The organism is Paracoccus halophilus (genome assembly GCF_000763905.1).
Taxonomy (GTDB): Bacteria; Pseudomonadota; Alphaproteobacteria; order Rhodobacterales; family Rhodobacteraceae; genus Paracoccus; species Paracoccus halophilus.
Genome location: NZ_JRKN01000002.1, coordinates 1 through 55,517, shown reverse-complemented (window position 1 = coordinate 55,517; position 55,517 = coordinate 1). Strand labels below are relative to the sequence as shown.

The 55,517-nt window shown below is 66.1% G+C and carries 52 protein-coding genes, 1 tRNA gene and 3 pseudogenes (1 of these 56 running past the window's edge); 35 read left to right on the top strand and 21 right to left on the bottom strand.

Annotated elements, in window-relative coordinates; all coding sequences use genetic code 11:
- The 5 genes and pseudogenes from IT41_RS01620 to IT41_RS22155 all read left to right on the top strand — a co-directional run.
- A protein-coding gene (locus tag IT41_RS01620; RefSeq protein WP_036738278.1) for a uroporphyrinogen-III synthase crosses the window boundary here: on the top strand, positions 1-449 show its 3' portion. Its footprint begins 226 nt before the window's first position; the window shows 449 of its 675 coding nt (coding positions 227-675); its start codon lies beyond the left edge, outside the window; it ends in the stop codon at positions 447-449.
- 211 nt (positions 450-660) lie between these two features.
- Positions 661-2,112, top strand: a complete 1,452-nt coding sequence (locus IT41_RS01615) for a COG4223 family protein (RefSeq protein WP_231564672.1) — start codon at positions 661-663, stop codon at positions 2,110-2,112.
- Between the two features lie 13 nt (positions 2,113-2,125).
- Complete coding sequence (locus tag IT41_RS01610) at positions 2,126-3,898, top strand: heme biosynthesis protein HemY (RefSeq protein WP_036738276.1); 1,773 nt, start codon at positions 2,126-2,128, stop codon at positions 3,896-3,898.
- 135 nt (positions 3,899-4,033) lie between these two features.
- Positions 4,034-4,109, top strand: a tRNA-Thr gene (locus IT41_RS01605).
- Between the two features lie 238 nt (positions 4,110-4,347).
- Positions 4,348-4,506: pseudogene (locus IT41_RS22155) on the top strand (transposase); the annotation flags it as partial.
- A gap of 92 nt (positions 4,507-4,598) precedes the next feature.
- Here IT41_RS22155 and IT41_RS20540 read toward each other — a convergent pair.
- Positions 4,599-5,708 (bottom strand): annotated as a pseudogene (locus tag IT41_RS20540) (integrase core domain-containing protein); the annotation flags it as partial.
- 64 nt (positions 5,709-5,772) lie between these two features.
- Here IT41_RS20540 and IT41_RS19680 point away from each other — a divergent pair.
- Positions 5,773-6,068: pseudogene (locus tag IT41_RS19680) on the top strand (transposase); the annotation flags it as partial.
- Here the strand turns inward: IT41_RS19680 and clpA are convergent.
- Positions 6,031-8,352, bottom strand: a complete 2,322-nt coding sequence (gene clpA, locus IT41_RS01590; RefSeq protein ID WP_036738275.1) for an ATP-dependent Clp protease ATP-binding subunit ClpA — start codon at positions 8,350-8,352, stop codon at positions 6,031-6,033. The pseudogene IT41_RS19680 and the gene clpA sit on opposite strands and share 38 nt — an antisense overlap.
- 262 nt (positions 8,353-8,614) lie before the next feature.
- The gene (gene gloB / locus IT41_RS01585; protein ID WP_036738273.1) at positions 8,615-9,361 is read right to left on the bottom strand and encodes a hydroxyacylglutathione hydrolase; all 747 of its coding nucleotides are present in this window, start codon (positions 9,359-9,361) and stop codon (positions 8,615-8,617) included.
- Positions 9,362-9,412: 51 nt separating this feature from the next.
- Here gloB and IT41_RS01580 point away from each other — a divergent pair, with 51 nt between their 5' ends.
- From IT41_RS01580 to IT41_RS01550, 7 genes are all read left to right on the top strand, one after another.
- Positions 9,413-10,195: a class I SAM-dependent methyltransferase gene (locus IT41_RS01580; RefSeq protein WP_036738272.1), complete on the top strand. Its 783-nt coding sequence runs from the start codon at positions 9,413-9,415 to the stop codon at positions 10,193-10,195.
- Positions 10,196-10,507: 312 nt separating this feature from the next.
- On the top strand, positions 10,508-11,068 hold the full coding sequence (locus tag IT41_RS01575; protein ID WP_175496367.1) for a F0F1 ATP synthase subunit delta: 561 nt from the start codon (positions 10,508-10,510) through the stop codon (positions 11,066-11,068).
- Positions 11,068-12,603 (top strand): F0F1 ATP synthase subunit alpha, encoded by a 1,536-nt coding sequence (gene atpA, locus IT41_RS01570; protein ID WP_036738270.1) that lies wholly within the window; start codon positions 11,068-11,070, stop codon positions 12,601-12,603. Before IT41_RS01575 ends, atpA begins: the two co-directional genes overlap by 1 nt.
- 12 nt (positions 12,604-12,615) lie before the next feature.
- Positions 12,616-13,491, top strand: a complete 876-nt coding sequence (locus IT41_RS01565) for a F0F1 ATP synthase subunit gamma (protein WP_036738269.1) — start codon at positions 12,616-12,618, stop codon at positions 13,489-13,491.
- 17 nt (positions 13,492-13,508) lie between these two features.
- Positions 13,509-14,933, top strand: a complete 1,425-nt coding sequence (gene atpD / locus IT41_RS01560; RefSeq protein WP_036738267.1) for a F0F1 ATP synthase subunit beta — start codon at positions 13,509-13,511, stop codon at positions 14,931-14,933.
- Between the two features lie 9 nt (positions 14,934-14,942).
- Positions 14,943-15,389 carry a F0F1 ATP synthase subunit epsilon gene (locus IT41_RS01555; RefSeq protein ID WP_036738265.1) on the top strand — a complete coding sequence of 149 codons (447 nt, stop codon included), beginning with the start codon at positions 14,943-14,945 and terminating at the stop codon, positions 15,387-15,389.
- A 96-nt stretch (positions 15,390-15,485) separates the two neighbouring features.
- Positions 15,486-15,836, top strand: coding sequence for an H-type lectin domain-containing protein (locus tag IT41_RS01550; protein WP_036738536.1), 351 nt, complete (start codon positions 15,486-15,488; stop codon positions 15,834-15,836).
- An 8-nt stretch (positions 15,837-15,844) separates the two neighbouring features.
- On the opposite strand, the gene IT41_RS01545 is transcribed toward IT41_RS01550, so the two are convergent.
- Together IT41_RS01545 and IT41_RS01540 are read right to left on the bottom strand one after the other, a co-directional pair.
- Positions 15,845-16,612, bottom strand: a complete 768-nt coding sequence (locus tag IT41_RS01545; protein ID WP_036738263.1) for an alpha/beta fold hydrolase — start codon at positions 16,610-16,612, stop codon at positions 15,845-15,847.
- Positions 16,609-17,208, bottom strand: a complete 600-nt coding sequence (locus IT41_RS01540; protein ID WP_036738261.1) for a 2-hydroxychromene-2-carboxylate isomerase — start codon at positions 17,206-17,208, stop codon at positions 16,609-16,611. The genes IT41_RS01545 and IT41_RS01540 overlap by 4 nt, the downstream gene beginning before the upstream one ends.
- An 80-nt stretch (positions 17,209-17,288) precedes the next feature.
- On the opposite strand from IT41_RS01540, the gene IT41_RS01535 reads away from it, so the two are divergent.
- From IT41_RS01535 to IT41_RS01525, 3 genes are all read left to right on the top strand, one after another.
- Positions 17,289-18,308, top strand: a complete 1,020-nt coding sequence (locus IT41_RS01535; protein WP_036738259.1) for a ribose-phosphate pyrophosphokinase — start codon at positions 17,289-17,291, stop codon at positions 18,306-18,308.
- A 278-nt stretch (positions 18,309-18,586) separates the two neighbouring features.
- Complete coding sequence (locus IT41_RS01530; RefSeq protein ID WP_036738257.1) at positions 18,587-19,093, top strand: HdeD family acid-resistance protein; 507 nt, start codon at positions 18,587-18,589, stop codon at positions 19,091-19,093.
- On the top strand, positions 19,086-20,174 hold the full coding sequence (locus tag IT41_RS01525; protein WP_052081225.1) for an AI-2E family transporter: 1,089 nt from the start codon (positions 19,086-19,088) through the stop codon (positions 20,172-20,174). Before IT41_RS01530 ends, IT41_RS01525 begins: the two co-directional genes overlap by 8 nt.
- Here the strand turns inward: IT41_RS01525 and IT41_RS01520 are convergent.
- From IT41_RS01520 to IT41_RS01500, 5 genes are read right to left on the bottom strand one after another with little or no spacing between them, the layout of a single operon-like run.
- On the bottom strand, positions 20,171-20,851 hold the full coding sequence (locus IT41_RS01520) for a GntR family transcriptional regulator (RefSeq protein WP_052081224.1): 681 nt from the start codon (positions 20,849-20,851) through the stop codon (positions 20,171-20,173). The two genes, IT41_RS01525 and IT41_RS01520, sit on opposite strands and share 4 nt — an antisense overlap.
- Positions 20,852-20,883: 32 nt before the next feature.
- A complete protein-coding gene (locus IT41_RS01515; protein ID WP_036738256.1) occupies positions 20,884-21,825 on the bottom strand; it encodes a 2-hydroxyacid dehydrogenase in 942 nt (313 codons plus the stop codon).
- A gap of 24 nt (positions 21,826-21,849) precedes the next feature.
- Positions 21,850-22,617, bottom strand: a complete 768-nt coding sequence (locus IT41_RS01510) for an SDR family oxidoreductase (RefSeq protein ID WP_036738255.1) — start codon at positions 22,615-22,617, stop codon at positions 21,850-21,852.
- A 3-nt stretch (positions 22,618-22,620) separates the two neighbouring features.
- On the bottom strand, positions 22,621-23,358 hold the full coding sequence (locus IT41_RS01505) for an SDR family oxidoreductase (RefSeq protein ID WP_036738253.1): 738 nt from the start codon (positions 23,356-23,358) through the stop codon (positions 22,621-22,623).
- A 28-nt stretch (positions 23,359-23,386) separates the two neighbouring features.
- Entirely contained in the window at positions 23,387-25,168 is a 1,782-nt protein-coding gene (locus tag IT41_RS01500) for an IlvD/Edd family dehydratase (protein WP_036738531.1), read from the bottom strand.
- Between the two features lie 168 nt (positions 25,169-25,336).
- On the opposite strand from IT41_RS01500, the gene IT41_RS01495 reads away from it, so the two are divergent.
- From IT41_RS01495 to IT41_RS01475, 5 genes are all read left to right on the top strand, one after another.
- Positions 25,337-26,248 carry a dihydrodipicolinate synthase family protein gene (locus tag IT41_RS01495; protein WP_036738252.1) on the top strand — a complete coding sequence of 304 codons (912 nt, stop codon included), beginning with the start codon at positions 25,337-25,339 and terminating at the stop codon, positions 26,246-26,248.
- Between the two features lie 2 nt (positions 26,249-26,250).
- On the top strand, positions 26,251-27,396 hold the full coding sequence (locus IT41_RS01490) for a fumarylacetoacetate hydrolase family protein (protein ID WP_036738251.1): 1,146 nt from the start codon (positions 26,251-26,253) through the stop codon (positions 27,394-27,396).
- A 61-nt stretch (positions 27,397-27,457) separates the two neighbouring features.
- Positions 27,458-28,429 carry a D-erythronate dehydrogenase gene (gene denD, locus IT41_RS01485; RefSeq protein ID WP_036738250.1) on the top strand — a complete coding sequence of 324 codons (972 nt, stop codon included), beginning with the start codon at positions 27,458-27,460 and terminating at the stop codon, positions 28,427-28,429.
- Between the two features lie 5 nt (positions 28,430-28,434).
- Positions 28,435-29,172, top strand: a complete 738-nt coding sequence (locus IT41_RS01480) for a GntR family transcriptional regulator (protein ID WP_052081223.1) — start codon at positions 28,435-28,437, stop codon at positions 29,170-29,172.
- A gap of 14 nt (positions 29,173-29,186) precedes the next feature.
- Positions 29,187-29,915: an SDR family oxidoreductase gene (locus tag IT41_RS01475; protein WP_036738249.1), complete on the top strand. Its 729-nt coding sequence runs from the start codon at positions 29,187-29,189 to the stop codon at positions 29,913-29,915.
- 30 nt (positions 29,916-29,945) lie between these two features.
- On the opposite strand, the gene IT41_RS01470 is transcribed toward IT41_RS01475, so the two are convergent.
- Entirely contained in the window at positions 29,946-30,689 is a 744-nt protein-coding gene (locus IT41_RS01470; RefSeq protein WP_036738248.1) for an SDR family oxidoreductase, read from the bottom strand.
- A gap of 133 nt (positions 30,690-30,822) precedes the next feature.
- Between IT41_RS01470 and IT41_RS01465 the strand changes: the two genes are divergently transcribed.
- From IT41_RS01465 to IT41_RS01455, 3 genes are read left to right on the top strand one after another with little or no spacing between them, the layout of a single operon-like run.
- Positions 30,823-31,677, top strand: coding sequence for a fumarylacetoacetate hydrolase family protein (locus tag IT41_RS01465; RefSeq protein WP_036738247.1), 855 nt, complete (start codon positions 30,823-30,825; stop codon positions 31,675-31,677).
- A 16-nt stretch (positions 31,678-31,693) separates the two neighbouring features.
- Entirely contained in the window at positions 31,694-32,344 is a 651-nt protein-coding gene (otnC, locus tag IT41_RS01460) for a 3-oxo-tetronate 4-phosphate decarboxylase (protein ID WP_036738245.1), read from the top strand.
- A gap of 1 nt (position 32,345) precedes the next feature.
- Complete coding sequence (locus IT41_RS01455) at positions 32,346-33,104, top strand: hydroxypyruvate isomerase family protein (RefSeq protein ID WP_036738243.1); 759 nt, start codon at positions 32,346-32,348, stop codon at positions 33,102-33,104.
- On the opposite strand, the gene otnK is transcribed toward IT41_RS01455, so the two are convergent.
- From otnK to IT41_RS01430, 5 genes are read right to left on the bottom strand one after another with little or no spacing between them, the layout of a single operon-like run.
- Positions 33,101-34,363, bottom strand: a complete 1,263-nt coding sequence (otnK, locus tag IT41_RS01450) for a 3-oxo-tetronate kinase (RefSeq protein WP_036738241.1) — start codon at positions 34,361-34,363, stop codon at positions 33,101-33,103. The two genes, IT41_RS01455 and otnK, sit on opposite strands and share 4 nt — an antisense overlap.
- 3 nt (positions 34,364-34,366) lie before the next feature.
- Positions 34,367-35,269: an L-threonate dehydrogenase gene (ltnD, locus tag IT41_RS01445; RefSeq protein WP_036738239.1), complete on the bottom strand. Its 903-nt coding sequence runs from the start codon at positions 35,267-35,269 to the stop codon at positions 34,367-34,369.
- Entirely contained in the window at positions 35,266-36,756 is a 1,491-nt protein-coding gene (locus IT41_RS01440; protein ID WP_036738238.1) for a tripartite tricarboxylate transporter permease, read from the bottom strand. Before IT41_RS01440 ends, ltnD begins: the two co-directional genes overlap by 4 nt.
- Before the next feature lies 1 nt (position 36,757).
- Positions 36,758-37,252 (bottom strand): tripartite tricarboxylate transporter TctB family protein, encoded by a 495-nt coding sequence (locus tag IT41_RS01435; protein WP_036738236.1) that lies wholly within the window; start codon positions 37,250-37,252, stop codon positions 36,758-36,760.
- Positions 37,249-38,283: a tripartite tricarboxylate transporter substrate binding protein gene (locus IT41_RS01430; protein WP_231564671.1), complete on the bottom strand. Its 1,035-nt coding sequence runs from the start codon at positions 38,281-38,283 to the stop codon at positions 37,249-37,251. Before IT41_RS01430 ends, IT41_RS01435 begins: the two co-directional genes overlap by 4 nt.
- Positions 38,284-38,453: 170 nt before the next feature.
- Between IT41_RS01430 and IT41_RS01425 the strand changes: the two genes are divergently transcribed.
- The 4 genes from IT41_RS01425 (at position 38,454) to IT41_RS01410 (ending at position 42,851) form a co-directional block, all read left to right on the top strand.
- Entirely contained in the window at positions 38,454-39,512 is a 1,059-nt protein-coding gene (locus tag IT41_RS01425; RefSeq protein WP_036738235.1) for an ABC transporter ATP-binding protein, read from the top strand.
- 89 nt (positions 39,513-39,601) lie between these two features.
- A complete protein-coding gene (locus tag IT41_RS01420; protein ID WP_036738234.1) occupies positions 39,602-40,915 on the top strand; it encodes an ABC transporter substrate-binding protein in 1,314 nt (437 codons plus the stop codon).
- Positions 40,916-41,001: 86 nt separating this feature from the next.
- Positions 41,002-41,961 carry a carbohydrate ABC transporter permease gene (locus IT41_RS01415; RefSeq protein WP_036738232.1) on the top strand — a complete coding sequence of 320 codons (960 nt, stop codon included), beginning with the start codon at positions 41,002-41,004 and terminating at the stop codon, positions 41,959-41,961.
- Between the two features lie 11 nt (positions 41,962-41,972).
- A complete protein-coding gene (locus tag IT41_RS01410) occupies positions 41,973-42,851 on the top strand; it encodes a carbohydrate ABC transporter permease (RefSeq protein WP_036738231.1) in 879 nt (292 codons plus the stop codon).
- Positions 42,852-42,861: 10 nt separating this feature from the next.
- Here the strand turns inward: IT41_RS01410 and IT41_RS01405 are convergent, their stop codons facing one another.
- Positions 42,862-43,188, bottom strand: coding sequence for a phosphoribosyl-ATP diphosphatase (locus tag IT41_RS01405; RefSeq protein WP_036738230.1), 327 nt, complete (start codon positions 43,186-43,188; stop codon positions 42,862-42,864).
- The gene (gene hisF / locus IT41_RS01400) at positions 43,185-43,946 is read right to left on the bottom strand and encodes an imidazole glycerol phosphate synthase subunit HisF (RefSeq protein ID WP_036738228.1); all 762 of its coding nucleotides are present in this window, start codon (positions 43,944-43,946) and stop codon (positions 43,185-43,187) included. The genes IT41_RS01405 and hisF overlap by 4 nt, the downstream gene beginning before the upstream one ends.
- Before the next feature lie 215 nt (positions 43,947-44,161).
- Between hisF and IT41_RS01395 the strand changes: the two genes are divergently transcribed.
- The gene (locus tag IT41_RS01395; RefSeq protein WP_036738226.1) at positions 44,162-44,344 is read left to right on the top strand and encodes a hypothetical protein; all 183 of its coding nucleotides are present in this window, start codon (positions 44,162-44,164) and stop codon (positions 44,342-44,344) included.
- A gap of 42 nt (positions 44,345-44,386) precedes the next feature.
- On the opposite strand, the gene hisA is transcribed toward IT41_RS01395, so the two are convergent.
- Entirely contained in the window at positions 44,387-45,106 is a 720-nt protein-coding gene (hisA, locus tag IT41_RS01390) for a 1-(5-phosphoribosyl)-5-[(5-phosphoribosylamino)methylideneamino]imidazole-4-carboxamide isomerase (RefSeq protein WP_036738224.1), read from the bottom strand.
- A gap of 146 nt (positions 45,107-45,252) precedes the next feature.
- Between hisA and IT41_RS01385 the strand changes: the two genes are divergently transcribed.
- Entirely contained in the window at positions 45,253-45,639 is a 387-nt protein-coding gene (locus IT41_RS01385; protein ID WP_036738223.1) for a DUF2147 domain-containing protein, read from the top strand.
- A gap of 72 nt (positions 45,640-45,711) precedes the next feature.
- Here the strand turns inward: IT41_RS01385 and hisH are convergent, their stop codons facing one another.
- Together hisH and hisB are read right to left on the bottom strand one after the other, a co-directional pair.
- Positions 45,712-46,341, bottom strand: a complete 630-nt coding sequence (gene hisH / locus IT41_RS01380) for an imidazole glycerol phosphate synthase subunit HisH (protein WP_036738222.1) — start codon at positions 46,339-46,341, stop codon at positions 45,712-45,714.
- Entirely contained in the window at positions 46,341-46,928 is a 588-nt protein-coding gene (hisB, locus tag IT41_RS01375) for an imidazoleglycerol-phosphate dehydratase HisB (protein WP_036738221.1), read from the bottom strand. Before hisB ends, hisH begins: the two co-directional genes overlap by 1 nt.
- Positions 46,929-47,089: 161 nt before the next feature.
- On the opposite strand from hisB, the gene IT41_RS01370 reads away from it, so the two are divergent.
- The 5 genes from IT41_RS01370 (at position 47,090) to IT41_RS19675 (ending at position 55,406) form a co-directional block, all read left to right on the top strand.
- Positions 47,090-48,853 carry a BCCT family transporter gene (locus IT41_RS01370; protein WP_081967422.1) on the top strand — a complete coding sequence of 588 codons (1,764 nt, stop codon included), beginning with the start codon at positions 47,090-47,092 and terminating at the stop codon, positions 48,851-48,853.
- A 114-nt stretch (positions 48,854-48,967) separates the two neighbouring features.
- Positions 48,968-49,513, top strand: coding sequence for a hypothetical protein (locus tag IT41_RS01365; protein ID WP_036738220.1), 546 nt, complete (start codon positions 48,968-48,970; stop codon positions 49,511-49,513).
- A 2-nt stretch (positions 49,514-49,515) separates the two neighbouring features.
- Positions 49,516-49,878: a cell division protein ZapA gene (locus IT41_RS01360; protein WP_036738219.1), complete on the top strand. Its 363-nt coding sequence runs from the start codon at positions 49,516-49,518 to the stop codon at positions 49,876-49,878.
- Positions 49,879-50,100: 222 nt separating this feature from the next.
- Complete coding sequence (gene carB, locus IT41_RS01355) at positions 50,101-53,433, top strand: carbamoyl-phosphate synthase large subunit (RefSeq protein WP_036738218.1); 3,333 nt, start codon at positions 50,101-50,103, stop codon at positions 53,431-53,433.
- A 278-nt stretch (positions 53,434-53,711) separates the two neighbouring features.
- On the top strand, positions 53,712-55,406 hold the full coding sequence (locus tag IT41_RS19675; RefSeq protein WP_074947990.1) for an ATP-dependent nuclease: 1,695 nt from the start codon (positions 53,712-53,714) through the stop codon (positions 55,404-55,406).
- Positions 55,407-55,517 lie beyond the last annotated feature (111 nt).

The window sequence follows — 55,517 nt, the reverse complement described above, 5'->3', positions numbered from 1 at the left end:
TCTGCGTCGGCCCCGCCACGGCCGAGGCGGCCCGCGCCGCGGGTTTCGACGTGACCGAGGGGCCGGGCGACGCGGCGCGCATGATGCCCTTGTTGCGGGATCTGGGGCCGGGCTGGCTGCACCCGCATGGCGCGCATGTGGCCAGGGTGCTGCCAGTGCCGGGCATGGTGGTCTATGATCAGCTGCCGCTGGATCTGAACGCGCAGGCGCGGCGATTGCTGGCCGGGCGGGCGCCGGTGATCCTGCCGCTCTTTTCGCCGCGATCGGCGCGGCTGGTGGCGGAACGGGTTTCGGATGCGATCGCGCCGCTATGGCTGGCCTCGATCAGCGCGGCGGCGGATCGCGCCTGGCAGGCGGGTGCGGCGCGGCGCGAAACCGCCCCGCGCCCCGATGCCGGCGGCGTGATCGAAGCTGTCGAAACCCTTTTGGCAGCGGAACAATCTCTATGAAGCGCGGGTTGAGGCGTCGGGCGCCGCCGTCTAGACTGCCCGCGACGGATCGCGCCATGATCCACTGCGCCCGCGGCGGAGCGGCCGCAGCCTGATCCCACGGCGGCCAACAGGAAAACGGGGAAGAGTTGTGAAGAAGCCAGAGACAAACGCCAGCAATAGCGAATCAACCCCGGGCAAAAACGGCAGGAAAAAGGCCGCGACAGGGGCGGTGATCGACAGCCATCCGGTAGGTGCCGGGACCCCCCCGCAGACGGCGCAGACGGCGCCGAAACCGCCGGTCGAATCGAGCCTTGTCGGCGATGGCAAGGGGGCCGGGCCGGCCAGCCGGAAGGCCGCACCCGGCGAATCGCAGCCGGCCGACCAACCCGCCGAGGCGGCATCGGCCCGTGTGCCGCCGGTCACGAAAGCCGCGCCTGCCCAGTCCCAGACGCCGAAATCCGAGCCCGAGCAACCGGCGATACCGCAATCCGCCGGAGCCGGTGCCGAGCCGGTCAAATCCGAAACCCGTGTGGTCGAAGTGCGCAAGGCGGGCTTCATGCCGACCTTTCTGGGCGGTGTCATCGCGGCCGCCCTGGGCGCTGGCGCAGCCTATTGGGCGATCCCGAAACTGCCTGCGGCATGGCAGCCCGCGGGCAGTGCCGCGCAACCCTCGGATGAAGCGCCCTTGGATGCCGCCCGCGATGCCGGGGCCGAGGCCGCCCGCGCCGAATTCCAGGCGCAGCTTGACGCGCTGACCGCGCGCGCGGCCGAAGCGGGGGCCGAGGCGGCGCGGCAGGCGCTGGCCGACGCCCCGCCACCCGCTGCCCCGCCCGCCGCCCCTGCGGCCGACAGCGGCGCCTTGCAGGCGCAGCAGGACCAGCTGGCCGCGCTGGAAAGCGCCGTGGCCGAGCTTGCCGCCCGCCCGGTCGTGGCCCCCGTCGTCTCGGGCGAAGGGGACGCGCAGCTGCAGGCGGTGCTCGAGGATCTGACCGCAGGCCTTGCCCGACAGCAGCAGCGCATCGATGAACTGGCCGCGCGCCCGGCGCAGGATGCCGGCTTGGCCGAAGAGGTGCAGGGCCTTGTCCGGCAGGCGCAGGAATTGCAGGTCCAGATCACCGCCGCCGCCGATCAGGCGCAGCAGCGGATCGCCGCCGCCGAGGCGCAGGCCGCCACCCTGCAGGAAAGCGTCGAGGCCGCCAATCGCCGGGCGCAGGCGGCGACCGCCGCCGCCGCGCTGCAGGCCGCCATCGAAACCGGCGGCGCGCGCGATCAGGCGCTGGCCGATCTGGCCGCGGCGGGGGTCGAGCCCCCGGCCGTGCTGACCGGCGATGTACCGACGCTTGAACAGTTGCGCGCCGAATTCCCGGCCGCCGCGCGCGAGGGCCTGGCCGCCTCGCTCAAGGTTGCCTCGGATGGCGAGGGCGCGCTTGGCACGATCGGGAATTTCCTGCGCGTCCAGACCGGCGCCCGCTCGGTCGAGCCGCGCGCCGGGAACGATCCCGACGCCGTGCTGTCACGCGCCGATGCCGCCGTGAAGGCCGGCGACATCCCGGGCGCGCTTGCCGAAATCGCCGCGCTTCCGCAGCCGGGGCAGGACGCCATGTCGGGCTGGACCGGCAGGGCGCAAACCTGGATCGAAGCCAATGCCGCACTGTCCGCCCTGGCGGCGGGCAGCATGTAACAGGAGGGGCCACATGCTGCTTTCGGCATTGAAGATACTGCTGTTTTTCGCAATCGTCCTGGCCGTTGCCCTGGGCGCGATGCAGCTTTCGGAAAGCAATCAGGGCCTGACCATGGTCTATGACGGCACCGAATATGTGCTGGGTCCGGTCCATGTGCTGATCGCCGTGATCGTGGTGGTGCTGCTGGGCTGGCTGGTGGTGCGCATCGTCGGGCTGATCGTCGCCTTCGTGCGCTTTCTTCTGGGCGATCAGACAGCGATCAACCGCTATTTCGCCCGGTCGCGCGAACGCAAGGGCTATGAGGCGCTGTCCGAAGGCATGCTGGCCGTGGCCTCGGGCGAGGGGCGGCTGGCGCAGGACAAGGCGGCGCGGGCCGCGAAATTCCTCGACAAGCCGCATGTCACCGACCTGCTGGCCGCGCAGGCGGCCGAGGTGGCGGGCGACACCACCCGCGCGGGCGAGGTCTATCGCCGCCTGCTGTCCGACGACCGCACCCGCTTTGTCGGGATCCGCGGCCTGTTGCGCCAGAAACTGGCCGAGGGCGATACCGCCACCGCGCTGAAACTGGCGGAAAAAGCCTATGCGCTGAAACCCAAAAGCGCCGAATTGCAGGACACGCTGCTGGAATTGCAGACCAGGCAGGGCGACTGGAAGGGCGCGCGTTCGGTGCTCAAGGACAAGCGCAGGCAGGGGCAACTGCCGCAGGATGTCCATATCCGCCGCGATGCGGTTCTGGCGCTGAAAGAGGCCTCGGAGGTGTTGGCGGCCGGCAGTTCGATCAGCGCGCGCGAGGCCGCGATCTCGGCCAGCCGTGCCAGCCCCGACCTGATCCCGGCTGCCGTTCTGGCCGCGCGCAGCTATATCGCGCAGGGCGATGCGCGCAATGCCAGCCGCGTGCTGCAAAAGACCTGGAGCGTGCGGCCGCATCCCTCGATCGCGGCCACCTATGCCGAGATCGCGCCGGACGAAAAGCCCGCCGCGCGGCTGCGCCGTTTCGAGGATCTGATGCGCAAGAACCCCGATCACGAGGAAACCCGGCTTCTGCGCGCCGAGTTGCTGCTGGCGGCCGAGGATTTCCCCGGCGCCCGCCGCGCCCTGGGCGATCTGGCCGAAAAGCATCCGACGGTGCGCTCGCTCTCGATCCTGGCCGCGATCGAGCGGGGCGAGGGCGCGGATGACGCCGTGGTGCGCGGCATCCTTGCCAGGGCGCTGGCCGCGAGCCGTGGCCCGCAATGGGTTTGCGACAAATGCCATAACGTGATGGCGGACTGGGCGCCGGTCTGCGACAGCTGCGCCGGTTTCGACACGCTGACTTGGCGCGAGCCGGATACGCCGGCCTGGCGGGCAAGGCCGGGCGATGGCGTCGAGATGCTGCCGCTGCTGATCGGCGGGCAGCCCGAGGCCGCAAAGGCGGATGACAGGCCCGCGGCCGAAATCGCGTCGGCCTCCGAGGCCGGCCCCGAACCCGCGACAGCGCCCGGCATGGTCGGGCCGGAGCCCGAGGCGCCCGAGCCCGCGCCGGTGACGCCTGAACCCGATCCGGCTCCGGAGCCCGATGTCGCGCCGGGCATGGTGCCGCGCGATTCGGACTATCGCGCCGCCGGCCCGAACGGCAGCGCGCGCCATGAGCCGGCGATGACCGTCACCGATCCCGAGCCGGCGCCGCCCGAGAAACCGGCCGAGCACGGGCGCAAGCCCCGGTTTACCGACGAATCCGAAGTCGTGCCGGTGCGCCCGGATGTCGAGCCGCCCGATGATGCCGGGTTCCTCGAGAAAAACCGCTGATCTCTCTTTCACACCGCGCCGGAAGCTGCTATCCGGCGCGGTGCGGGACGTGGTTTGCGTCTCTTGTTGCCAGTGGTCCCTTGGACACGAAGATGTCTTGATAGGATCGCGCTGCGCTGTTAAATCGGCGCGGATGCCGCAGTAGCTCAGCTGGTAGAGCACGACATTCGTAATGTTGGGGTCGGGGGTTCGAGTCCCTTCTGCGGCACCATATTTTTCCGACGAACCTCGCGGAAAAGCGGAAAGGGCGTGCCGTAAACCTCAGATATTGCCGACAAAAACGGCTGTGAGGGGTTGCGCCACCCGGGGCGAATTACCTGATCGCCACCGGGCCCTGGTCGCCGCATGGTCGGACTGGGCGAAGGCGGTGGCGATGAAGGCCGGGACCAGTCGGCGACTGTTCCTGCCGACATGCTGCGAGGGCCAATGACGCGGCACAACCGCTACAGACCATCCCTGGCCTTGGTCCGATCTCTGCCCGCGCACTGGCCTCGGCTCTGCCCGACATCACCGAGTTCAGGTCAGGACGGGATCTCTTTGCCTTGCTGCTTGACCTGCCACGGGTCTTTCATCTGGTCGCATCGGAACCTTTCGATCATTTGCGCTGATCGGCGCAGGTTGAGCAATCGTCCGGCCTGCGGAGCATTCATCGCGCGCAGCGTGCCGGGCGATTGCAATGGTCAGGGGCAGGGCGAACCCCCGCAGGCGTGTGGTTGCCCAGGGCCGAGTGTGGCCGCTCGGTGTTGTAGTCGATCGCCCATGCCGTGATCAGCTCGCAAGTAGGGGACAGGTTGCGGAACAAGGTATCCTCCAGGAACTCGTCGCGCATCCGACCATTGAAGCTTTCGAGAGGGAGCAGGTGAACGTCACCGGTCCGAGAGAACCTGCGACGCGTTTTGCATCGGTTTGCCGGGCGCAATGTAGGGCCAGTTGATTCTGCTCTCGGCATACCACCGCAGGATGGCATTCGAGGTCAGTTCGGTGCCATTTTTTGGACACGATCATGCTCGGTCGGCCTCTTCGCTCGCTCAATGATGTCAGTTCACGCACCACATGTCGGCCGGAAAACGAGGGTGAGCCATCGAGCCGCCACCGGTCCGAGGCCGATGGCGAACGGGGTCTCTGCCAAGCATTCGTGGGTGGCGTCGTCGACCACGTTCAGGATCCCGAACCTCCGCCCGCAAGCGAACTGATCATGCACGAAGCCGAGCGACCAATGGGCGTTGGCGCGCCTCGATCAAGATCAAAGGGTGCGTCCAAGTGCCTTGTGGCGCGCCTTGCGCTTGCCTACCACCAGTCCCTTTTCGCGATACAGGCGGTAGATCAGATTGATCCCGGACGGCTCGGCTTACCGACGCAACAGGATGACCAGCCGCCGATAGCCGAAATGGTTTCTCTCATTGGCAAGATCGCGCAGCCGGCCCCGCAGCGCCGTCTCCGGCGGACGTCGGGACTGGTAGCGCACCCTCCTGCGATCCGCGCCCGCGATCTGGCAGGCCAAACAGGGTCTTCAAATGCGCGACCGCTTCGCCTTCACGGCAGGCGTCACCAGTTTTTGGCAAGCAGTTCCTTCATCTCTGCCAGCTACAGAATCTGTTCGGCCACCAGCTTCTTCAGCTTGAGATTATCGTCATCAAGTGCTCGAAGTCTCTTGGCCCCATAGCGCCAGCCCGGACTACTTTGCCTTCCAAGCGCAGAACGTGCCCTCCGACATGCCATGCCTACGGGACAGATCGGCGCATTTCGCCCCGGCCTCGTGCTCTTGCAGGATGCCGATGATCTGTTCTTCGGTCAGTCGTGCCTTCATCATCATCTGCCCTCTCGCTGGAAAGGACTCTAGCTGCAGATGGAAGAAAAATCTCGTGACAGGTCACGCCTATGGCAGCAATAACCAGCGCAGAACCATCGTCGACAAGAACGCCATCGGAGTGATCCCCGACAACCCGCCGCGTGCGCGCAAATATCCTCTTGATACGGCGCTGTACGCACAGCGGCGCCTGATAGAATGCTGCTTTTCAAAGCTCAAGCAGTTCCGCCGAGTGGCAACACGCTATGAAAAACCGCGAGAAATTTCCTCCATGTGATCACAATCGCCGCAACCCTCCTATGGATCACGCAACTGCCCGCGGGTCCTAGTCCGCAGTCAGCAGTGGCGGTTTGGAGTTGCTGATCCTCGGCGTGTCCGGACCCGTGATGTCGAAGATGGGCCTGTCTTCCTCGATCCGGACCCGGACGACACCACCTTTGGTGAGGCGCCCGAACAGCAGCTCCTCGGCCAGAGGCTTCTTGATGGTTTCCTGGATTACCCGACCCAGCGGGCGGGCGCCCATTCGATCATCATAGCCTTTCTCGGCCAGCCATTCGGCGGCTTCCGGCGTCAGTTCGATATGCACGCCGCGGTCGATCAGCTGCGCCTCCAGTTGCAGGACGAACTTTTCGACCACCTGGACGATCGTCTCGCGCGAGAGCGGCGAGAAACTGATCACCGCATCAAGGCGGTTGCGGAATTCCGGTGTAAAGGTGCGCTCGATGGCGGCCGTATCCTCGCCCTCGCGGCGGTCGCGGCCGAAACCGAAGGCCGCCTTGGCCTGATCCGCCGCGCCGGCGTTCGAGGTCATGATCAGGATGACGTTGCGGAAATCGACCTGACGGCCATTGTGATCGGTCAGCTTGCCGTTATCCATGACCTGCAACAGGATGTTGTAGACATCCGGATGCGCCTTTTCGATCTCGTCCAGCAGCAGCACGCAATGCGGATGCTGGTCGATGCCATCGGTCAGCAGGCCGCCCTGATCGAAGCCGACATAGCCGGGCGGGGCGCCGATCAGGCGGCTGACGGCGTGTTTCTCCATGTATTCGGACATGTCGAAGCGCAGCAGTTCGACGCCGAGGCTGGCGGCCAGCTGCTTGGCGACCTCGGTCTTGCCGACGCCGGTGGGGCCGGCAAAGAGGTAGTTGCCGATCGGCTTTTCGGGTTCGCGCAGGCCTGCGCGCGCCAGCTTGATCGACGAGGCCAGCGCCTCGATCGCGGCGTCCTGGCCGAAGACGAGCCGTTTCAGCGTGGCCTCGAGATCCTTGAGCACGCTGGCGTCGTCCTTGGAGACGTTCTTGGGCGGGATGCGCGCGATCTTGGCGACCACCGCCTCGATCTCTTTCGGGCCGATGGTCTTGCGGCGCTTGCTTTCGGCGACCAGATGCTGCGCCGCACCGGCCTCGTCGATCACGTCGATCGCCTTGTCGGGCAGCTTGCGGTCGTGGATGTAGCGGGCCGACAGTTCGACCGCGGTCTTGATCGCGTCATTGGTATAGCGCAGATCGTGATGCTTTTCGAAGCTGGGCTTCAGCCCCATCAGGATCTTGATCGTGTCGGGCACGGTCGGTTCGTTGACGTCGATCTTCTGGAAACGGCGCGACAGGGCGCGGTCCTTTTCGAAATGCTGGCGGAATTCCTTGTAGGTGGTCGAGCCCATGCAGCGCAGCTTGCCACCGGCAAGCGCCGGCTTGAGCAGGTTCGAGGCGTCCATGGCGCCGCCGGAGGTGGCGCCGGCGCCGATCACCGTGTGAATCTCGTCGATGAACAGGATGGCGTCGGGATGCTCTTCCAGTTCCTTTACCACGGCTTTCAGGCGTTCCTCGAAATCGCCGCGATAGCGGGTGCCGGCCAGCAGCGCCCCCATGTCGAGCGAAAAGATGGTCGAGCCGGACAGCACATCGGGCGTCTCGCCGCGGGTGATCTTGAGCGCCAGACCTTCGGCGATGGCGGTCTTGCCAACGCCGGGATCGCCCACCAGCAGCGGGTTGTTCTTGCGGCGCCGGCACAGGACCTGAATGCAGCGCTCGACCTCGTCGGCGCGGCCGATCAGGGGATCCACGTCGCCCTTGACCGCCTTGTTGTTCAGATCCACGCAATATTTCGACAGGGCGGATTCGCTCTTGGCCTGTTCCTGTTCGGCCTGCGCCTGCTCGGCCGGCTGGTCCGAGCCCTGCACGGTGCGGTTTTCCGAGAAGGAGGGATTCTTGGCGACGCCATGGGCGATGAAGTTCACCGCGTCATAACGCGTCATGTCCAGTTCCTGCAGGAAGAAGGCCGCGTTCGATTCGCGCTCGGCAAAGATCGCGACGAGCACATTCGCCCCCGTCACCTCGGTCCGGCCCGAGGATTGCACGTGAATCGCGGCCCGCTGGATCACCCGCTGGAAGGCGGCCGTGGGCACGGCCTCGGACCCTTCGACATCGGTGATCAGGGTGGAAAGATCGTCCTCGATGAATTCGACGAGCAGGCGGCGCAATTCGTCCAGATCGACATTGCAGGCCTGCATCACCTTGATGGCATCGGGTTCCTCGGTCAGCGCCAGCAGCAGATGCTCGAGCGTCGCGAGTTCATGATGATGCTCATTGGCCAGCGCGAGCGCGGCATGGATGGCCTGTTCCAGCGAGGTCGAAAAGGACGGCACGTCTAGCTCCTGTCAGTCGGCTGGCGGTATGGGCCGCCATATTTAGCGGTCCACCTGACCAGACTGTCACGATACAGTTAAGTTTTGGTGGATTTCCGCGCAATTCAAGCGGTAATTTCCTTGGGTGCTGCCGAAATTACCCCAGTTGAGCAAGATGTGATGTCTGGGCGGCGCAATTTCAAGCATCCGGGCGGCTGCGCAAACAGCGGCTTGGAGCTTTTGCCGGCGCCGGCCCGGAGCATCGCGGCGTTGCCAAATCACCTCAGAAACCGTCTTTCATCTGGCGCAGCTTGCCAAAGACCGCGGCATCGGGCGCGTCTTCCAGCCCCAGCGATGCGCGCAACGCCTCAACCCTCAGAAACGGATTGGTCGCGCGCTCATCGGCCAGGGTCGCGGGGGCGCAGGGGCGGCGGCCGGCGGCGGTATCGTCGAGCCTTTGGCGAAGCGCGGCATTGTCGGGATCGACCGAAAGCGCAAAGGCCCCGTTGCCGCGGCAATAGTCATGGCCCGAGCAGACCAGCGTTTCGCCGGGCAGGGCGTTCAGCCGCGACAGGCTGGCCCACATCATCGCCGCGTCGCCCTCGAACAGGCGGCCGCAGCCAAGCGCCATCAGGCTGTCGGCGGTAAAGACCATGGCGGATTGCGGCAGGTGAAAGGCGATATGGCCGATGGTATGTCCCGAGACATCGATCACCGAGGCCGCCTCGCCGCAGATCGCGAGGGTATCGCCGGGCCGCACCGGGTGGTCCAGCACCGGCAACCGGGCCGCGTCATCGGCATTGCCGGTCACGCGCGCGCCGCTGGCGGCGACCAGTTCGGGCACGGCCTGGATGTGATCGGCGTGATGATGGGTGATCGCGATCATATCCAGCGACCAGCCGCGCGCCGCAAGCTCGGCTAGAATCGGCGCGGCTTCGGGCGCGTCGATCAGCGCGGTCTGGCCATTGCCATGGACCAGCCAGGCATAGTTGTCGGTCAGGCAGCGGATCGGAACAAGTTCCAGCGGCATTGGCAAACCCCGTTCTTTCCCCCAGTCTGGCCCGGTAGCGGCGGAGGCGCAATGCATCACGATGTCTATGAACTGCGCAAGTTCTATTATACCCGCGCCCTTGGGCGCGTGGTGCAGCGCATCCTGCGCGACCGGCTGACCACGCTCTGGCCGCCCGATCAGGCGCAGGCGATGACGGTGGCCGGTTACGGTTTCGCCGCGCCGCTGCTGCGCCCCTATCTGTCGCATGCGCGCCGCGTGACCGCGCTGATGCCGGGGCCGCAGGGGGCGATGGCCTGGCCTGCGGGCCTGCCCAATTGCGCGGCCCTGTGCGAGGAAACCGCCTGGCCGCTGGATACCGGCAGCGTCGACCGGCTGGTCCTGCTGCACGCACTCGAGACCGCCGACCATCCCGTCGCCCTGCTGGACGAGGCGCTGCGGGTGCTGGGGCCGGGGGGGCGGATGCTGGTCATGGTGCCCAACCGCGCGGGGCTGTGGGCGCGGTCCGAGACGACGCCCTTCGGCTTTGGCCGCAGCTTCACCGCCGGCCAGCTCGAGGCGCAGGCGCGCGCGGCGGGGTTCGTGGCCGAGCGGACCGGCGCGGCTCTGTATATTCCGCCCTCGGACCGGCGCTTCTGGCTGAAAAGCGCGCAGATGTGGGAACGCACCGGCAGCCGCATCAGCCAGGTGCTGGTCGCGGGCGTGGTCCTGACCGAGTTCAGCAAGCAGGTGCAGGCCCCGGTCGGGCGCGACAGCAAGATGCGCGTCCCCAGCCCGCTGGACGTGCTGGGCGGAATCGCCAAGCCGATCGCCTCGGGCCAGCGCGCGGGGGGTGCGCTGCGCGATCCGGGCTGATGGTGGTCACCAGCGGCCACCAGCGGGCGCCGTCGGGGCGAAACCCCGGGGCCGGGTATCGGCCGGGATCGGGCCGCTGTGGCCGATTCGCGACGGTTCGCGCCTGCGGTTTCCCGGCGGCGGGCATGGGGGCGCAAACACTCGCGTTTCCGTGTGCAATGCGGTTGCGGCAGGTAAAATCACCTGCTAGAGACGCGGCAGATTCCGGGAAAGCCCGCCGTTCCGGCTGGCCGACCCATTGACCACGCGCTCTGCAACCGACCGGCCCGCCGCCGGCCCGTCGCGGAGCATGCGCTAAACGGAAGGATGACCGTGGCCAATTCCGCTTCGATTTCCGCTGATATCGCCGGGCGTTACGCGCAGGCCCTGTTCGATCTGGTCCGGGATTCGGGCGCGATCGACGCTTTGTCCGGGCAGGTCGACGAACTGGCCTCGGCCTATGACAGCAGCGCGGATCTGCGCGAACTGAGCGTTTCTCCGATCTATGACCGCCAGGACCAGGAGGCCGCGATCGGCGCGCTGGCCGAAAAGATGGGCTTTTCGCCCGCGCTGGCCAATACGTTGCGGCTGATGGCGCGCAATCGCCGCCTGTTCGCGCTGCCACAATTCGTGGCGAAACTGCGCGGCCTGATCGCCGATACGCGCGGAGAGATCACGGCGGATGTCGTCAGCGCCGCGGCGCTCAGCGATCAGCAGAAAACCCGCCTCGCGGACACGCTGGCCCGGAAATCGGGCAAGAAGATCAAACTGAACGCGCGCGTCGATGAAACTCTTATCGGCGGCATGATCGTCAAACTGGGCTCGCAGATGATCGACAGCTCGATCAGATCCAAGCTCGCATCCCTACAGAACGCTATGAAAGAGGTCGGATAATGGGAATCCAGGCTGCCGAGATTTCGGCGATCCTCAAGGATCAGATCAAGAATTTCGGTCAGGACGCCGAAGTGGCCGAAGTCGGCCAGGTGCTGTCGGTCGGCGACGGCATCGCGCGCGTCTATGGTCTGGACAAGGTCCAGGCCGGCGAGATGGTCGAATTCCCCGGTGGCGTTCGGGGCATGGTGCTGAACCTTGAAACCGACAATGTCGGCGTGGTGATCTTCGGCGACGACCGCGCCATCAAGGAAGGCGACACGGTCAAGCGGACCGGCGCCATCGTGGAGGTGCCGACCGGCAAGCCGCTGCTGGGCCGCGTCGTGGACGCGCTTGGCAACCCGATCGACGGCAAGGGCCCGATCGAGGGCGCGACCATGGCGATTTCCGACGTCAAGGCGCCGGGCATCATGCCGCGCAAATCGGTGCATGAGCCGATGGCGACCGGCCTGAAATCGGTGGATGCGATGATTCCCGTTGGCCGCGGCCAGCGCGAGCTGATCATCGGCGACCGCCAGACCGGCAAGACCGCCATCGCGCTGGACACGATCCTGAACCAGGCGAACTATAACGGCCGCGAGGCCGACGGCATGAAGACGCTGCACTGCATCTATGTCGCGGTGGGTCAGAAACGCTCGACCGTGGCGCAGCTGGTCAAGAAGCTGGAAGAAACCGGCGCCATGGCCTATACGACCGTCGTCGCCGCGACCGCCTCGGACCCGGCGCCGATGCAGTATCTGGCGCCCTATTCGGCGACCGCCATGGGCGAATATTTTCGCGACAACGGCATGGATGCGCTGATCATCTATGACGACCTGTCCAAACAGGCCGTGGCTTACCGCCAGATGTCGCTGCTGCTGCGCCGTCCGCCGGGACGCGAGGCCTATCCGGGCGACGTCTTCTACCTGCATTCGCGCCTGCTGGAGCGTTCGGCCAAGCTGAACGAGGAAAACGGCGCCGGCTCGCTGACCGCGCTGCCGATCATCGAAACCCAGGCGGGCGACGTGTCGGCCTATATTCCGACCAACGTGATCTCGATCACCGACGGCCAGATCTTCCTGGAAACGGAACTGTTCTTCCAGGGTATCCGCCCGGCGGTGAACACCGGCCTCTCGGTCAGCCGCGTCGGCTCGTCGGCGCAGACCAAGGCGATGAAATCGGTTGCCGGCCCGGTCAAGCTGGAACTGGCGCAGTATCGCGAGATGGCGGCCTTCGCGCAGTTCGGCTCCGATCTTGACGCGGCGACGCAGAAACTGCTGAACCGCGGCGCGCGCCTGACCGAGCTGATGAAGCAGCCGCAATATTCGCCGCTGACCAATGCCGAGATCGTCATCGTTATCTATGCCGGCACCAAGGGCTATCTGGACAGCCTGCCGGTGTCCGAGGTCACCAAATGGGAACAGGGGCTGATCCAGTTCCTGCGCAACCAGAAGGCCGACCTGCTTGACGACCTGACCCGGAACGACCGCAAGGTGGCGGGCGATCTGGAGACAGCGATCAAGGCGGCTCTGGACGAATACTCCAAGACCTACGCCTGAGAGGAGGGATAGATGCCCAGCCTCAAGGATCTCAAGAACCGGATCGGCAGTGTCAGGAACACGCGCAAGATCACCAAGGCGATGCAGATGGTCGCCGCCGCCAAGCTGCGCCGCGCGCAGGAGGCGGCCGAGGCCGCGCGCCCCTATGCCGAGCGCATGAGCGCCGTCATGGCCGGGGTGACCGCCGCGGCGGCCGGGTCGGACCTGGCGCCGCGACTGCTGGCAGGCACCGGCAGCGACGACCGGCATCTGCTGGTGGTGATGACCTCGGAGCGCGGGCTTGCCGGCGGCTTCAACTCGTCGATCGTCAAGCTGGCGCGCCAGCATGTGCTTGACCTGCAGAACCAGGGCAAGCAGGTCGCGATCGTGACCGTCGGCAAGAAGGGGCGCGAACAGCTCAAGCGCGATTTCAGCGAATTGTTCGTGCATCACGTCGATCTGAGCGAGGTCAAGCGCATCGGTTACGATAACGCGCGCGAGATCGCGGACGGCATGCTCGACCGCTTCGAGGCGGGCGATTTCGATGTCGCGACGCTGTTCTACAACCGCTTCGAATCGGTGATCAGCCAGGTGCCGACCGCGCGCCAGGTGATCCCGGCGGTGATCGAGCAGGACGCAGAGGCCGGCGCCTCATCGCTTTACGACTATGAGCCGGACGAGCATGAAATCCTGGCGGAACTGCTGCCGCGTTCGGTGGCGACCCAGGTTTTCGCGGCGCTGCTGGAAAATGCGGCCTCCGAACAGGGCGCGCGGATGACCGCGATGGACAACGCGACGCGCAATGCCGGCGACATGATCGACCGCCTCACGACCGAGTATAACCGCTCGCGTCAGGCCGCGATCACCAAGGAACTCATTGAAATCATCTCGGGCGCAGAGGCGCTCTGACACGTAGGGGTAAACACATGGCAGAGGCCAAAGGTAAAATCACGCAGGTGATCGGCGCCGTCGTGGACGTGCAGTTCGAAAATCACCTTCCCGCGATTCTGAACGCGCTCGAAACCGAGAACAACGGCAAGCGGCTGGTGCTGGAAGTGGCCCAGCACCTGGGCGAGAACACCGTCCGCACCATCGCCATGGACGCGACCGAGGGCCTGGTCCGCGGCCTGCCGGTCAAGGATACCGGCGGCCCGATCACCGTGCCGGTCGGCGATGCCACGCTGGGGCGGATCCTGAACGTCGTCGGCGAGCCGGTCGACGAGCGCGGCCCGGTCGAAGCCAGCGAGACCCGCTCGATCCACCAGCCGGCGCCCGAATTCGCAGCCCAGGCGACCGCCTCGGAGATCCTGGTGACCGGCATCAAGGTGATCGACCTGCTGGCACCCTATTCCAAGGGCGGCAAGATCGGCCTGTTCGGCGGCGCCGGCGTGGGCAAGACGGTTCTGATCATGGAACTGATCAACAACATCGCCAAGGTGCATTCGGGCTATTCGGTCTTTGCCGGCGTCGGCGAGCGGACCCGCGAAGGCAACGACCTGTATCACGAAATGGTGGAATCGGGCGTCATCAAGCCCGACAACCTGTCGGAATCGCAGGTGGCGCTGGTCTATGGCCAGATGAACGAGCCGCCCGGCGCGCGGATGCGCGTGGCGCTGACCGGCCTGACCGTGGCCGAGCAGTTCCGCGACGCCACCGGCACCGACGTCCTGTTCTTTGTCGATAACATCTTCCGCTTTACCCAGGCGGGCTCCGAGGTGTCGGCGCTTCTGGGCCGGATCCCCTCGGCCGTGGGCTATCAGCCGACGCTGGCCACCGACATGGGCGCGATGCAGGAACGCATCACCTCGACCAAGAACGGCTCGATCACCTCGATTCAGGCTGTCTACGTTCCGGCCGACGACCTGACCGACCCGGCACCGGCGACGACCTTCGCCCACCTGGACGCCACGACCGTTCTGTCGCGCGCGATTTCGGAACTGGGCATCTATCCGGCCGTGGACCCGCTGGACAGCAACAGCCGCATTCTCGACCCGGCCGTGGTCGGCGAGGAACATTACCAGGTCGCCCGCGATGTTCAGGGCATCCTGCAGAAATACAAGTCGCTGCAGGACATCATCGCCATTCTGGGCATGGACGAACTGTCGGAAGAGGACAAGCTGACCGTGGCCCGCGCGCGCAAGATCCAGCGCTTCCTGTCGCAGCCCTTCGACGTGGCCAAGGTGTTCACCGGCTCGGACGGCGTGCAGGTGCCGCTGGAGGACACGATTTCCTCGTTCAGGGCGGTCGTGGCCGGCGAATATGACCACCTGCCCGAGGCAGCCTTCTACATGGTCGGCGGCATCGAGGAAGTGAAAGCCAAGGCGCAGCGCCTCGCCGCTGACGCGGCGTAAGGGGGCGATATGGCCGATACGATGCAGTTCGACCTCGTCTCGCCGGAGGGGAGCCTGATCTCCGTTCCGGCCCGCGAGGTGCGCCTGCCCGGCTCCGAGGGCGATCTGACGGCGATGCCCGGCCATGCGCCGGCCATCGTGAACCTGCGCCCCGGGGTTGTGACGGTGATCGACGGCGACGGGAACGAGACCGAGTTCGCGGTGACCGGCGGTTTCGCCGAGATCAACGGCGATTCCGTCAGCCTGCTGGCCGAACGCGGCCTGGCGCGGGCCGAAATGACCCAGGATGTCTTCAACGACATGATGCTGCAGGCACAGCGCCGGGTGCAGATCGCCCGGGAAAAGGACAGCGCCGCCGAGGAGGTCGTGGCCGCCGCGGTCAAGCTCTTGGCCGATATGGAGGCGCTTGGCACCCATATCGGGCTGGACCCGAAACAGGCGAATTTCCTGGCTTAGAATCAAAACTGACGAAAAAAACAGCAAGCCCCGGAGATTCCGGGGCTTTATTACTTCATCGCTTTGTCATCTTATCGTCTCATGGAGGTGAGTGACTTGAAGCGTTTTGGCCATGCCGCTGTCGGTGTCTCGACCGGAGAGACCGAGATATTTTCCGCATTCGAGAGTGACGGCCCGATGTGGTCCGGCACAGGGACGCGCAGCGAAAGCCGTCATGTCCGGTTCCCGCATCCCTTCCTTGAGCCGCCCTGCGTGCAGGTCGCGCTCAGCATGTGGGATATCGATTGCAACGCCAATCAGCGCGCCGATATTCAGGCGATCGAGATCGCGGAGGATGGTTTCGTGCTGCGGTTCAGCACCTGGGGCGATACCCGTGTCGCGCGTGTTCGCGCCCGCTGGATGGCCATTGGCCCGGTCCGCTACGAAGAGGACTGGTCGGCGGAATAGTGCCGCGATCAGGCACGGTCCAGGTTCAGGCCGATCAGTTCGGCGACCTGCCGGGGATGGGTGATCGGCAGCATATGGGCGGCGCCCGGAAGCCGTGCCCGGCCGACATCGGGCAGGCGCGCGGCCAGCGCATCGGCGATGTCGCCGATCACCGCGGGCGAATCCTGCCCGATCAGGATCATGCAGGGGGCGTCGATGCCCTCAAGCCCGCCCTCGCGCAGCATATTGGCGGCGTCGCGCATCAGCGTCTCGTTCCCGGCCACCACAAGCTGCATCTGCCGCGCCAGCCGCTCGCGCCCCGCCGGGGTCTGCGATTCCCACTGGATGCCGCCCCAGATCGACAGGAAGCGCCGCGCGGCCTCGTCGCTCTGGCCGGCGGCCACCAGCGCGTGCAGTTCCTGCATCACCGCGTCATTCGCGGGGTCGGGGGTGGCGGCGAACAGGACCGGCTCGATCAGGGTCAGGCTGCGCACGGCTTCGGGTGCGGCGATCGCGATGCGCAGGGCGACCGTGGCGCCCAGGCTATGGCCGATCAGGTCCATCGGCCGGTCGATCAGCCGCGCCACTGCCTGGGTGGTAAAGCTGTGGTAATCGGGCTCGCCCGGCCAGTCCGGGCTCTGGCCGTGGCCGGGCAGGTCGGGGGCACTGATCCGCACCTTGTCGGCCAGCTTGCCGGCAATCGGCCCCCAATAGCTGGCATTGCCCATCATGCAATGCAGGGCCAGCGCCGGACGTTCCTCGGCTCCCGGCCATTGCCTGAGGTGCAGATCGCTCACGGCGCGGCCAGTTCGCGGTCGAGGAAATCCAGCCGGTCCTGGCCCCAGAACCGCGCGTCGCTGTCGCGCAGGATGTAGAAGGGCGCCCCGAAGACGCCCGCCGCGACCGCCTCTTCCAGATTGCGGCCAAAGGTCTCGGCGCCGACAAACAGCCCCTTGTCGGCCAGCGCCGGGTCGAAGCCGGCGGCCGACAGTTTCGCGCGGATCACCTGATCGTCGGCGATGTTTTCCTCTTCCGCCCAGACCGCGCGCAGGAAGGACTGCACCAGCCCCGCCAGATCGCCGCCCCCCGCCTGCTGCGCGGCGATGATGGCATAGGACGAGGGCGCGGGGTTGACCGGCCAGAAGGCCGGCCTGAGATTGAGCGGCATGCCCAGATGCCGCGACCATCGCTGCAATTCCTGCGCCCGCATTTCCAGCCGCGAAGGGTGGCGATCCGCCGGGCGAACGCCGCCGGTGCGGTCGAAAAGCTGCATCAGATCCACGGGCTTGTAGGTGATCGTGGCGCCGTGGCGGGCGGCGATCCGCTCCAGCCGGTCGCCGGCCAGATAGGACCAGGGGCTCGGGGTTCCGAAGTAATAGTCGATATGCGCCATGCGTGGCCCTCCGGGTTTGCGGGCAGGCTATCCCGGTGCTAAGGCGTGTGCAATCGCACGAATCCTTACGAGGGAAGCAAATGCCGGCCATGACCGAGCCGAAACTCATCGCGGGAAACGCCAACCGACCCCTGGCGGCCGCCATCGCCCGCCGCATGTCCATGCATCGCGGCATGAATGTCGCGCCGGTCGATGCCCGGGTCGAACGTTTCAACGATCAGGAGATCTTTGTCGAGGTCTATGAGAACGTCCGCGGCGAGGACATGTTCATCATCCAGCCGACCTCGAACCCGGCCAATGACAACCTGATGGAACTGCTGATCATGACGGATGCGCTGAAGCGTTCGTCGGCGGCGCGCATCACGGCGGTCATTCCCTATTTCGGCTATGCAAGGCAGGACCGCCGGGCCAAGGCCCGCACGCCGATCAGCGCCAAGCTGGTGGCCAATCTGCTGACCGAGGCGGGCGTGGACCGGGTCCTGACGCTGGACCTGCACGCGGCGCAGATCCAGGGCTTTTTCGACATCCCGGTGGACAACCTCTATGCCGCGCCGGTCTTCGCGCTGGATATCCGGCACCATTTCCGCGACCGTCTGAACGATCTGATGGTGATCTCGCCCGATGTCGGCGGCGTGGCGCGCGCCCGTGAACTGGCGCAGCGGATCAATGCGCCGCTGGCCATCGTCGACAAGCGGCGCGAAAAGCCCGGCGAGGTCGCCGAAATGACGGTGATCGGCGATGTGACCGGCAAGACCTGCATCATTGTCGATGACATGTGCGACACGGCCGGCACGCTGTGCAAGGCGGCGCAGGTTCTGACCGAGCATGGCGCGACCGAGGTCCATGCCTATATCTCGCATGGCGTCATGTCCGGCCCGGCGGTCGAGCGGGTCCAGAATTCGGTCATGAAATCACTGGTGATCACCGATTCGATCGAGCCGACCGACAAGGTCAAGGGCGCCTCGAACATCCGCATCGTGCCGATGGCGCCGATGTTCGCGCAGGCGATCCTGAACATCTGGAACGGCACCTCTGTCAGTTCGCTGTTCGAGGTCGACACGCTGGGGCCGATCTACGAAGGGCTTTACGCGGGCGACTGAGATCCGCCGGGGGCGCGCCGTTCGGCGCCCTGAGAGGCGCGCGCCGCAGGACGCGATCCCGGATGCCGGGTGTCGCGGGCGGTTGCCGTCGGGGCGGACGGATGGCACAAGGGGCTGGGAGCAACGGGCTTTCGGCCGCGCGCCGCGGGCCAGCAGGAGGGACGTCGCATGATGAACCGTTTTTCCGGGCCATGTGCCGGAACGATCCCGGAATGCCGGCACCTCGTCCGATATCGGACGTGCGCCGTGCCGGCCCGATGCCGGGCGGAGGCCATGTCATGACATCCTGGTTTCCCATGATGGCCGCCGGAATCGCCGCACTGACCGGCGGGCTGCTGGCGTTGATCAACCCGGTTTCGGCCAGCGTGACGACGGTCACCCTGGCAGGCTGGGCGCTGCTGATCGTGGCGGCGCTGCAGGGCTGGTCGGCCTGGCGCTCGCCGACCACCTCCGCGCGGATCCGCGCCGGGCTGATCGCGGCAGCGGCGCTTTTCCTCGGGCTGTCGCTGCTGCTGGGGCCGTTTGGCGATGGCGGCGCGATGCGGTTGCTGACCGGCGGGCTGCTGATCGCCTCGGGCGGGGCCAAGCTATGGGCCGCGCGCAGCCTCAAGGGGACCGAGAACATGCCGCTGGTGCTGGGCGCGGGGGCGGTCTCGGCGCTGATGGGGCTGGTGGTGATTCTGGGGCTGAATCTGGATTTCGGTATTCTGCTGGGGATCGAACTGCTGGCCAGCGGTCTGGCGCTGGTGCTGCTGGCGATGCATCGCCGCCGCAACAATGCCTGACCGCCCGGGCGATCCGCTGCGCGGTCTGCTGGGCGTCGTTCTGGGGCTGGCACTGGTGGCTCTGACCGGTTTCCTTCTGATCGTCGGCAAATCGCTGATCCTGCCGATCGTGGTCGCGGTGATCTCGGTCTATGTGCTGATCGCCGCCAGCGACGCGGTGGCGCGGCTGCCGGGCGGGCGGCAATTGCCGGAATGGCTGCGCCGGGTGGTGGTGCTTGTGGGGTTCATGCTGGGCATGATCTGGCTGGGCGGCGTCATGGTCTCGACCGCCGAACAGATCCTGCCGCGCGTGCCGGAATATCAGCGCAACGTCTCGGGGCTGCTCTCGCGGCTGGTCGAGGTGCTCGGCCTCGACATCGACCCGGACTGGACCGCGCTTTGGTCGGACATGATCGAGCGCATCCGCCTGCAGCAGCTGGCGGGCACGATCCTCGGCTCGATCAGCGCGGCGGCGGGGTTGATCTTCATGGTGGTGATCTATGCCATCTTCCTGATGGGCGAGCGGGGCGGATTCGCGCATAAGGTCGCGGTCGCGATGCCCGGCGACAGCGGCGCGCAGACCAGCCGCATCGTGGCCGAGATCAACCGCGCGATCAGCGATTATCTGGCGGTAAAGACGCTGGTGAACGTGATCCTTGGCCTGCTGTCCTTTGCCGTGCTCTGGGGCACGGGCGTCGATTTCGCGATCTTCTGGGCGATCCTGATCGCGCTGCTGAACTATATTCCCTATGTCGGCTCGCTTCTCGGGGTGGCCTTTCCGGTGGCGCTGAGCATGGCCCAGTTCGGCGAGGTGCAGCGCACGCTGCTGCTTGCGGTGCTGCTGATCGCCGCGCAGGTCTTTGTCGGCAGCGGGCTCGAGCCGCGCATGGTCGGGCGCAAGGTGAACATGTCCCCCTTTGTGGTGCTGGTGGCGCTGGCGCTGTGGTCCTCGGTCTGGGGGGTGGCGGGGGCGATCCTGGCGATTCCGCTGACCTCGATCATCGCCATCGTCATGGGCAGTTTCGGATCGACCCGGCCCTTTGCCGTGCTGCTGGCCCAGGATGTCAGCGTTTTCGAGCGCCGCGCGGACTGGCGCGCCTAGGGTTGATCCGGACCTTCTTCGCGGCGCTGGAAATGGCGGGTGACATTGCGCACCAGCCCGTCCAGGTGCGAGCCGATCGCGGCCATCATGCGGTCCGGGTCGCGGTCGCGCAGCGCCGCCACCATGTCGCGGTGATCGGCCAGCACGCGCGGCGCGTCGGCGCGTTCGCGCGCGGACAGGAAGCGGATACGCCACAGTCGCGCCAGATATTCGCCATAGGTCCGGCTGAGGGCCGCGTTATGGGCGGCGTCCGCGATCGCCCGATGCATGCGCATGTCCAGATCGAAAACATCCAGCTTGTCGCCGGTCGCATGCTGCTCGGCGATCCTGTCCACCATTTGCGCGATGGTTCCGATTTCCGCGTCCGAGGCGTTCACGCAGGCCAGCCCGCCCGAGAACAGCTCGAGCTGGCGCAGCACGGCGATCTCGTCCAGCACCTCGGCCAGCGACGGGTCGGCGACGATGGGGCTGCGCAGCGGCCGCAGCGTCACCAGCCCCTCTTGCCCGAGCATGCGCACCGCCTCGCGCAGCGGGGTGCGGCTGACGCCCAGCCGCAGCGCGTGGTCGCGTTCCTTGAGCGGGCTGCCGGGGGGCAGTTCGCCGGTCAGGATCTCGCGCCGCAGCCGGGCGGCGATGCCGGCCGGAAAAGTGCGCTCGGATGGGTCGGTGTCGGTCACGATACGGCTCGGCTGCCTTTCGGTTCGGGGTTTCAGTTGACCGGGGTTTCCGGCTCGCGCCCGTCCAGCAGGGCGCGCAGGTTGCGTCGCTGCAGGGCGCCCATGGCGGCGCGCGTCTCGACCGTGGCCGAGCCGATATGGGGCAAGGGTAGCAGGTTCGGCAGGTCGATCAGGCGCGGATCGATGCGCGGCTCGTCCCGGAACACGTCAAGCGCCGCGCCGCGTATGGCGCCGGAGGCCAGCGCCGCGATCAGCGCCTCTTCGTCGATCACCGTCCCGCGCGAGATATTGACGATCACCCCGTCCGGTCCCAAGGCGCCGATCACCCCGGCCGAGACATAACCCTGGGTCTCGGGACCGCCGACCACGGCGATGATGATGTCATCGACGGCGCGGGCCAGTTCGACCGGATCGGCGTGATAGGTCCAGCCGGCGGGCGTGTCCTTGCGGCTGCGCGACTGGTAGTGGATTTCGCATTTGAAGGCGGCGAGGCGGTCGGCGATCTCGCGCCCGATGCGGCCCAGGCCAAGGATGCCCACCCTGCGCCCCGAGGCCTTGCGCGCCAGCGGCAGCGCCACCCCGCGGCCCCAGTCGCCGCTGCGCGCGTTCCGGATCGCGGTCTCGAAACCGCGGGCCTGGGCGATCCACATGGCCACGGCCAGATCGGCCACGTCGTCATTGAGCACATCGGGCGTATTGGTCACGCGGATGCCGCGCGCGGTCGCCGCCGCGATGTCGATGGCGTCATAGCCGACGCCGAAATTGGCGATCGCCTTCAGGGCCGGCAGGCGGTCCATGACCGCGCCGTCAAAGGGTTCGTGCCCCATGAATGCGACGCCGGTGACGGTCGCGCGCTCGGCCTCGGGCATCTCCGCGATGGCGTCAAGGCCGGGCAGGCGGCGGGCGTCGAATTCCTCGCGCAGGGCGGCGTCGTCCGGGTCGGAATAGGGGCCGACGGCGATGACATTGGACATGGAGGAGATTCCTTTCGCGTTTCCTTACAGCGAGGCGGTGATGCCGCCATCGACATAGACCACGGTGCCGTTGACAAAGGACGAGGCCGGCCCGGACAGAAAGATCGCCGCGCCCACCAGTTCCTCGACCTTGCCCCAGCGACCGGCGGGGGTGCGGCGTTCCAGCCATTCGGTAAAGGCCGGATCGGCGACCAGCGCGGCATTCAGCGGCGTCTCGAAATAGCCCGGCGCCAGCCCGTTGCATTGCAGCCCGTGCCGCGCCCAGTCGGCCGCCATGCCCTTGGTCAGGTTGGCTACCGCGCCCTTGCTGGCGGTATAGGGCGCGATGCCCGGCCGTGCCAGAGCCGTCTGGACCGAGCAGATATTGACGATCTTGCCGCGTCCCCGCGCGATCATGTGCCGCGCGCAGGCCTGCGCCACGTTGAAGACGCTGGCGATATTGGTTTGCAGCATGTGCTGAAAGGCCTCGGCCGGGAAATCCTCAAGCGGTGCGCGATGCTGCATGCCGGCATTGTTGATCAGGATGTCGATGGCTCCGCGATCCGCCTCGAACCCGTCGATGGCGGCACGCGCGGCCGCGTGATCGGTCACGTCGAATGGCAGGGTCTCGACCCGGTGTCCGCCGTTGCGCAGGCCCGTCGCGGCGATCTCGAGCCGGTCGATATCGCGGCCGTTCAGGATCACGGCCGCGCCTGCCTCGGCCAGGCCGCGCGCCAAGGCCAGCCCGATCCCCTGGGACGAGCCGGTGATCAGCGCGCGCCTTCCGGTCAGGTCGAAAAGGGCCGGCGACATGGCTCAGCCGCGCCCGATAAAGGGCATGTTGGTGGCCATGACGGTGACGAATTGCACATTCGCCCCCTCGGGCAGGCTTGCCATGTGCAGGACCGTATCGGCCACCACCTGCGCATCCATCACCGGCTCGATCCGGGTGCTGCCATCGGCCTGCGGCACGCCCCTGGTCATCGCCTGCGCCATGTCGGTCAGGGCATTGCCGATATCGATCTGGCCGCAGGCGATGTTATAGGGTCGCCCGTCCAGACTGACAGAGCGGGTGATCCCCGTCACCGCATGTTTCGAGGTGGTATAGCCGATCGAGCCGGGCCGCGGCGCATGGGCCGAGACCGAGCCGTTATTGATGATCCGCCCGCCCTGCGGCTGCTGCGCCCGCATCGCCCGGAATGCTGCGCGCGCGCAGTTGAAGACGCCGTTCACATTGACATCGATCACCCGGCGGAATTCATCGGCATCGACCTGATCCGGGGTCTGGGCCACCAGCCCGGTTCCGGCATTGTTGAACAGGGCATCGACCCGGCCCCATTCTGCGACCGCCCTGTCAAATGCCGCATCCACCGCCGCCGCATCGGTCACGTCGCAGGCCAGGATCAGCGCGGCGCTGTCGCCCGCGGTTTCACGCAGCGCGTCCTCGCGCCGGCCGATCAGCCCGACCCGCCAGCCGGCTTTCAGGAATCTATGCGCGGTGACCCGGCCGATGCCGCTGCCGGCGCCGGTGATGATGATGGCTTGGCTTGTCATGGCGGCTCCTTCGTTGCGCTTGTTGCGATCAGTGATTGTCGCGCGGCAGGTTGCGTGCCACGCGCTGATAGGCTGTTGCCAGTTCCAGACAGCCGCCATCGGCAAGCTGGCCGACATGGCGGCGATAGAGTTCCTGCCAGGGCGTCTGATGGGTCAGTTCCGGCGGTCGCCATGCCGCGCGCCGGCGCTGCCATTCGGCATCCTCGACCAGCGCATCCATGCGCCGCGCGTTCAGGTCCAGCCGCACCATGTCGCCGGTCTGCAAAAGCGCGAGCCCGCCGCCGACCACCGATTCGGGCGAGGCGTTCAGGATCGAGGGGCTTTCCGAGGTCCCCGATTGCCGCCCGTCCCCCACCGTCGGCAGGTGGTTGATCCCGGCCTTGAGCAGCGCGTCGGGGGGCTGCATGTTCACCACCTCGGCGCTGCCCGGATAGCCGACGCAGCCGACATTGCGGATGAACAGGATGCAGTTCTCGTCGATCTTCAGCTCCGGGTCGTTGATGCGGTCGTGATAATCCTCGGGGCCCTCGAAGACGATGGCGCGGGCCTCGTGGATGCCCTCGGCGCCGGGATGGGACAGGAAGCGCGCGCGGAAATCCTCCGAGATCACGCTGGTCTTCATCAGCGCGCTGTCGAAAAGATTGCCGGAGAGCACCATGAAGCCCGCATTCGGACGCATCGGCTGGGCCACGCTGCGGATCACCTCGGCGTCGAGGCTGGCCCAGCCTTGCAGGTTTTCCCCCATGCTCCTGCCGCTGGCGGTCATCGCGCCTTCGCGGATCAGCCCGGCCTTGCGCAATTCGCCCATCACCGCCGGCACGCCGCCGGCACGAAAGAAGCTTTCGCCCAGATATTCGCCGGCGGGTTGCATATTGACCAGCAGGGGCACCTCGAAGCCGACGGTCTCCCAGTCCTTGACGTCCAGTTCCACCCCGGCATGGCGGGCGATGGCCTGCAGATGCGGCGGCGCATTGGTCGAGCCGCCGATGGCCGCATTCACCACGATGGCGTTTTCAAAGCTTTCGCGGGTCAGGATGTCGCTGGGTTTCAGGTCATCCAGCACCATGCCCACGATGCGCTTGCCGGTCTCATAGGCCATGGCCATGCGTTCGCGGAACGGGGCAGGGATGGCCGAGCTGCCGGTCAGGGTCATGCCAAGCGCCTCGGCCATGGCGTTCATGGTGCTGGCCGTGCCCATGGTGTTGCAATGGCCCAGGCTGGGGGCGCTGGCGCAGACGCGGTTGATGAATTCATCGTAATCGATCCTGCCCTCGGCCAGCAGGCGGCGGCTTTCCCAGACGATGGTGCCCGAGCCGGCGCGCTTGCCCTGCCACCAGCCGTCCAGCATCGGCCCGCCATTCAGCGCGATGGCCGGGATATCGACGGTCGCGGCGCCCATCAGCATCGCGGGCGTGGTCTTGTCGCAGCCGGTGGTCAGCACCACCCCGTCGATCGGATAGCCGTGCAGCACCTCGACGAGGCTCAGATAGGCCAGGTTGCGGTCCAGCGCGGCGGTGGGGCGCTTGCCGGTTTCCTGGATCGGGTGGACCGGGAATTCCATCGGGATGCCGCCACCGTCGCGGATGCCGGCCTTGATCCGGTCCATCAGAAAGACATGGATCTTGTTGCAGGGCGACAGGTCGCTGCCGGTCTGGGCGATGCCGATGATCGGGCGGCCGGACTGGATCTCGTCGCGGGTAAAGGCCTGGTTCTGATAGCGCTCGACATAAAGCGCGGTCATGCCCGGATTGTTGGGATTGTCGAACCATTCCTGGCTGCGAAAGCGTTTGTTGGCGCGCGTGTCGGACATGATCATCCTCCGGGCTGGCAGGCGGTTTGCAATATGCAGATCTGGTATACCATGCTGGCGCGGGCTGTAAAGCGGGCCGCAATCCGGTGGGCGCGCCATAACCGGCGCCCTTGCCGACCCGCCAGAATGGTATACCATCCGTGCGGCACATTGGGACAGGAGGAATCAATGCCGGGATGGGAAGGTATCTGGCCGGTCGCGCCGACGCCGTTTCTGGATAGCGGTGAGGTCGATTACGACGGCATGCGCCGGGTGCTGGATTGCATGGTCGATCAGGGATCGACCGGCATCTGCATCCTGGCGAATTTCTCGGAACAGTTCCTGCTGTCGGACGAGGAGCGCGAAAGGCTGACGCGGCTGTCGCTGGAACATGTCGCGGGCCGGCTGCCGGTGATCGTCACGATCAGCCATTTCGCCACGCCCATCGCGGTGGCGCGCGCGCAGCTTGCCCATGATCTGGGCGCGGCGGCGGTGATGATGATGGCACCTTATCACGGCGCGCTCTTGAAGGGCACGGCCGAACAGACATTCGAGCAGTTCCGCGCCGTGGGTCAGGTGGGCATCCCGATCATGGTGCAGGACGCGCCGCTTTCGGGCGTCGATCTGCCGGTGCCCCTGCTGGTGCGCATGGCGCGCGAGATCGAGGCAGTCAAGCTGTTCAAGATCGAATGCCCGCAGGCCGCCGCCAAGCTGCGCGCCCTGATCGCCGAAGGCGGCGACGCGATCGAGGCCCCGATGGACGGCGAAGAGGCGATCACCCTTCTGGCGGATCTGGATGCCGGGGCGACGGGCTCGATGACCTCGGCCTCGATCACGGACCGGATCAAGCCGATCCTGACCGATTGGGCCGCCGGCCGCCGGGATGAGGCGACGGCGGGTTACGCCCGTATCCTGCCATTCGTGAACCATGAAAACCGGCAATGCGGATTCCGCGCCGCCAAGGCGCTGATGGTCGAAGGCGGCGTGATCGGCTCGGAATTCTGTCGTCATCCGATTGCGCCCCTGCATCCCGACACGCGGCGCATGGCCATCGACCTGGCGCGGCCGCTGGATCCCATCGTTCTGCGTTGGGGGAAATAGGCGTGGCCGGTTTCGATCTGCCCGCACAGGGCCTGTTCGTTGGCCGAGTCTGGCGCCCCGGGATCGGCCCGGCGCTGGTGGTCCTGCGCGATGGCATGGCCGTCGATGTGACCGATCCGCAGGCCCCGACGATGCGCGACCTGCTGGAACTGGACGACCCCGCCGGCTGGCTTGCCGCGCAAAAGGGCGAGGTGATCGCTCCGGTCTCGGATTTGCAGGTTACGGGGGCCGCAGAGGACCGCCCGCATCTGCTCTCGCCCGCCGACTTACAGGCAATCAAGGCCAGCGGCGTGACCTTCGCCGAATCGATGGTCGAGCGCGTGATCGAGGAACAGGCCGCCGGCAATCCCGATCTGGCGGCCGAGATCCGTGCCCGGATCGGGGCCCGGGTCGGCGATAACCTGAAAGGCATCGTGCCCGGCTCCGACCGCGCCGCCGAGGTCAAGGCGGCGCTGCAGGCCGAGGGCCTCTGGTCGCAATATCTTGAGGTGGGCATCGGCCCGGATGCCGAGATTTTCACCAAATGCCAGCCCATGGCCTCGGTCGGTTGGGGCGCGGATGTGGGCCTGCACCCGATCAGCCGCTGGAACAACCCCGAGCCCGAGATCGTGCTGGCCGTGGACAGCAGGGGCCGCATCAAGGGCGCGAGCCTTGGCAACGACGTGAACCTGCGCGATGTCGAGGGACGCTCGGCTCTGCTTCTGGGCAAGGCCAAGGACAATAATGCCTCCGCCGCCATTGGTCCCTTCATCCGGCTGTTCGATGCCGGCTGGGGGCTGGACGATGTGCGCCGGGCCGAACTGACCCTGCGGGTCGAGGGCAGGGACGGATTCGTCATGGACGGGCGCTCGTCCATGTCGCGGATCAGCCGCGATCCGGCCGATCTGGTGGCGCAGGCCTGTGGGCGGCACCACCAGTATCCCGACGGGTTCATGCTGTATCTGGGCACGCTGTTCGCGCCCACGCAGGACCGCGACGCGCCGGGGCAGGGCTTTACCCATCACGCCGGCGATATCGTGACGATCAGCGAGCCGGGGCTGGGATCACTGGTCAACCGCGTGGCGCTGTCGACCGAATGCCCGGAATGGAGTTTCGGCAGCGGCGCCCTGATGCGGAATCTGGCGGGGCGGGGGCTGCTGGGCGCTTGAACCCCGCCGCAATTGCTGCGTAATGTATACATAATATCCAAAGCAGAAGAAGGGGCGGCGCATGAAGGTTCTGATCATTGGCGGGGCCGGCATGGTCGGCCGCAACCTGGCCGGGGAACTGGTCGCATCGGGCCGGCTGGGCGACAAGCCTGTCACCGAAATGACGCTGTTCGATGTGGCGCCTGCCGCCACTCAGGGCAGTGCTGCGGTCAAGGTTACGGCCCTGACCGGCGATATTTCCGACCGCGCCACGGTGGACGGGCTGATCGCCGGGCGCCCCGACGTGATCTTTCATCTGGCCGCCATCGTCTCGGGCGAGGCCGAGGCGGATTTCGACAAGGGCTACCGGATCAATCTGGACGGCACCCGCAATATCTTCGAGGCGATCCGGGCCCTGGGCGACTATCATCCGCGCGTGGTGTATACCTCATCCATCGCGGTATTCGGCGCGCCCTTCCCCGAGGCGATCGGGGACGATTTCATCACCGCGCCGATGACCAGCTATGGCGCGCAGAAGATGATCGGCGAGCTGCTGCTGAACGACTATTCCCGGCGCGGCATCTTTGACGGCGTCGGCATCCGCCTGCCCACCATCGTGGTGCGGCCGGGCAAGCCGAACAAGGCCGCCTCGGGCTTTTTCTCGGGCATCATCCGCGAGCCTCTGGCCGGGCTCGAGGCCGTGCTGCCGGTCGATGACGACGTCCGCCACTGGGTCGCCAGCCCGGCCGCGGCCACCGGCTTCCTGGTCCATGCCGCGACCATGGACACCGCGCCTTTGGGCGCGCGGCGCTGCCTGACCATGCCGGGCCTTGCCGTCACCATAGCCGAGATGATCGCCGCCCTGGCCGAGGTCGCGGGGCAGGACAAGGTGGCGCTGATCAAGCGTGAACCCGACGCCACCATTCGTGGCATCGTCGCCGGCTGGCCGCAGAATTTCGACGCCGCCCGCGCGACCGAGGTCGGCTTCACCGCCGATGCCAGCTTTCAGGACATCATCCGCGCCCATATGCGCGACATGGGCCAGGCCGGGTAGCGCCGATGAAGCCCGAGCGCGCATTCCGGCCCAATCGCGCGTCGCGGCTGCATCCGACCCTCTCGGGGGTCGAGCGGATGGCCGCCCGCGACCGCGCCTATCACGACCTGCGCTATCGCATCCTGACCGGGCGGCTGGCGCCCGGCACGACGCTGCTGGAAACCGAACTGGCGGCGCTTTTGTCGCTGTCGCGCACGCCGGTACGCGAGGCCGCGATCAAGCTGGCCGAGGAGGGGCTGGTCAGCATCCGCGCCCGCCACGGCATCACCGTGCGCGAACTGACCCTGCGCGACGTGGCCGAGATCCTCGACGTGTTTTCCGCGCTCGAGATCCGCGCCGTCGCCCTGGTCGCCCGGCGTGGCCTCGCCCGGGCCGAGCATGACCATCTGGCCGGGCTGCTGGACCGGATGGAGCAATCTACCGAGGCGGGCGATATCGCGCGCTGGTCCGATATGGACGACGATTTTCACGCCGGCATGGTCAGCCTGTGCGGCAATCCCCGGCTCTTGCGGACGCTGGGCGAATATTGGGGCCAGCAATATCGCGCGCGCATGCTGATCCTGCCGCTGCGCCCATCGCCGCGCCAGTCCGATATCGAGCATCGCGAAATTCTGGCCGCCGTTGGCGCCGGAAACGAGGACGCCGCCCGCCGCCTGCACCAGCGCCACCGCGCCCGTGCCGACGCCCAGCAGCTTGCCTTGCTGACCAACCGGCTGCCACCCGGCGAAGCGGATGAAACCTGACGGGGGACCATGTCATGAATCAGATCGACCTTAGGGGCCGCCGCGCGGTCGTCACCGGCGGTGCACAGGGCATCGGCCTTGCCATCGCGCGCCGCTTTGCCGCCTCGGGCGCGCAGGTGGTCATCTGGGACGCGAACGGCGAAGCCGCGCAGGCGGCCGCCGATGAGCTGGGCGCCGTGGCGCGCCGGGTCGAGCTGACCGATGACGCGGATGTCGCCGCCGCCGCGGCCGAGGCCGGAGCGGTCGATATCCTGGTCAACAATGCCGGCATCACCGGTGGCAATGCCAGGCTGTGGGAGATCGCGCCGGATGTCTGGCGGCAGGTCATGCAGGTCAACCTGAACGCGCCCTATGTCATCTGCCGGGCGCTTGTCCCGGGCATGATCCAGCGCGGCTATGGCCGCATCGTCAACGTGGCCTCGATCGCCGCGAAAGAGGGCAATCCCAACGCCTCGCATTACTCGGCCAGCAAGGCGGGGCTGGTGGCGCTGACCAAAAGCCTGGGCAAGGAACTGGCCGGCACCGGCGTGATCGTGAACTGCATCACGCCGGCGGCGGCGCGCACGCCGATCTTTGACCAGATGAAGCAGGAACATATCGACTACATGCTGTCGAAGATCCCGATGAACCGTTTCCTAGAACCGGACGAGGCCGCCGCGCTGGTCGCATGGCTGGCCTCGGAGGATTGCGCCTTTTCGACCGGCGCGGTGTTCGACATCTCGGGCGGGCGCGCGACCTATTGAGGCCGGGCGCCGCGCGGGGAGCGGGGGGTGTCAGATGGTCACCCCGCCATCGACCAGCATGGATTGCCCGGTGACGAAACGGCTTTCATCCGAGAGCAGATAGACCACCATCGGGGTCATGTCCTCGACCGTGGCCAGCCGGCCCATGGGCTGGCGCGCGACAAAGTCCTTTTCGGCCTGTACCGGATCGGCGGCGCTGGCGATGCGCTCGCGCAGGCTGGGCGTGTCCACCGTGCCCGGGCAGAGCGCATTGCAGCGCAGCCCGGTCTTGACGTAATCGGCGGCAATGGATTTGGTCAGCCCGATCACCGCCGCCTTGCTGGCGCCATAGGCGCAGCGGTTGACGAAACCCTTGATGCTGGAACACATCGAGGACATGTTGAGGATGCTGGCCGTGCCCTTTCGTTCGGCCGTGTCCAGCAGACCCGGCAGCAGCGCGCGGGTCAGGTGGAACATGGCATCGACATTCAGCCGGAAGCTCTGATCCCAGTCCTGCGCCGTGCAATCCTGCAAGCTGCCGTTCGCGACCATGCCCGCGCAGTTGAACAGCCCGTCCAATGCCCCGGCCTCGGCGGCGATCCGGTCGATCATCGCGGCATCGGTCACGTCCAGCAGGGCGGTGCGCAGGCCGGGATGCCGCAGCCCCTCCAACAGGGCGGGATCGCGGTCGGTGGCGATCACCTCGGCCCCTTCGGCGGCGCAGGCCAGCGCCGAGGCCCGCCCGATCCCCTGACCTGCTGCCGTGACCAGTATCCTTTTGCCTGAAAGCCGCATGATCTCCTCCGTTCCCGTGCGTCTGGCATCGCGATAGCACCGCCGGACAGATTGCGCCAGATTTGGTATGCCAGATTGCAAGCCCCGCGCCGCTGCATTAGGTTGCGGGCAGCTATCAAGACTGGGGGACAGGATGAAACTGCTGCGTTACGGCCCTGCGGGCGCCGAGAAACCGGGCCTGCTGGACGATCAGGGTCAGGTGCGGGATCTGTCGGCGCATGTCGATGACATCGCCGGCGATGTTCTGACGCCCGAGGGGCTCGCGCGCCTCGCCGCGCTGAACCCCGCCGATCTGCCGGTGGTGCCGGGCAGGCCGCAGGACGGGCTGCGCCTTGGTGCCTGCGTCGGCAATGTGCGCAAGTTCATCGCCATCGGGCTGAACTATGCCGACCATGCCGCCGAATCGGGCATGGCGGTGCCGTCCGAGCCGGTCGTCTTCAACAAATGGACCAGCTGCATTGTTGGCCCCGATGACGATGTGCTGGTGCCCAAAGGGTCGAAAAAGACCGATTGGGAGGTCGAGCTGGGCGTGGTCATCGGTGCACCCGCCGCCGGCGTCAGCAAGGCCGATGCGATGAAGCATGTCGCCGGGTACTGCGTCGTCAACGATGTCAGCGAACGCGAATGGCAGCTTGAGCGGACGGCGACCTGGGACAAGGGCAAGGGTTTCGACACCTTCGGTCCCATCGGTCCCTGGATGGTGACGGCCGATGAAATCCCCGATCCCGGCAAGCTGAAAATGTGGCTTGAGGTGGACGGCAAGCGCTATCAGGACGGCTCGACCGAGACGATGGTCTTTGGCGTGACGGAACTGGTCGCCTATTGCTCGACCTTCATGACGCTGCTGCCGGGCGATATCATCACCACCGGCACGCCGCCCGGCGTCGGCATGGGGCAGAACCCGCAGGTCTATCTGAAGGGCGGCGAGGTCATGCGCCTGGGGATCGAGGGTCTGGGCGAGCAGACCCAGAAGGTCGGGAACGCCTGAGCATGAGTGCCCAGTCATGAGTGCCGAGGCCCGCCTGCGCGAACAGCTTTGCGAATTGGCGGCCTCGCTGTTCCAGCGCGGGCTGACGCATGGCTCGACCGGCAATATCTCGGCCCGCTGCGAGGATGGCGGGCTGCTGGTATCCCCCACCGGGACCAGTTTCGGGCGGCTGGACCCGGGCCGGCTGGCGCGCTTCGACGCCTCGGGTCGGCATGTCGGGGGCGATGCGCCGACCAAGGAGATGCCGCTGCACCGGGCGTTTTACGACACCCGCGACGGGACAGGGGCGGTGGTGCATCTGCACTCCTGCCACTCGGTCGCGCTGTCCATGCTGCCCGTCGACGATCCGCAGAACTGGCTGCCGCCGGCGACACCCTATGCGATCATGCTGTTGGGCAAGGTCACGCTGCTGCCCTATTTCCGGCCCGGAGACGCGGCGATGGGCGATGCGGTGCGGGGCCTGAACGGGCGCCGCGCGGCGGTGATGCTGGCCAATCACGGCCCCGTGGTTGCCGGCCGCACGCCCGAGGCCGCCTGCAATGCCGTCGAGGAGCTTGAGGCGACCGCACGGCTTGCCCTGATGCTGCGCGGCCTGCCGGCGCAGATGCTCGATGCGGCGCAGGTCGCCGATCTGGTGCGCGTGAACAGGATCGAGTGGGAGGACTGACATGCCGCGTTTTTCGGCCAATCTGGGCTTTCTCTGGACGGAACTCGCGCTGCCCGATGCGATCCGCGCGGCTGCGGCGGCGGGGTTCGACGCGGTGGAATGCCACTGGCCCTATCAGTTCGACCCGGGCGCGGTCCGGGCCGCGCTGGATGATACCGGCCTGACCATGCTGGGCCTGAACACGGTCCGGGGCGCGGCGGGCGAGAACGGCCTTGCCGCGCTGCCCGGGCGCGAGGCCGAGGCGCGTCAGGCCATCGGGCAGGCCCTGGACTATGCCCGGCAGATCGGCTGCGGCGCGGTCCATGTCATGGCGGGCTTTGCGCATGGGCCTCTGGCCGAGTCTGTCTTTGCCGCCAATCTGGGTTTTGCCTGCGATCTGGCCGAACAGCAGGGCGCGACGATCCTGATCGAGCCGCTGAACCGCCATGACGCGCCCGGCTATTTTCTGAGCAATGCCGATCATGCGGCGGCCATCATCGAAAGGCTGGGGCGGGACAATCTGCGGCTGATGTTCGACTGCTATCACCTGCAGATCATGCAGGGGGACCTGACGCGGCTCTTGGGGCGCATGGCGGCGATCACCGGGCATATCCAGTTTGCCGGCGTGCCCGATCGTGGCCCGCCCGACCGGGGCGAGGTGAATTACCGCCACATCTTCGACCATCTGGACAGCATGGGCTGGGAGATGCCGCTGGGCGCGGAATACAAGCCCGGCGGGCCGACCGGGCCGACCCTGGGCTGGATGAAAAGCCTGCGCTAACCGGCCTGCTCCAGCGCCCGGGCAAAGAAATCCTCATCGCCGAAATTGCCCGATTTCAGCGCCACGGCCAATGGTCCGCCGGCATCCTGGCCGGCGCACCATGGCACGCCCGGTGCGATCTCGGCCCCGACGCGCAGGGCGGTGATGCCAAGCGCATTGGTGATCGCGCCCGAGGTCTCGCCCCCGGCGACGACAAAGCGCGTCGCGCCATGATTGCGGGCGATGCGGGCGGCGCGGGCCAGAGCCAGCTCGACCAGCTCGCCGGCCTTTTCGACGCCCAGGGCAGCCTGCGCGGCCGCGACCTCGGCCGGCTCGGCTGTGCCCTGGATCATGCAGGTCCGGCCGGCGCCGATCTGCGCCGCGATGCATTCTGCCATGCCGCCATCATCGCCCGAGGCGAGGCGCAGCGCGTCCAGTTTAAGCACCGGCGCCTGGGCCGCGAAATTCGCGACCTGCCGGCGCGTCATGGCCGAACAGCTGCCCGACAGCACGATTGCCGGCCCTTTGGGCATCTTGGGCGGGGCGCCTGCGGCCGAGGCCGGATCAAGCCGGCCCGCCGCGCGCCAGGCATCGGGCAGGTGACGCGCGAATGCGCTGCCGCCTGTCAGCAAGCGCATGTCCCGGGCCGCCTGTGCCAGGGCTGCCAGATCGGCATCGTCGATGGCATCGCAGATCAGATGGGCGGGGCCGCTGCCGATGGCCTGCAGGATCGCCTCGGCCCCGCGCCGGATGGTCGGCCAGTCGATCAGCCCGACGGCTGCGCCATCGCCCAGTTGCGGCCGCAGCACCCGGCACAGGTCGCTGTCGGTCATCGGGTTCAGCGGGTGATCCTTCATCGGGCTTTCCGCCAGTGGCTGGCGATGGACGAACATGTTGCCCATGAAGACGCGCCGGCCGTTTTCCGGAAATGACGGGACATATAGCGTCCTGCCCGCGCCCATCCGGTCCATCAGCGCCCGCGCCACCGGACCGATATTGCCCCGCGCCGTGCTGTCGAAGGTGGAACAGTATTTCCAGTAGACATGCCGCGCGCCCGCAGCCTGCAGCCAGTCCAGCGCCGCCAGCGCCTGCGCGACCGCCTGATCGGGCGGGATCGACCGGATTTTCAGGGCGATCACCTCGACCCCGTTTGCTGCCGGGGCCGGGGCGGCGGCATCCGGCAGCCCGATCCGCAGCGACACGGGAACCTGCGCGCGCACCAGCAGCGCGGCCAGATCGGTCGCGCCGGTAAAATCATCCGCGATACAGCCCAGAATCATCGCCTAGCCCTCATCCCCCGGCAGTTTCACCCCCGCCTTTCGGGCCAGATGCAGTGCCAGAGCGGCATCGTCGCGCCGCCCCAGCCCCTCGGCCGAGGCGGCGCGGAACAGTTTCAGCGCGGTTTCGGACAGCGGTGCCGGCGCGTCGGCCGCAAGGGCGGTATCGGTCACGATTCCCATGTCCTTGACAAAGATATCGACGGCGGAATGGGGCGTGTAATCGCCCGCCACCACATGCGCGCCGCGATTGGCGAACATCCAGGAATTGCCGGCGCAGGACTGGATGACGCGATGCACCTCGGCCAGGTCCATGTCCTGGCTTGCGGCCAGCACCATCGCCTCGGCCATGGCGGCGATATGGATGCCGGCCAGCATCTGGTTGATCACCTTCATCCGGGCGCCGGCGCCGGGCGTCGCGCCCAGCCGGAACACCGTGGCCGAGATCGCCTCCAGCACCGGGGCGGCGCGCTGGAACGCTTCATCCGGCCCCGAGGCCATCATGGATATCTGCCCCTCGGCCGCCTTGGCCGCGCCGCCGGATACCGGCGCGTCGATGGCCATCACGCCGGCCTGTTCCAGCCGGGCGCAGATATCCTCCGCGTCACTGGGCTGCATGGTGACGCAGATGACAAAGACCGTGCCGGGGCGGGCCGCGGCCACCGCGCCGCCCGGGCCGAACAGCACCTCGCGCACCTGGGCTGCATTGACCACATAGACCAGGATCACCTCCGCGTCTGCCGCCAGCGCCGCCGCATCCGGGGCCGGTTGCCCGCCCGCATCGGCGAAAGCCGCGCGGGCATCCTCGCGCAGGTCCAGCCCATGGGTCGCGATGCCCGCGCGCAGCAGCGACAGCGCCGCCCCCATGCCCATCGAGCCAAGCCCGATCACACCCGCGGATATGTTCATGCCCTACCTGCCTTTCCGCGGCCGATCATCGCGCGGATCAGCGGCGAGAGCCAGAACAGGATCGTCAGCACCCCGAGAACCGCCGCAATCGGGCGGTCGAAGAATGCCAGCAGATCGCCGTCCGCCTTGATCATCGAGGTGACGAAATTCTTTTCCAGCATCGGCCCCAGCACGAGGCCCAGGATGGCCGGCGCAATGGGCACCTCGCATTCCTCCATGGCAAAGCCGATGACGCCAAAGACCAGCATCACCCAGACCCCGTAAAGCGAATTGGTGATGGCGAATGCGCCGACGATGCAGGACAGCATGATCAGCGGCATCAGCACGTTCTGCGGCACCGCCAGCAGCCGCGCGCCCAGCTTGATCGCGATCCAGCCCAGCGGCAGCATGATCAGGTTCGCCAGCAGGAACACGATGAACAGCGCATAGATCAGCTGCGGCTGCATCAGGAACACGGTCGGGCCGGGGTTCATGCCCTTGATATACAGCACGCCGATGACGATGGCGGTGATGGAATCGCCGGGGATGCCAAAGACCAGCGCCGGGATCCAGGCGCCCGAGACGGCGGCATTGTTCGAGGAACCGGCCTCGACCAGCCCCTCGACATGGCCGGTGCCGAATTTCTGCGGCTCGCGCGAGAAGCGTTTCGATATCGCATAGCTGATCCAGGCGGCGATATCGGCGCCGGCGCCGGGCAGCGCGCCGATGATCGTGCCGAGGACGCTGCCGCGCAGCATCTGCCGGGGATAGCGGCGGATGTTCTGCCACTGGCGGGCAAAGATGCGGCTGCTATCGGCGCGCTCGGCCCGCCGCGCCTGGGCGGGGCGGATGATTGCGCGGAACACCTCGGCCGCGGCGAAAAGCCCGATCATCGCGCAGATGAAGGGTATCCCCGCCATCAGATCGACATTGCCAAAGGTGAAACGCGGCTGGCCCGCCGGATTGTCGAAGCCGATGCTGGCCGCGGTTAGCCCGATCACCAGCGACAGCATGCTTTTCAGGCTGGAGCCGGGCGAGACGAAGATGGCGCATGAAAGCCCCATCACCACCAGCCAGAAATACTCGAACGAGGAAAATTTCAGCGCCACCTCGGCCAGCGCGGGCGCGGCGAGGATCAGCGCGACGGTGCCCAGCGTGCCGCCGATGGCCGAAAACACCAGCAGCGCGCCAAGCGCCTCGCCCGCCCGGCCGCCCCGGGTCAGCCGCCAGGCGTCCTCGGTATAGGCGGCGCTGGCGGGGGTGCCGGGAATGCGCAGGAGCGCAGCGGGCAGGTCGCCGGCAAAGATCGCCATGGCGGCGGCGGTGACGATGGCCGCGATGGCCGGGACCGGCTCCATGAAGAAGGTGATCGGGACCAGCAGCGCGGTCGCCATGGTCGCGGTCAGCCCGGGCATGGCGCCCAGGAACATGCCGAACGCGCCCGAGGCGATCATGGTCAGGATCACCTCGGGCGTCATCACCAGTTGCAGCGCCTGGGACAGGACCATCTCAGCCTCCGAACCCGGGCAGCGAGATGCGCGGCAGCGGCACCAGCAGGATATCGGCAAAGGCATAGCGCAGCGCCAGCGCCGCAACGATGCCAAGGATCAGCGCAGGCAGCGGCCGTACCCCCATCAGCAGGGCAAGGCCGGCCACCACGACAAGGCCCGCGATGACAAAGCCGGCGACGGGCGAGATCAGCGCATAGGCGAGAACCAGCGCCAGCCCGGCCGCCAGCCGCAGCCATGCGCGCCGGTCGCGGACCCAGCCGGGATTGTCCCCGGGCGTCGCATCGGCGCGAACAGGGCCGGCGCGCAGCGCCCTGACCAGCATGGCGATGCCCACCGCGATGGACAGGCCCGCGATCAGCAGGGGCAGGGTGTCCGCGCCGTAATCCTGCCCGGGGATCGCGCCCAGATCGCGCGACCCGACGATCAGCGCCGCCCCGATCAGGATCGAGACGGTGCCCAGCCCGATTTCCCGGGCCTGATGCGGCTGGCTCACCTGGCCAGACCCGCTTCTTTCATCACCGCGCCAAGGTTGGCATCGTCTTCGGCGACCTGTGCGGTGGCTTCGTCCGGGCCCATCCAGCGCAGGCCGAAGCCGCGTTCCTTCATGAAGTCCTGATAGGTCGGGCTTTCATAGGCGGCCCTGACCGCATCGGCCAGTTTCGCGCGCACATCCTCGGGCAGGCCCTTGGGCACGACGATGGTGCGCCAGACCGACAGTTTCCAGTCCGAGCCGGTGGCCTCGGCGATGGTGGGCGTGTCGGGGAACATCTCCTGGCGTTCGTCCGACATGCTGGCCAGCGCGCTGACCCGGCCCGCCTCGATCAGGGCGCGACCCTCGGCCAGGGACGATGGCACCAGATGCACGCCGCCCGCGACCATGTCGGTCAGCCCCGCGACCGAGCCTTCGCTGGGCACCCAGGTCACGGCATCGACGGGGATTTCCTCGGACATCAGCCAGCCCAGCAGGTTCAGGTGCCAGATGCCGCCCTGACCCGTGCCGGAGGCCTTGAAGCTGCCCGGCTCGGCCGCCTTGATCGCGTCGCGCAGCGCCGCCGCGTCCTGCCATTCGCCGTCCGAGGCCACCATCAGCCCGCCCGGATCGGCATTGACCATGCCGAGGATGTCGAAATCCGCATAGGTCAGGTCGGTCAGGCCCTGCCAGTGCATCATGTCGATTTCGATCGTCATCACGCCCAGGGTATAGCCGTCGGGCTTGGCCCGCGCGATGGCGGTATGGCCGACGACGCCCGAGCCGCCGGTGCGGTTCACGACATTGACCGGCTGGCCCAGATTCTCTTGCAGGATCTGGGCGAAGATGCGGCCCACGGCATCGGTGCCGCCGCCCGCGCCCCATGGCACGATCATCTCGATGGGCCGTTCGGGATATTCGGCCAGCGCCTGACCGGCGGCAAAAGACCCGGGCAGCATGCCCAATGCCCCGGCTGCCGCAACCGCGACCCCGGCCAGCGCCATGCGCCGTCCGATCTGCCGGCTGCGGCCGGTTTCCGCGTTCTTACCGTTCATCAATACTCCCCCCTGGTGATTTTCCCGCGATCACTGTTTGTCACAATGTATACATTGTCAATTGAAACATTGACCTGATCCCGCCTCCGTAGATTGATGAAATATTACTTGCTCATGCGAAGCTTTGCCGCATAGCATCCGCTAATGGATACCTGTCGAAAGGGGCGGAAATGGCATCGGTCACGATCGCGGGCGTGCGAAAATCCTATGGCTCGGTCGAGGTTCTGCATGGCGTAGACGTCTCGATCGACGAGGGGGAGTTCGTCGTTCTGGTCGGCCCGTCGGGCTGCGGGAAATCGACCCTTCTGCGGATGCTCGCCGGGCTCGAGCATATCACCTCGGGCGAGATCCGCATCGGCAACCGGGTGGTCAACGATCTCGCGCCCAAGGAACGCGACATCGCCATGGTGTTCCAGAACTACGCGCTTTACCCGCATCTGACGGTGGCCGAGAACATGGGCTTTTCGCTGAAGCTGGCCGGCGTCAGGCGTGCTCAGATCGAGGAAAAGGTCCGCCCCGCCGCCGAGATTCTGGGCCTTGCGCATCTTCTGGACCGTTATCCGCGGATGCTCTCGGGTGGGCAGCGCCAGCGGGTCGCCATGGGCCGCGCCATCGTGCGCAAGCCGCAGGTGTTCCTGTTCGACGAGCCGCTGTCGAATCTGGACGCGAAATTGCGCGTGACCATGCGCAGCGAGATCAAGAACCTGCACCAGCGTCTCAAGACCACGACCGTCTATGTCACCCATGACCAGATCGAGGCGATGACCATGGCCGACAAGATCGTCGTCATGCATGACGGCATCGTCGAGCAGATCGGCACGCCGCTGGAGCTTTACGACCGGCCCGACAATCTGTTCGTGGCCGGCTTCATCGGCTCGCCCGCGATGAACATGATCCCCGGCACCCTGGCCGATGACGGCAGCTTTCGCGGCCGGGATGGCACCGTGCTGCCGGTCGCCCATCCCGGCAGTGCCCGGCCGGGCCAGCCGCTGGTCTATGGCGTGCGCCCCGAACTGATGAGCACCGGCGGCGAGATCCCGCTGGTGGTCGAGGTGACCGAGCCCACCGGCGCCGAGACCCATGTCGTCGGCCGGCTGGGCGGGACCGAGATCACCGGCGTATTCCGCGCGCGCATCGATGTCGCGCCGGGCGGCACGATCCCGATCGGCATCGACCCGGCGGGCGTGCACCTGTTCGACGAGGACAGCGGCAAACGCGTGTCCGGCTGAAGCCCCGTTCCGCCACCGCGTGGGAGGCGCGGCGGGACGTCACCATCGGACGACGCAGATCGTCCATTGCACCAAGGGAGGAATGACCCATGACCATTGACCGCAGGAAGCTGTTGCAAGGCAGCGCCGCGCTGGCCGCGGCGGGCGCGCTTGCCGGCCCGTTCCGCGCCGGCCGCGCGCTGGCGCAAGGCGCGCCCATGTTCACCCCCGAAGAGGGCGCCGAGCTGCGCCTGCTGCGTTGGGTGCCCTTCGTCAAGGGCGAGGAGGACGCCTGGAACGCCAATACCGCCGCCTTTACCGAGGCGACCGGGGTCAAGGTCACCATCGACCAGGAAAGCTGGGAGGATGTTCGCCCCAAGGCCGCCGTCGCCGCCAATGTGGGCTCGGGCCCCGACATGGTGATGAGCTGGTTCGACGACCCGTTCCAGTATCCCGACAAGCTGGTCGATGTGACCGACCTTTGCACCCAGCTGGGCGAGGCGCATGGCGGCTGGTATGACGGGCTGGCAGCTTATGGCTCGCAGGATGGCAAATGGGTGGCGGCGCCGCTTTGCGCCATCGGCAACGCCATCTGCTATCGCGACAGCCACATGAAGGCCGCCGGTTTCGATGAGTTCCCGACCGATACGGACGGCTTCCTGAAACTGTGCCAGGCGCTCAAGGAAAAGGGGACGCCGGCGGGATTCCCGCATGGCAAGGCGGTGGGCGACGGCAACAACTATGCCCATTGGCTCTTGTGGTCGCATGGCGGCATGACCGTGAACGAGGCGGGCGAGGTGGTGATCAACAGCCCCGAGACGCTGGCCGCCATCGCCTATGCCAAGGCACTGTACGACACCTTTATCCCCGGCACGGAAAGCTGGCTGGACATCAACAACAACCGCGCCTTCCTGGCCGGCGAGGTGTCGCTGACCGCCAATGGCGTGTCGCTTTATTATGCCGCGATCAACGACCCGGCGATGAAGGAGCTGGCAGACGATATCCGCACCACCAACCTGCCCATCGGGCCGGTCGGGAAATCGGTCGAACTGCACCAGACCTCGACCCTGTCGATCTTCAACCACTGCAAGTTCCCCAACGCCGCCAAGGCCTATATCGAGTTCATGTACCAGTCCGACAACATGAACCGCTGGATCGAGGCCGCCAGCGCCTATTGCTGTCAGGCGCTCAAGGAATTTGCGGCCAATCCGGTCTGGACCTCGAACCCGATCCACGTGCCCTATTCGCGCGCCTCGGAATCGCTGCGCGTGAACGGCTTTGCCGGGCCGCTGGGGCCGGCCTCGGCGGGGGCGATGGCCGATTACGTGCTGGTCGACATGTTCGCCGAAGCCGTGACCGGGCAGCGCTCGCCCGAGGAAGCCATCAGCAATGCCGAGCGGCGCCTGCAGCGCTATTACCGCTGATCCGGTGCGGCCCGGGCGGCCAGTCGCCGCCCGGGCCGGCCAAGCGAAACCGGCCGCAACCGGCCCATCTACGGAAAGGACGCAGCATGACCGGACCCGATCAGGCCAGCTCCGCCCCGGCGCAGGACGATCCGCCGCGCCGCAGGGGCTGGTTTTCCCGCCTGTCGGAAAGCCGCAACGGGTTGGGCTTTCTGTTCATGCTGCCGGCGGCGGCAGTGCTGCTGTTCTTTCTGACCTATCCGCTGGGCCTGGGCGTCTGGCTGGGCTTTACCGATACCAGGATCGGCCGCGAGGGCGTCTTTGTCGGGCTGGAAAACTATGCCTGGCTGTTCGATGACCCGGTCTTCTGGCTGTCGGTCTTCAACACCATGCTTTACACCGTGGTCGCCTCGGTCGCGAAGTTCGGGCTGGGGCTGTGGCTGGCGCTGATCCTGAACCGGCACCTGCCGTTCAAGAATTTCTTTCGCGCTGTCATCCTGCTGCCCTGGGTGGTGCCCACGGTGCTGTCGGCCATGGCCTTCTGGTGGATCTTCGACAGCCAGTTCTCGATCATTTCATGGTCGCTGATGCAGATGGGGCTGATCGACCAGCCGATCAATTTCCTGGGCGATACCTGGAATGCGCGCTGGTCGGTGATCGCGGCCAATGTCTGGCGCGGCATTCCCTTTGTCGCGATTTCGCTGCTGGCCGGGTTGCAGACCATCCCGCAATCCCTGAACGAGGCCGCCGCCATCGACGGCGCGACGCCCTGGCAGCGTTTCACCAAGGTCACGCTGCCGCTGCTGACGCCGATCATCGCCGTGGTGATGACCTTCAGCGTGCTGTTCACCTTTACCGATTTCCAGCTGATCTATGTGCTGACCCGTGGCGGGCCGGTGAACGCCACCCATCTGATGGCCACGCTGTCCTTCCAGCGCGCCATTCCCGGCGGCCAGCTGGGCGAGGGCGCGGCCATCGCGGTCGCGATGATCCCCTTTCTGCTGGCGGCGATCCTGTTCAGCTTCTTCGGCCTGCAGCGCCGCAGGTGGCAGCAGGGTCAGGATTAGGGAGAGGGACCATGGCCGACAGGACCACAGACAATTCCGCCCCGCTGGAGCAGTTCGAGACGCTGCCGCGCCGCATTCTGGTCGTCTACCTGCCGCTGGCGGTGTTCGTCTTCGTGCTGCTGTTTCCGTTCTACTGGATGGCGATCACGGCGGTGAAGCCCGACAACCAGCTGACCGATTACGACAATTTCAGCCCGTTCTGGGTGATCGGCCCGACGCTGGAGCATATGAAATTCCTGCTGTTCGAGACCTCATATCCGGCATGGATGTGGAACACGGTGATCGTCTCGGTCGCCTCGACGGTGATCGCGCTGTTCGCCTCGGTGCTGGCGGCCTATGCGATCGAGCGGCTGCGTTTTCGCGGCGCGCGGATCACCGGGCTGCTGATATTCCTGGCCTATCTGGTGCCGCCTTCGATCCTGTTCATCCCGCTGGCCTATATCGTCTTTCAGGTCGGCATCTTCGACAGCCGGCTGGCCTTGATCCTGACCTATCCGACCTTCCTGATCCCGTTCTGCACCTGGCTCTTGATGGGCTATTTCCGCTCGATCCCTTATGAGCTTGAGGAATCGGCGCTGGTCGATGGCGCAAGTCGCTGGCAGATCCTGACCAAGGTGGTGCTGCCGCTGGCGGTGCCGGGGCTGATCTCGGCCGGGATTTTCGCCTTTACGCTGTCCTGGAACGAATTCATCTATGCGCTGACCTTCATCTCCAGCTCGGAAAACAAGACCGTGCCCGTGGGCGTGCTGACCGAGCTGGTGCGCGGCGACATCTATGAATGGGGCGCGCTGATGTCGGGGGCGCTGCTGGGATCGCTGCCGGTGGTGATCCTCTATTCCTTCTTCGTGGATTACTACGTCTCGTCGATGACCGGGGCGGTCAAGGAATAGGCCGCGCGGGCTATTCCCGCGCCGCCTTCTCCTCGATGCCCGAGCGCCCGTCGCGCCGGTCCAGTTCCGCCTCGACATCGGCGAGCGTCAGATCCCGCGCGGCCAGCATCACCAGCAGGTGGTAAACCGTATCCGCGGCCTCGCGGACCAACTTGTCGCGATCCCCCTTGACCGCTTCGATGATCGCCTCGATGGCCTCCTCGCCGAATTTCTCGGCGCATTTCTCAGGGCCCTTCGACAGCAGTTTCGCGGTCCAGCTGGTTTCGGGATCGGCGCTCCTGCGGGTCTCGATGGTGGCGGCGAGCCGTTGCAGCGCGGTCTGGGGCAGGGCAGTCATGTCAACCTCACCGGGATGCCCGCTGTGGCCATGTATTCCTTGGCCTCGCGGATGGAAAACGTACCGAAATGAAAGATCGAGGCGGCCAGCACCGCCGAGGCATGCCCTTCCAGCACGCCCTCGGCCAGATGCTCCAGCGTGCCGACCCCGCCCGAGGCGATCACCGGCACGTCCACGGCATCGGCGATGGCGCGGGTCAGGGGCAGGTTATAGCCCGATTTCGTGCCGTCGCGGTCCATGCTGGTCAGCAGGATCTCGCCCGCGCCCCTGGCGGCGACGGTGCGGGCGAATTCCACCGCGTCGATGCCGGTGGGCCGGCGCCCGCCATGGGTGAAGATCTCCCAGCGGCCCGGCGCCACGGTCTTGGCGTCGATGGCGCAGACGATGCACTGGCTGCCGAAACGGTCGGCGGCCTCGGCGATCACATCGGGGTCGGCGACGGCGGCCGAGTTGAAGCTGACCTTGTCGGCGCCGGCCAGCAGCAGCGCGCGCACGTCGTGATGGCTGCGCACACCGCCGCCCACGGTCAGCGGCACGAAACAGGCCTCGGCGGTGCGGGTGACCAGATCGAACATGGTGCCGCGGTTCTCATGCGTGGCATGGATGTCCAGAAAGCAGATCTCGTCGGCGCCGGCGGCGTCATAGGCGCGCGCCGCCTCGACCGGATCGCCGGCATCCACCAGATCGACGAAATTCACGCCCTTGACCACGCGGCCATCGGCGACATCCAGACAGGGAATGATGCGGGTCTTGAGCATGGGCGAGCGGCCTTTTTCCTCGGGTCGTGGCGTTCTAGATCGAAATGCGCTGAACGGCCAGAGCCTGCCCGGGACGATCCGGCGCCGGCCGCCCGCCGGTGCCGGGTTGCGCGGGGGGCATACCGCCCTTGCGATGCCGGCCTCTGGTCGTGTCGCGCCGCAGGGCATATCTGCTGGGGCAGGAGGAAGTAACCCGCCATTCAAAGGAATGAGAGATGTCCCACCAAGCCGACGACCAGAACCGCCCTGACGCAGTTGCCGCCGGTATCGAAGCGCTGAGCACCGGGCTGAGCGCGCTTGCAAACCCCAAGGGCGCCGCCCGGGATGCCAAGGAGGCGGCAAGCGATCTGCTCGCGAAATCCTTCGCGAACCTGGCTGCTTTCGTGCCCGCCAAGTAACCCCGGCCCCAGGCCGACCGGGCCCGGGGCGCGCGTCGAGGGCTAGCCTTTCAGCACCTCCAGCGCCTCGGCCAGATCCAGCGCACCATCATAAAGAGCGCGGCCCGAGATGACGCCGGAAATCACCCTGGTGCGGGCCAGCGCCTTCAGATCATCCATGGACGATACCCCGCCCGAGGCGATGACCGGGATGTTCACCGCCCGCGCCAGCGCTTCGGTAGCGGGAATGTTGGGCCCCTGCATGGCGCCGTCGCGGTCGATATCGGTATAGATGATCGCCGCCACGCCGGCATCCTCGAAACTCCGCGCCAGATCCACAGCCGTGACATCGGTCTCCTCGGCCCAGCCGCGGGTCGCGACGCGACCCTTGCGGGCGTCGATGCCGACCGCGATCTTGCCGGGGAAGGCCATCGCCGCCTCGCGCACCAGATCGGGCTCTTCGACCGCCACCGTACCCAGGATCACGCGCGACAGCCCGCGCTCCAGCCAGGCCTCGATGGTGGCCATGTCGCGAATGCCGCCGCCCAGCTGCGCCGGCACCACGACCGCGGCCAGAATCGCTTCGACCGCCGCGCCATTGACCGGCTTGCCGGCGAAGGCCCCGTTCAGATCGACCAGATGCAGCCATTGGGCGCCGGCATCCTGAAACGCCCGCGCCTGCGCCGCCGGATCGCTGCCGAAGACCGTCGCCGCCTCCATATCGCCGCGCAACAGGCGCACGCAATTGCCGTCCTTGAGGTCGATGGCGGGGTAAAGGATCATTGCGTTTCTCCTGATGGCATCGCGCCCCTTTGCCACAGCCCGTACCGATCCGAAAGGCCCCGCGGACCCCACGTCAGGCTTGATCGGCGGGAACCTGCGGCAGCATGATGCACCCGGGAAGAGCAATCCCGGGGAGGGGAAACAGCATGAAGACCAACATCCTGGCGGCGATACTGATGCTTGCCGCGACCGGCGCGCAGGCGCAGGGAATCGAAGGCATCTTCCAGACCCAGGCCAATGACGACGGCAATATCGGCATGGTGCAGTTCTATGACTGCGGCGGCAGATATTGCGGGAGGCTGGTGAAAAGCTTCGATTCCGCCGGGCAGGAAATCTCCTCGCCCAATACCGGCAGGAACATCGTGGCGAACATGACCGACGAGGGCGGCGGCAAGTTCTCCGGCGGCACGATCTGGGACCCGGGCGCCGACAAGACCTACAAGTCGAAAATGCAGCTCGACGGCAAGACGCTCAGCGTCTCGGGCTGCGTCGCGGTCTTTTGCAAGACCCAGCGATGGACGCGCGTGAAATAGCGCCCGGCCTTTCTTCTTCAGGAAAATATCCTCGGGGGTCCGGGGGCAGACAGCCCCCGGTCCTGCCCGTCATCACGGTCGCCAGCGCAGGAAATTCGCGATGATCCGCAGGCCGACCGCCTGCGATTTCTCGGGATGGAACTGGGTGCCGACGATATTGTCGCGGCCCACCACGGCCGTCACGGAGCCGCCGTAATCGACCGTCGCCAGCAGATGCGCGGGGTCGGTGACGCGAAACTGCCAGCCATGGACGAAATAGGCGTGATCGCCGTTCCCGATCCCCTCCAGCAGCGGATGCGGCTGCAGGACGCGCAGATCGTTCCAGCCCATATGCGGCACCTTCAGGCCCGCCGCCGCGATCGCCCTTATCTCGCCGCCGATCCAGCCAAGCCCCGGCGTCTCGCGATATTCATGGCCCAGATCGGCCAGCATCTGCATGCCGACGCAGATCCCCATGAAGGGCACGGCGCGGTCCAGTACCGCCTCGCTGAGCGCCTCGGCCATGCCCGGCACCGCGTCCAGCGCCGCGCGGCAGGCCGGGAAGGCGCCGTCGCCCGGTAGCACGATCCGGTCCGCGCCGCGCACCGCCCCGGGGTCCGAGGTGACGATGACCTCGGCGCCCAGCTCGCGCCCCATAAGCGCGAATGCCTTTTGTGCCGAATGCAGGTTGCCGCTGTCGTAATCGACCAGCGCCACGCGCATCAAAGCGCCCCCTTGGTCGAGGGCAGGGCATCGCCGATGCGCGGATCAGGCTCGACCGCCTCGCGCAGCGCCCGCGCGACGGCCTTGAAGCTGGCCTCGGCGATGTGATGCGCGTTCAGCCCGTGCAGCCGGTCCACATGCAGCGTGATGCCGCCATGGGTCGTCAGCGCCTGAAAGAACTCGCGCACCAGTTCGGTGTCGAAGGTTCCGATCTTCGGGCTGGGGAAATCGACGTTCCAGACCAGAAACGGCCGGCCCGACAGATCCAGCGCCGCGCGGATCAGCGCATCGTCCATCGCCAGATGAAAGGCGCCGTAACGGCGGATACCCTTCTTGTCGGCAAGCGCCTGAACCAGCGCCTGGCCGATGGCGATGCCGCAATCCTCGACGGTGTGGTGATCGTCGACATGCAGATCGCCCTCGGCGCGCAGCGTCAGGTCGATCAGCGAATGGCGCGACAGCTGGTCCAGCATGTGATCGAAGAAGCCGACCCCCGTGCGGTTGTCATAGACCCCGCTGCCGTCAAGGTTCAGCTCGACCTCGATCCGGGTCTCGGCCGTCTGGCGGGTGATCTTCGCGCGACGCATCTGGCATCTCTCCTTCATCCAGGCTCGCCGCCTTATAGGCCCCCTACCTAAGGGTGAAAAGCCGGCCCGGGGGTAGGAATTCGCGGATTCGTCAGATAACTTGCAGCCTTCGCGGCATCTGCCGCTCGACAGTGGAGTGCAATAACCGAACAGGAGGGCGCATGAGTGAGCCAAGCCAGGACGGCGGATCGTCCGCAACCGGAAGAACCGGCGCGCAGGACGCGCATGACCATGAAGAAGAGGTGCTGGACGGCGCCGAGGCCGTCCCGCCACCCGAAGGACCGACGGCGATCATCGAGACGCCCTATGAGATCGGTCAGGACAATATTCAGGGCGAAGGCCCGATCCCCTTTGATATCCACAACCCGGTTTTCGCGATTTCCGCGGCGACGATCCTGATCTTCACGCTGGGCACGATCGTCCTGCAATACCTGACGGCGGTACCGCCGGTGGGCGGCGTGGCCCAGCCCAGCGGCGTCGAGACCTTCTTTACCGGCATGCGCGGCTGGCTGACCAGCAGGCTCGACTGGTTCTTCCTGCTCGCCGGCAATGTCTTTGTCGTGCTGTGTCTGTTTCTGGTCGTCTCGCCCCTGGGCAAGGTGCGGCTCGGCGGGCCCGAGGCGACGCCGGATTTCAGCCTGACCGGCTGGTTCGCCATGCTGTTCGCCGCCGGCATGGGCATCGGGCTGATGTTCTATGGCGTCTCCGAGCCGCTGGGCCATTTCCAGGCCGCCCTGGGCGGCCCGGTGATGGGCGAGGACGGCCTGCGCACCGACTGGGCGCCGCTCGACGGCGCGCCGGGCGATGAGATGGGCGCGCGGCGCCTGGCCATGGCCGCGACCATCTTCCACTGGGGGCTGCACCCCTGGGCGATCTATGCCGTGGTGGCGCTGGCGCTGGCGCTGTTTGCCTATAACAAGGGGCTGCCGCTCACCATGCGCTCGGTCTTTTACCCGATCTTCGGGGAAAGGGTCTGGGGCTGGCCGGGCCATGTCATCGACATCCTGGCGGTCTTTGCCACCATCTTCGGACTGGCTACCTCGCTGGGCTTCGGCGCCGAGCAGGCGACCGCCGGGCTGAACTTCCTGTTCGGGATCGGCGACGGCATGACGGTCAAGATCGTGCTGATCGTGGCGATCACCGGCGTGGCGACGATCAGCGTGGTCGCCGGGGTGGAAAAGGGCGTCAAGTTCCTGTCCGAGGTGAACATGGTGCTGTTCATCGTGCTGCTGTTCTTCGTCATCCTGACCGGCCCGACCTGGTCGATCATCACCGGCTTCTTCGGCAACCTTGCCGTCTATGCGCGCGACCTGTTGCCGCTGTCGAACCCGTTCGGACGCACCGACGACAATTTCCGCCAGGGCTGGACGGCATTCTACTGGGCCTGGTGGATCAGCTGGTCGCCCTTTGTCGGCATGTTCATCGCCCGCGTCTCGCGCGGCCGCACGGTGCGCGAATTCCTGATGGCGGTGCTGATCGTGCCGTCGCTGGTTTCGGTCTTGTGGATGACGGCGATGGGCGGCACGGCGATCACGCAGCTGCTGGGCGGGGCAAGCGACGCGGCCAGCGCGGTGCTGCCGCTGCAGCTGTTCGAGATGCTCGAGGAACTGCCGCTGCACCAGATCAGCAGCTTTGTCGGCATCGTGCTGGTGATCGTGTTCTTTGTCACCTCGTCGGATTCCGGCTCGCTGGTGATCGACACCATCGCCGCCGGCGGCAAGGTTCACGCGCCGGTGCCGCAGCGGGTCTTCTGGGCCAGCTTCGAGGGCATGGTCGCCATTGCGCTGCTGCTGGGCGGCGGGCTGACGGCGCTGCAGGCGATGGCGGTCTCGACCGGGCTGCCCTTTACCATCGTGCTTCTGGGCGCGGTCTGGGCCATCATCCGCGGCCTGATGGACGAGCATCGCGAGGTGATCGCCGCCTGAGGCGAAATTTGCAGGACGGGCGGGATGTCCCGCCCGTCCTTGTCATGAGCGCGATCAGGTGCCAAAACTGTCGGATGATGCGCAAGGACAAGCGACCCGAAAGGATCCTGGCCGATGAGAGATGACCTGAACGCCAGCGAAAAGCGGCTGATCGCGGCCCTGGACCGGATCGACCATTTTCTGGACCGTGCGGCGGCGGCCGGCGCCCCTGCTGCGGAGCAGTTGCAGCAATCGGGCGACGAGAACCGGCGCCTGACCGATGAGCTTGCGCAGTTGCGGACGCGTCAGGGCGAAACCCATGAGCGCCTGCAGGAAGCCGGGCGCGAAGCGGCGCGGCTGGTCGCCGCGAACGAGGCGCTGGCCGAGGCCAACCGTGCGCTGATTGCGGGCACGGGCGCGCCCGCCGATGCCGCCCGCCGCGCGCTGGAGGCCGAAATCGAATCGCTGCGCGCCGCCCATGCCGCCGAGGAGGGCCAGATGCAGGACATTCTCGCCGCGCTGGATCGCATGCTGGGCACGCCCGCGCCCGCGCCGGTGACAGCCGTTGCCGACAAGGACGAGGATGCGGTGGTCGAGCCGGAAACCGCCTCCCCGCCGCGCGAGACCGCCGGCCAAGGGGTGGCCGACGGCATGCCGGACGATGACGAGGAAAGGGGCTGACCATGGCCGAGGTGGATTTCAATATCGGGCATAAATCCTATACCCTGACCTGTCAGGAGGGCGAGGAGCGGCTGCTGAAGCGCGCAGCGGCCCTTCTGGACACCGAGGCGCAGGCGATCCTGGCCCAGGCCGGGCGCATGCCAGAGCCGCGGCTGCTGCTGCTGGCAGGGCTGATGCTGGCCGACCGGACCACGGCGCTGGAGGATCGCGCGGCGGCCTCGGAGCGGGAGCTGGCGCGGCTGAAGTCGAATCCGCAGCGGGTCGAGGTGCCGGTCGTGCCGGCAAGCCTGGCCGAGGCCATGGCCGAACTGGCGGCGCGCGCCGAGGCGCTGGCGCAAAAGGCCGAGGATCAACTGCCCGGGTGACGCCGGTGGCGCGGTTCTTTGGATATTTGGGTGAAGAAGAAAGGACGGGCGTTCCGTTCCTGTCTTTCATCGTGCTCTGACGGCGCGGCGCTTTTCATTGCCGGGCCGCGCGGCCATCGAGGCGCGTGAAAATTCGGACGCGCGCTCCGCGGACCCTTGCGCGCGGGCCTGCCATGGCTATAACCCCGGACGATTTATCTGCCGCCAGCCCGAGGGACCGTCATGCCGAAAAGAACCGATATCAAATCCATCCTGATCATCGGCGCCGGTCCCATCGTCATCGGGCAGGCCTGCGAATTCGACTATTCCGGCGCCCAGGCCTGCAAGGCGCTGCGCGAGGAGGGCTATCGGGTCATTCTGGTCAACTCGAACCCGGCGACGATCATGACCGATCCGGAAATGGCCGATGCGACCTATATCGAGCCGATCACCCCGGAAATCGTCGAAAAGATCATTGCCAAGGAACGTCCCGATGCGTTGCTTCCCACGATGGGCGGGCAGACCGCGCTGAACACCGCGCTGGCGCTGGCGGATGCGGGCGTGCTGAACCGCTACGGGGTCGAGCTGATCGGCGCGCAGCGCGCCGCGATCGAGATGGCCGAGGACCGCAAGCTGTTCCGCGAGGCGATGGACCGGATCGGGCTGGAAAACCCGCGCGCCACCATCGTCGCCGCGCCCAGGCTTGCGAGCGGGAAATACGATATCGCCGCCGGCATTCAGATCGCCATGGATGCGCTGGAAGAGGTCGGCCTGCCGGCGATCATCCGCCCCGCATTCACCCTGGGCGGCACCGGCGGCGGCGTCGCCTATAACCGCGACGATTACGAACGCATCGTGCGGTCCGGGCTTGAGGCCTCGCCCGTGGCGCAGGTGCTGGTGGACGAATCCCTGCTGGGCTGGAAGGAATTCGAGATGGAGGTGGTGCGCGACCGCGCCGACAATGCCATCATCGTCTGTTCCATCGAAAACGTCGATCCGATGGGCGTCCATACCGGCGATTCGATCACCGTGGCGCCGGCGCTGACCCTGACCGACCGCGAATATCAGCGGATGCGGAATGGCAGCATCGCTGTTCTGCGCGAGATCGGCGTGGAAACCGGCGGCTCGAACGTGCAATGGGCGATCAACCCGGCCGATGGCCGCATGGTGGTGATCGAGATGAACCCGCGGGTCAGCCGTTCGTCGGCGCTGGCCTCGAAGGCGACGGGGTTCCCGATTGCCAAGATTGCCGCCAAGCTTGCCGTGGGCTATACGCTGGACGAGCTGGACAACGATATCACCAAGGTCACGCCGGCATCCTTTGAGCCCTCGATCGACTATGTCGTGACCAAGATCCCGCGTTTTGCCTTCGAGAAATTCCCGGGCTCGAAGCCCGAACTGACCACGGCGATGAAATCCGTGGGCGAGGTCATGGCGATTGGCCGAACCTTCCACGAATCGCTGCAAAAGGCCCTGACCAGCATGGAGAACGGCCTGACCGGGCTTGACGATATCGAGATCCCCGGCGCCCCCGACAAGGCGGCCATCGTCAAGGCGATCAGCGCCCAGACCCCCGACCGGCTGCGCCTGATCGCCCAGGCCATGCGCGAGGGGCTGAGCGATGACGAAATCCAGCATGCGACCAGTTTCGATCCGTGGTTCCTGGCCCGCATGCGCGAGATTATCGATGCCGAGGCCGGCATCCGCGCCGATGGCCTGCCCTCGGATGTCGAGGGGCTGCGCCGGCTGAAGATGATGGGCTTTACCGATGCCCGCCTGGCCGCGCTGACCGGGCAGGAGGAAACCGCCGTCCGTCAGGCCCGCCGCGCGCTGGACCTGCACCCGGTCTTCAAGCGTATCGACACCTGCGCCGCCGAGTTCGAGGCCCAGACCCCCTATATGTATTCGACCTATGAAGCCCCCGCCATGGGCGAAGTCGAGAACGAGGCCCGTCCCAGCGACCGCAAGAAGGTGGTCATTCTGGGCGGCGGCCCGAACCGGATCGGGCAGGGGATCGAATTCGACTATTGCTGCTGTCATGCCTGTTTCGCGCTGACCGATGCCGGGTTCGAAACCATCATGGTCAACTGCAACCCGGAAACGGTCTCGACCGATTACGACACCAGCGATCGGCTCTATTTCGAGCCGCTGACACTGGAGCATGTACTTGAGATTCTGCGTGTCGAGCAGGAAAACGACACGCTGCACGGCGTCATTGTCCAGTTCGGCGGCCAGACGCCGCTGAAACTGGCCAATGCGCTTGAGGCCGAGGGCATCCCGATCCTGGGCACAACGCCCGACGCCATCGACCTGGCCGAGGATCGCGAGCGCTTCCAGAAGCTGCTCAACGATCTGAACCTGCGCCAGCCCGTCAACGGCATCGCCCGTTCCGATGCCGAGGCCATTGAAATCGCCGGCCGCATCGGTTTCCCGCTGGTCATCCGCCCGTCCTATGTGCTGGGCGGCCGCGCGATGGAGATCGTGCGCGATATGGACCAGCTCAACCGCTATATCCGCGAGGCGGTGCAGGTCTCGGGCGACAGCCCGGTGCTTCTGGACAGCTATCTTTCCGGCGCGATCGAGGTCGATGTGGACGCGCTTTCCGACGGCAAGACGGTCCATGTCGCCGGCATCATGGAGCATATCGAGGAGGCCGGGGTCCATTCCGGCGACTCGGCGTGTTCGCTACCGCCTCATACGCTGGACGCCGAAACCATCGCCGAGCTGAAACGCCAGACCGAGGCCATGGCCCGGGCGCTGAACGTGGTCGGGCTGATGAACGTGCAGTTCGCATTGAAGGACGGCGCGATCTATGTGCTTGAGGTCAATCCCCGCGCCTCGCGCACCGTGCCCTTTGTCGCCAAGGCCACCGACAGCGCCATTGCCTCCATCGCCGCGCGGCTGATGGCGGGCGAGCCGATGTCGAACTTCCCCGCCCGCGCACCCTATCCCGAAGGCGTCGGCCCCGAGGACGACCTGCCCTTTGCCGATCCGCTGACCCTCGCCGATCCGAACACGCCCTGGTTCTCGGTCAAGGAGGCGGTGCTGCCCTTTGCCCGCTTCCCTGGCGTCGATACGCTGCTGGGGCCCGAGATGCGCTCGACCGGCGAGGTGATGGGCTGGGACCGCAACTTCCCCCGCGCCTTCCTGAAGGCGCAGATGGGCGCGGGCACGCAGCTGCCGGCGCAGGGTCTGGTCTTTGTCTCGGTCCGGGATGCCGACAAGACCGATGCCATGGCCCAGGCCGCCCGCGACCTGACCGGCATGGGTTTCACGCTGGTCGCCACCCGCGGCACGGCCGAATTCCTGCGCGCGGCGGGGGTCGAGACCGAACTGGTCAACAAGGTCTATGAGGGCCGCCCCAACGTCGTCGACCGGCTGAAGAACGGCGAGATCGTGATGGTCCTGAACACCACCGAGGGCGCCCAGGCCATCGCCGATTCGCGCGAGATCAGGGCTGTCGCGCTGAACGACAAGATCCCCTATTTCACCACGGCCGCGGGGAGTATCGCGGCGGTCGCCGCGATCCGCTCGCGCGAAGAGGGCGAGGTCGCAGTGCGCTCGCTGCAGGCCTGAGGGCAAGGTTGAGGTGAGAGAACAAAAGGCCCCGCGCTTGCGGGGCCTTTTGGGGTTTTGGGGAGAGATCGGCCCAAAGCGGACTCTCATAATGGTCTTCGTGCTACGACGCAGCACCACAAACTTGCCTGTCGGCTACGCTTTGTCTGATCCGTTGAACTCTACACATCATTGTTGCCCGGAATTTCGACCATCGCCACAAAGGTTCTGAAGCTTGCAGCTTTCTCCTTAGCGTGCAAATCTGGCTGTCAAGCGCTTAAGGGATAAGGTGTTCAGCGTTGCAGGTAACAAAGATCAAAATCTCCAACTTCAAAAGAATTTCCGAAGTTGAAATTAATCTATCGAAAGTAAACTACCTTGTGGGTGGAAATAATTCGGGAAAAAGCAGCGTGCTGCAGGCTATTCATATGGCGGCGTCATGTGCAAAGCTATCTCTTGAGCGAAAAGAGCAGGTCCTTCCTGAGTCTGAGCTGAGATACTCTCCAACTTCTGAGTTCACTTTGCTTGGGCACCATGCTCCTTACGAAAACAAAGCAAGTGGTTCGCGCGGCCGCATCGAATTTACAGGAATTGCGAATGACGAAACGGTGGCAAGCTACCGGGTTGAGATTTACAAAGGTAGAAATTATGGAAGCGTGGGAGTGGATAGGGGCGGAACATACGCAGGTTTTGGACAGGAAATTTGCGACCCAAAAAGTATGTTTTCAGTATTCGTCCCTGGAATATCTGGCATCCCCCACAGAGAAGAACACAAGAACTACGCATCAGTTTTTCTGAAAGCTGCCGGAGGTGAGGCAAATCTTGTTTTTCGGAATATTATAAGAATTCTGAGCGAGGCAGGTAAGATTGTTGAAGTTGAAGAAATCCTGAGTGACATCATAGGGCCCTGCAATATAGAAATCAAGCATGACGCAGAAAAAGACCTCTTCGTTGATGTGCAGTTTTCTCAAGCGGGAGGTAAGCGCGTTCCAATTGATCTGACTGGGACTGGTATCCTCCAGCTCGTTCAGATCGTTGCCTATGTGCGCCTTTTCGAGCCCAAGTTCCTGTTGGTTGATGAACCAGACAACCACCTTCACCCATCTCGCCAAGCAATGCTCGCCAAGACCTTCGATAAGCTATCGGAATTGTATGGCTCAACCATTGTCGTGACCACACACAGTCGGCACTTGGTCGCCGCCGCGTCATCTACTGCCAAGATAGTGTGGATGAAAGATGGAAAAGTCGAATCGGATGAGTGCAAAGATCTGGCCAACGTTCTCATGGATCTGGGGGCGCTGGATCAACTCGACTCGAAAGGTGCAGACTGCATCGTTTGCACCGAGGACAAAGGCAAGAAAGCGCTCGAAAACTGCGTTGATGCCTTGGGTTTGTCGGAACAAATTAAGGTGATTTCGTATAACGGAATCAGCAATGCCGCGTCTTCCATAGCGATCAAGGCTATGGCTGATTTGTATCAAAATAATCCGATGATCGTTATCCATCGAGACAGAGATTTCATGACAGACGATGAGGTGAATATTTGGGGGACGGATTATAGAAATCGCGAGATGGTGATTTTCTCCCCGCCACTTTGCGATGTCGAAACATACCATTGTACTCCAGCCCATGTCGCGAAAGTATATGAGTTTGACCAAGCGCAGGGGCAGCAGATTGTGCAGGAAGAGATAAATCGCAGTGCTGATGACTTTCGAACTAAGTTCCGAAAAAAGCGCCAAGAAGCAAATCAGAAATTCTGGAAGGACGGCGGTAGCCCCAACACGAATGACCTTTGGCCAGAAAACGAAGGAGCGAACCTCGCGAGAGCATATGGAAAGAAGTTGATATCGAACTTGAACGCTCGCCTTTCTGGGCAAGCGGGCGGCAGGCGAAATCTTGAGGCGCAGGTAAGCGATGAGCTCATGACCCTCCTCCGAGACTGTTTGGAAGTTGCCGGCTTCTTCAATTTGGAAAACGTTGAACATGCCGGATAAGAGTTGGCGGCGTTGCAGCAAACTTCCGCTCCCCGCCGGACCGCCCGCTTGCCCAGAAAGGCGAGCGTTCAAGTTCGATATCAACTTCTTTCCATATGCTCTCGCGAGGTT

What these genes read in the sequence shown, in the direction of transcription:
- IT41_RS01610 (WP_036738276.1), top strand. Translation starts at nt 2,126, where the DNA reads ATGCTGCTTTCGGCATTGAAGATACTGCTGTTTTTCGCAATCGTCCTG.
- gloB (WP_036738273.1), bottom strand. Translation starts at nt 9,361, where the DNA reads ATGCCGCTGGAACTTGTTCCGATCCGCTGCCTGACCGACAACTATGCC.
- IT41_RS01580 (WP_036738272.1), top strand. Translation starts at nt 9,413, where the DNA reads ATGCATCACGATGTCTATGAACTGCGCAAGTTCTATTATACCCGCGCC.
- atpA (WP_036738270.1), top strand. Translation starts at nt 11,068, where the DNA reads ATGGGAATCCAGGCTGCCGAGATTTCGGCGATCCTCAAGGATCAGATC.
- IT41_RS01565 (WP_036738269.1), top strand. Translation starts at nt 12,616, where the DNA reads ATGCCCAGCCTCAAGGATCTCAAGAACCGGATCGGCAGTGTCAGGAAC.
- atpD (WP_036738267.1), top strand. Translation starts at nt 13,509, where the DNA reads ATGGCAGAGGCCAAAGGTAAAATCACGCAGGTGATCGGCGCCGTCGTG.
- IT41_RS01555 (WP_036738265.1), top strand. Translation starts at nt 14,943, where the DNA reads ATGGCCGATACGATGCAGTTCGACCTCGTCTCGCCGGAGGGGAGCCTG.
- IT41_RS01540 (WP_036738261.1), bottom strand. Translation starts at nt 17,208, where the DNA reads ATGGCGCATATCGACTATTACTTCGGAACCCCGAGCCCCTGGTCCTAT.
- IT41_RS01535 (WP_036738259.1), top strand. Translation starts at nt 17,289, where the DNA reads ATGCCGGCCATGACCGAGCCGAAACTCATCGCGGGAAACGCCAACCGA.
- IT41_RS01530 (WP_036738257.1), top strand. Translation starts at nt 18,587, where the DNA reads ATGACATCCTGGTTTCCCATGATGGCCGCCGGAATCGCCGCACTGACC.
- IT41_RS01525 (WP_052081225.1), top strand. Translation starts at nt 19,086, where the DNA reads ATGCCTGACCGCCCGGGCGATCCGCTGCGCGGTCTGCTGGGCGTCGTT.
- IT41_RS01515 (WP_036738256.1), bottom strand. Translation starts at nt 21,825, where the DNA reads ATGTCCAATGTCATCGCCGTCGGCCCCTATTCCGACCCGGACGACGCC.
- IT41_RS01510 (WP_036738255.1), bottom strand. Translation starts at nt 22,617, where the DNA reads ATGTCGCCGGCCCTTTTCGACCTGACCGGAAGGCGCGCGCTGATCACC.
- IT41_RS01505 (WP_036738253.1), bottom strand. Translation starts at nt 23,358, where the DNA reads ATGACAAGCCAAGCCATCATCATCACCGGCGCCGGCAGCGGCATCGGC.
- IT41_RS01500 (WP_036738531.1), bottom strand. Translation starts at nt 25,168, where the DNA reads ATGTCCGACACGCGCGCCAACAAACGCTTTCGCAGCCAGGAATGGTTC.
- IT41_RS01495 (WP_036738252.1), top strand. Translation starts at nt 25,337, where the DNA reads ATGCCGGGATGGGAAGGTATCTGGCCGGTCGCGCCGACGCCGTTTCTG.
- denD (WP_036738250.1), top strand. Translation starts at nt 27,458, where the DNA reads ATGAAGGTTCTGATCATTGGCGGGGCCGGCATGGTCGGCCGCAACCTG.
- IT41_RS01480 (WP_052081223.1), top strand. Translation starts at nt 28,435, where the DNA reads ATGAAGCCCGAGCGCGCATTCCGGCCCAATCGCGCGTCGCGGCTGCAT.
- IT41_RS01475 (WP_036738249.1), top strand. Translation starts at nt 29,187, where the DNA reads ATGAATCAGATCGACCTTAGGGGCCGCCGCGCGGTCGTCACCGGCGGT.
- IT41_RS01470 (WP_036738248.1), bottom strand. Translation starts at nt 30,689, where the DNA reads ATGCGGCTTTCAGGCAAAAGGATACTGGTCACGGCAGCAGGTCAGGGG.
- IT41_RS01465 (WP_036738247.1), top strand. Translation starts at nt 30,823, where the DNA reads ATGAAACTGCTGCGTTACGGCCCTGCGGGCGCCGAGAAACCGGGCCTG.
- otnC (WP_036738245.1), top strand. Translation starts at nt 31,694, where the DNA reads ATGAGTGCCGAGGCCCGCCTGCGCGAACAGCTTTGCGAATTGGCGGCC.
- IT41_RS01455 (WP_036738243.1), top strand. Translation starts at nt 32,346, where the DNA reads ATGCCGCGTTTTTCGGCCAATCTGGGCTTTCTCTGGACGGAACTCGCG.
- otnK (WP_036738241.1), bottom strand. Translation starts at nt 34,363, where the DNA reads ATGATTCTGGGCTGTATCGCGGATGATTTTACCGGCGCGACCGATCTG.
- ltnD (WP_036738239.1), bottom strand. Translation starts at nt 35,269, where the DNA reads ATGAACATATCCGCGGGTGTGATCGGGCTTGGCTCGATGGGCATGGGG.
- IT41_RS01440 (WP_036738238.1), bottom strand. Translation starts at nt 36,756, where the DNA reads ATGGTCCTGTCCCAGGCGCTGCAACTGGTGATGACGCCCGAGGTGATC.
- IT41_RS01430 (WP_231564671.1), bottom strand. Translation starts at nt 38,283, where the DNA reads ATGAACGGTAAGAACGCGGAAACCGGCCGCAGCCGGCAGATCGGACGG.
- IT41_RS01425 (WP_036738235.1), top strand. Translation starts at nt 38,454, where the DNA reads ATGGCATCGGTCACGATCGCGGGCGTGCGAAAATCCTATGGCTCGGTC.
- IT41_RS01420 (WP_036738234.1), top strand. Translation starts at nt 39,602, where the DNA reads ATGACCATTGACCGCAGGAAGCTGTTGCAAGGCAGCGCCGCGCTGGCC.
- IT41_RS01415 (WP_036738232.1), top strand. Translation starts at nt 41,002, where the DNA reads ATGACCGGACCCGATCAGGCCAGCTCCGCCCCGGCGCAGGACGATCCG.
- IT41_RS01410 (WP_036738231.1), top strand. Translation starts at nt 41,973, where the DNA reads ATGGCCGACAGGACCACAGACAATTCCGCCCCGCTGGAGCAGTTCGAG.
- IT41_RS01405 (WP_036738230.1), bottom strand. Translation starts at nt 43,188, where the DNA reads ATGACTGCCCTGCCCCAGACCGCGCTGCAACGGCTCGCCGCCACCATC.
- hisF (WP_036738228.1), bottom strand. Translation starts at nt 43,946, where the DNA reads ATGCTCAAGACCCGCATCATTCCCTGTCTGGATGTCGCCGATGGCCGC.
- IT41_RS01395 (WP_036738226.1), top strand. Translation starts at nt 44,162, where the DNA reads ATGTCCCACCAAGCCGACGACCAGAACCGCCCTGACGCAGTTGCCGCC.
- hisA (WP_036738224.1), bottom strand. Translation starts at nt 45,106, where the DNA reads ATGATCCTTTACCCCGCCATCGACCTCAAGGACGGCAATTGCGTGCGC.
- IT41_RS01385 (WP_036738223.1), top strand. Translation starts at nt 45,253, where the DNA reads ATGAAGACCAACATCCTGGCGGCGATACTGATGCTTGCCGCGACCGGC.
- hisH (WP_036738222.1), bottom strand. Translation starts at nt 46,341, where the DNA reads ATGCGCGTGGCGCTGGTCGATTACGACAGCGGCAACCTGCATTCGGCA.
- hisB (WP_036738221.1), bottom strand. Translation starts at nt 46,928, where the DNA reads ATGCGTCGCGCGAAGATCACCCGCCAGACGGCCGAGACCCGGATCGAG.
- IT41_RS01370 (WP_081967422.1), top strand. Translation starts at nt 47,090, where the DNA reads ATGAGTGAGCCAAGCCAGGACGGCGGATCGTCCGCAACCGGAAGAACC.
- IT41_RS01365 (WP_036738220.1), top strand. Translation starts at nt 48,968, where the DNA reads ATGAGAGATGACCTGAACGCCAGCGAAAAGCGGCTGATCGCGGCCCTG.
- IT41_RS01360 (WP_036738219.1), top strand. Translation starts at nt 49,516, where the DNA reads ATGGCCGAGGTGGATTTCAATATCGGGCATAAATCCTATACCCTGACC.
- carB (WP_036738218.1), top strand. Translation starts at nt 50,101, where the DNA reads ATGCCGAAAAGAACCGATATCAAATCCATCCTGATCATCGGCGCCGGT.